This window comes from Paenibacillus sp. 2TAB19, assembly GCF_052115185.1.
In the GTDB taxonomy this organism is placed as follows: Bacteria; Bacillota; Bacilli; order Paenibacillales; family Paenibacillaceae; genus Pristimantibacillus.
Genome location: NZ_JBFRGE010000034.1, coordinates 1 through 55,362, shown reverse-complemented (window position 1 = coordinate 55,362; position 55,362 = coordinate 1). Strand labels below are relative to the sequence as shown.

Annotated in this window: 70 protein-coding genes and 1 tRNA gene (1 of these 71 only partly in view); 13 read left to right on the top strand and 58 right to left on the bottom strand. The window is 46.7% G+C overall.

Translation table 11 applies throughout. The features are described from left to right. The 6 genes from AB4Z33_RS16860 to AB4Z33_RS16835 form a co-directional block, all read right to left on the bottom strand. Positions 1-1,058, bottom strand: the 5' portion of a protein-coding gene (locus tag AB4Z33_RS16860; RefSeq protein ID WP_442051016.1) for a GerAB/ArcD/ProY family transporter. The gene continues 58 nt to the left of window position 1, outside the view; only the first 1,058 of its 1,116 coding nucleotides appear in the window; it begins with the start codon at positions 1,056-1,058; its stop codon lies off the left edge, out of view. 206 nt (positions 1,059-1,264) lie between these two features. Next, on the bottom strand, positions 1,265-2,374 hold the full coding sequence (gene ispG, locus AB4Z33_RS16855) for a flavodoxin-dependent (E)-4-hydroxy-3-methylbut-2-enyl-diphosphate synthase (protein WP_442051015.1): 1,110 nt from the start codon (positions 2,372-2,374) through the stop codon (positions 1,265-1,267). A 131-nt stretch (positions 2,375-2,505) separates the two neighbouring features. Then, entirely contained in the window at positions 2,506-3,762 is a 1,257-nt protein-coding gene (clpX, locus tag AB4Z33_RS16850; protein ID WP_337099564.1) for an ATP-dependent protease ATP-binding subunit ClpX, read from the bottom strand. 24 nt (positions 3,763-3,786) lie between these two features. Next, positions 3,787-4,374, bottom strand: a complete 588-nt coding sequence (clpP, locus tag AB4Z33_RS16845; RefSeq protein WP_337099565.1) for an ATP-dependent Clp endopeptidase proteolytic subunit ClpP — start codon at positions 4,372-4,374, stop codon at positions 3,787-3,789. A gap of 229 nt (positions 4,375-4,603) precedes the next feature. Continuing rightward, positions 4,604-5,893 carry a trigger factor gene (gene tig / locus AB4Z33_RS16840; RefSeq protein WP_442051014.1) on the bottom strand — a complete coding sequence of 430 codons (1,290 nt, stop codon included), beginning with the start codon at positions 5,891-5,893 and terminating at the stop codon, positions 4,604-4,606. Positions 5,894-5,981: 88 nt separating this feature from the next. After that, positions 5,982-6,875 carry a hypothetical protein gene (locus AB4Z33_RS16835; protein WP_442051013.1) on the bottom strand — a complete coding sequence of 298 codons (894 nt, stop codon included), beginning with the start codon at positions 6,873-6,875 and terminating at the stop codon, positions 5,982-5,984. 250 nt (positions 6,876-7,125) lie between these two features. On the opposite strand from AB4Z33_RS16835, the gene AB4Z33_RS16830 reads away from it, so the two are divergent. Together AB4Z33_RS16830 and AB4Z33_RS16825 are read left to right on the top strand one after the other, a co-directional pair. Continuing rightward, a tRNA-Arg gene (locus tag AB4Z33_RS16830) sits at positions 7,126-7,202 on the top strand. A 218-nt stretch (positions 7,203-7,420) separates the two neighbouring features. After that, complete coding sequence (locus AB4Z33_RS16825) at positions 7,421-7,621, top strand: hypothetical protein (protein WP_442051012.1); 201 nt, start codon at positions 7,421-7,423, stop codon at positions 7,619-7,621. Between the two features lie 66 nt (positions 7,622-7,687). Here AB4Z33_RS16825 and AB4Z33_RS16820 read toward each other — a convergent pair whose 3' ends face one another. After that, positions 7,688-7,954, bottom strand: coding sequence for a hypothetical protein (locus AB4Z33_RS16820; RefSeq protein WP_442051011.1), 267 nt, complete (start codon positions 7,952-7,954; stop codon positions 7,688-7,690). Between the two features lie 73 nt (positions 7,955-8,027). Continuing rightward, positions 8,028-8,249, bottom strand: coding sequence for a helix-turn-helix domain-containing protein (locus AB4Z33_RS16815; protein ID WP_442051010.1), 222 nt, complete (start codon positions 8,247-8,249; stop codon positions 8,028-8,030). Between the two features lie 616 nt (positions 8,250-8,865). Here AB4Z33_RS16815 and AB4Z33_RS16810 point away from each other — a divergent pair. Further along, positions 8,866-9,360: a hypothetical protein gene (locus AB4Z33_RS16810; protein WP_442051009.1), complete on the top strand. Its 495-nt coding sequence runs from the start codon at positions 8,866-8,868 to the stop codon at positions 9,358-9,360. Between the two features lie 219 nt (positions 9,361-9,579). Then, positions 9,580-10,326 carry a phospholipase D-like domain-containing protein gene (locus tag AB4Z33_RS16805; RefSeq protein ID WP_442051008.1) on the top strand — a complete coding sequence of 249 codons (747 nt, stop codon included), beginning with the start codon at positions 9,580-9,582 and terminating at the stop codon, positions 10,324-10,326. Between the two features lie 136 nt (positions 10,327-10,462). Here AB4Z33_RS16805 and AB4Z33_RS16800 read toward each other — a convergent pair whose 3' ends face one another. The 36 genes from AB4Z33_RS16800 to AB4Z33_RS16625 form a co-directional block, all read right to left on the bottom strand. After that, positions 10,463-11,824 (bottom strand): N-acetylmuramoyl-L-alanine amidase, encoded by a 1,362-nt coding sequence (locus AB4Z33_RS16800; RefSeq protein ID WP_442051007.1) that lies wholly within the window; start codon positions 11,822-11,824, stop codon positions 10,463-10,465. Then, positions 11,805-12,077: a phage holin family protein gene (locus tag AB4Z33_RS16795; protein ID WP_442051006.1), complete on the bottom strand. Its 273-nt coding sequence runs from the start codon at positions 12,075-12,077 to the stop codon at positions 11,805-11,807. Before AB4Z33_RS16795 ends, AB4Z33_RS16800 begins: the two co-directional genes overlap by 20 nt. 24 nt (positions 12,078-12,101) lie before the next feature. Further along, positions 12,102-12,401 (bottom strand): hypothetical protein, encoded by a 300-nt coding sequence (locus tag AB4Z33_RS16790; protein WP_442051005.1) that lies wholly within the window; start codon positions 12,399-12,401, stop codon positions 12,102-12,104. A gap of 36 nt (positions 12,402-12,437) precedes the next feature. Next, the gene (locus AB4Z33_RS16785; protein ID WP_442051004.1) at positions 12,438-12,581 is read right to left on the bottom strand and encodes an XkdX family protein; all 144 of its coding nucleotides are present in this window, start codon (positions 12,579-12,581) and stop codon (positions 12,438-12,440) included. After that, positions 12,581-12,955, bottom strand: a complete 375-nt coding sequence (locus tag AB4Z33_RS16780) for a hypothetical protein (protein ID WP_442051003.1) — start codon at positions 12,953-12,955, stop codon at positions 12,581-12,583. Before AB4Z33_RS16780 ends, AB4Z33_RS16785 begins: the two co-directional genes overlap by 1 nt. A 14-nt stretch (positions 12,956-12,969) precedes the next feature. After that, entirely contained in the window at positions 12,970-15,852 is a 2,883-nt protein-coding gene (locus AB4Z33_RS16775; protein ID WP_442051002.1) for a hypothetical protein, read from the bottom strand. Positions 15,853-16,004: 152 nt separating this feature from the next. Continuing rightward, positions 16,005-16,568: a phage tail protein I gene (locus AB4Z33_RS16770; RefSeq protein ID WP_442051001.1), complete on the bottom strand. Its 564-nt coding sequence runs from the start codon at positions 16,566-16,568 to the stop codon at positions 16,005-16,007. Next, entirely contained in the window at positions 16,561-17,688 is a 1,128-nt protein-coding gene (locus AB4Z33_RS16765) for a baseplate assembly protein (protein WP_442051000.1), read from the bottom strand. The genes AB4Z33_RS16770 and AB4Z33_RS16765 overlap by 8 nt, the downstream gene beginning before the upstream one ends. Continuing rightward, positions 17,685-18,005, bottom strand: coding sequence for a GPW/gp25 family protein (locus AB4Z33_RS16760; RefSeq protein WP_442050999.1), 321 nt, complete (start codon positions 18,003-18,005; stop codon positions 17,685-17,687). Before AB4Z33_RS16760 ends, AB4Z33_RS16765 begins: the two co-directional genes overlap by 4 nt. Beyond that, positions 18,002-18,400, bottom strand: a complete 399-nt coding sequence (locus tag AB4Z33_RS16755) for a phage tail protein (protein WP_442050998.1) — start codon at positions 18,398-18,400, stop codon at positions 18,002-18,004. The genes AB4Z33_RS16760 and AB4Z33_RS16755 overlap by 4 nt, the downstream gene beginning before the upstream one ends. After that, positions 18,397-18,789, bottom strand: coding sequence for a phage baseplate assembly protein V (locus AB4Z33_RS16750; RefSeq protein ID WP_442050997.1), 393 nt, complete (start codon positions 18,787-18,789; stop codon positions 18,397-18,399). Before AB4Z33_RS16750 ends, AB4Z33_RS16755 begins: the two co-directional genes overlap by 4 nt. Position 18,790: 1 nt before the next feature. Next, entirely contained in the window at positions 18,791-19,807 is a 1,017-nt protein-coding gene (locus AB4Z33_RS16745) for a phage late control D family protein (RefSeq protein ID WP_442050996.1), read from the bottom strand. A 4-nt stretch (positions 19,808-19,811) separates the two neighbouring features. Then, complete coding sequence (locus AB4Z33_RS16740) at positions 19,812-20,009, bottom strand: tail protein X (RefSeq protein ID WP_442050995.1); 198 nt, start codon at positions 20,007-20,009, stop codon at positions 19,812-19,814. Beyond that, complete coding sequence (locus AB4Z33_RS16735) at positions 20,006-22,615, bottom strand: phage tail tape measure protein (RefSeq protein ID WP_442050994.1); 2,610 nt, start codon at positions 22,613-22,615, stop codon at positions 20,006-20,008. The genes AB4Z33_RS16740 and AB4Z33_RS16735 overlap by 4 nt, the downstream gene beginning before the upstream one ends. A gap of 77 nt (positions 22,616-22,692) precedes the next feature. Then, positions 22,693-22,842 (bottom strand): hypothetical protein, encoded by a 150-nt coding sequence (locus AB4Z33_RS16730; protein WP_442050993.1) that lies wholly within the window; start codon positions 22,840-22,842, stop codon positions 22,693-22,695. Positions 22,843-22,844: 2 nt separating this feature from the next. Next, positions 22,845-23,135, bottom strand: a complete 291-nt coding sequence (locus AB4Z33_RS16725) for a phage tail assembly protein (protein WP_442050992.1) — start codon at positions 23,133-23,135, stop codon at positions 22,845-22,847. A gap of 12 nt (positions 23,136-23,147) precedes the next feature. Continuing rightward, positions 23,148-23,663 (bottom strand): phage major tail tube protein, encoded by a 516-nt coding sequence (locus tag AB4Z33_RS16720; RefSeq protein WP_442050991.1) that lies wholly within the window; start codon positions 23,661-23,663, stop codon positions 23,148-23,150. Between the two features lie 15 nt (positions 23,664-23,678). Beyond that, positions 23,679-25,139 (bottom strand): phage tail sheath family protein, encoded by a 1,461-nt coding sequence (locus tag AB4Z33_RS16715; protein ID WP_442050990.1) that lies wholly within the window; start codon positions 25,137-25,139, stop codon positions 23,679-23,681. Positions 25,140-25,151: 12 nt separating this feature from the next. After that, on the bottom strand, positions 25,152-25,448 hold the full coding sequence (locus AB4Z33_RS16710) for a hypothetical protein (RefSeq protein WP_442050989.1): 297 nt from the start codon (positions 25,446-25,448) through the stop codon (positions 25,152-25,154). Beyond that, on the bottom strand, positions 25,445-25,879 hold the full coding sequence (locus AB4Z33_RS16705) for a hypothetical protein (RefSeq protein ID WP_442050988.1): 435 nt from the start codon (positions 25,877-25,879) through the stop codon (positions 25,445-25,447). Before AB4Z33_RS16705 ends, AB4Z33_RS16710 begins: the two co-directional genes overlap by 4 nt. Next, positions 25,876-26,469 carry a phage tail protein gene (locus AB4Z33_RS16700; protein WP_442050987.1) on the bottom strand — a complete coding sequence of 198 codons (594 nt, stop codon included), beginning with the start codon at positions 26,467-26,469 and terminating at the stop codon, positions 25,876-25,878. The genes AB4Z33_RS16705 and AB4Z33_RS16700 overlap by 4 nt, the downstream gene beginning before the upstream one ends. After that, positions 26,466-26,780 (bottom strand): hypothetical protein, encoded by a 315-nt coding sequence (locus AB4Z33_RS16695; RefSeq protein ID WP_442050986.1) that lies wholly within the window; start codon positions 26,778-26,780, stop codon positions 26,466-26,468. The genes AB4Z33_RS16700 and AB4Z33_RS16695 overlap by 4 nt, the downstream gene beginning before the upstream one ends. Then, a complete protein-coding gene (locus tag AB4Z33_RS16690) occupies positions 26,780-27,040 on the bottom strand; it encodes a hypothetical protein (protein WP_442050985.1) in 261 nt (86 codons plus the stop codon). Before AB4Z33_RS16690 ends, AB4Z33_RS16695 begins: the two co-directional genes overlap by 1 nt. Beyond that, positions 27,040-29,070, bottom strand: coding sequence for a prohead protease/major capsid protein fusion protein (locus tag AB4Z33_RS16685; RefSeq protein ID WP_442050984.1), 2,031 nt, complete (start codon positions 29,068-29,070; stop codon positions 27,040-27,042). Before AB4Z33_RS16685 ends, AB4Z33_RS16690 begins: the two co-directional genes overlap by 1 nt. Continuing rightward, the gene (locus AB4Z33_RS16680; protein ID WP_442050983.1) at positions 29,012-30,532 is read right to left on the bottom strand and encodes a phage portal protein; all 1,521 of its coding nucleotides are present in this window, start codon (positions 30,530-30,532) and stop codon (positions 29,012-29,014) included. Before AB4Z33_RS16680 ends, AB4Z33_RS16685 begins: the two co-directional genes overlap by 59 nt. Continuing rightward, a complete protein-coding gene (locus tag AB4Z33_RS16675) occupies positions 30,529-30,759 on the bottom strand; it encodes a peptidylprolyl isomerase (RefSeq protein WP_442050982.1) in 231 nt (76 codons plus the stop codon). Before AB4Z33_RS16675 ends, AB4Z33_RS16680 begins: the two co-directional genes overlap by 4 nt. Then, on the bottom strand, positions 30,756-32,570 hold the full coding sequence (locus AB4Z33_RS16670; protein ID WP_442050981.1) for a phage terminase large subunit family protein: 1,815 nt from the start codon (positions 32,568-32,570) through the stop codon (positions 30,756-30,758). Before AB4Z33_RS16670 ends, AB4Z33_RS16675 begins: the two co-directional genes overlap by 4 nt. Next, the gene (locus AB4Z33_RS16665) at positions 32,551-33,078 is read right to left on the bottom strand and encodes a hypothetical protein (protein ID WP_442050980.1); all 528 of its coding nucleotides are present in this window, start codon (positions 33,076-33,078) and stop codon (positions 32,551-32,553) included. The genes AB4Z33_RS16670 and AB4Z33_RS16665 overlap by 20 nt, the downstream gene beginning before the upstream one ends. A gap of 301 nt (positions 33,079-33,379) precedes the next feature. After that, positions 33,380-33,937: a site-specific integrase gene (locus AB4Z33_RS16660; protein ID WP_442050979.1), complete on the bottom strand. Its 558-nt coding sequence runs from the start codon at positions 33,935-33,937 to the stop codon at positions 33,380-33,382. A 77-nt stretch (positions 33,938-34,014) separates the two neighbouring features. Then, positions 34,015-34,764 carry a hypothetical protein gene (locus tag AB4Z33_RS16655; RefSeq protein WP_442050978.1) on the bottom strand — a complete coding sequence of 250 codons (750 nt, stop codon included), beginning with the start codon at positions 34,762-34,764 and terminating at the stop codon, positions 34,015-34,017. Between the two features lie 200 nt (positions 34,765-34,964). Further along, entirely contained in the window at positions 34,965-36,584 is a 1,620-nt protein-coding gene (locus AB4Z33_RS16650) for a hypothetical protein (RefSeq protein WP_442050977.1), read from the bottom strand. A gap of 737 nt (positions 36,585-37,321) precedes the next feature. Beyond that, positions 37,322-37,693 carry a hypothetical protein gene (locus tag AB4Z33_RS16645; protein WP_442050976.1) on the bottom strand — a complete coding sequence of 124 codons (372 nt, stop codon included), beginning with the start codon at positions 37,691-37,693 and terminating at the stop codon, positions 37,322-37,324. Positions 37,694-37,785: 92 nt separating this feature from the next. Beyond that, on the bottom strand, positions 37,786-37,920 hold the full coding sequence (locus AB4Z33_RS16640) for a hypothetical protein (protein WP_442050975.1): 135 nt from the start codon (positions 37,918-37,920) through the stop codon (positions 37,786-37,788). A 25-nt stretch (positions 37,921-37,945) separates the two neighbouring features. Next, positions 37,946-38,182, bottom strand: a complete 237-nt coding sequence (locus AB4Z33_RS16635; protein WP_442050974.1) for a hypothetical protein — start codon at positions 38,180-38,182, stop codon at positions 37,946-37,948. A gap of 25 nt (positions 38,183-38,207) precedes the next feature. Then, entirely contained in the window at positions 38,208-38,387 is a 180-nt protein-coding gene (locus AB4Z33_RS16630) for a hypothetical protein (protein WP_442050973.1), read from the bottom strand. A gap of 27 nt (positions 38,388-38,414) precedes the next feature. Then, positions 38,415-39,188 carry a DNA cytosine methyltransferase gene (locus AB4Z33_RS16625; protein WP_442050972.1) on the bottom strand — a complete coding sequence of 258 codons (774 nt, stop codon included), beginning with the start codon at positions 39,186-39,188 and terminating at the stop codon, positions 38,415-38,417. A 96-nt stretch (positions 39,189-39,284) separates the two neighbouring features. On the opposite strand from AB4Z33_RS16625, the gene AB4Z33_RS16620 reads away from it, so the two are divergent. Then, entirely contained in the window at positions 39,285-39,770 is a 486-nt protein-coding gene (locus AB4Z33_RS16620) for a DUF6998 domain-containing protein (RefSeq protein ID WP_442050971.1), read from the top strand. Positions 39,771-40,641: 871 nt separating this feature from the next. Here the strand turns inward: AB4Z33_RS16620 and AB4Z33_RS16615 are convergent. The 4 genes from AB4Z33_RS16615 to AB4Z33_RS16600 are packed head-to-tail and all read right to left on the bottom strand — an operon-like array spanning position 40,642 to position 42,914. Beyond that, positions 40,642-40,917 (bottom strand): hypothetical protein, encoded by a 276-nt coding sequence (locus AB4Z33_RS16615; RefSeq protein ID WP_442050970.1) that lies wholly within the window; start codon positions 40,915-40,917, stop codon positions 40,642-40,644. Positions 40,918-40,957: 40 nt separating this feature from the next. Then, positions 40,958-41,227 (bottom strand): helix-turn-helix domain-containing protein, encoded by a 270-nt coding sequence (locus tag AB4Z33_RS16610; RefSeq protein ID WP_442050969.1) that lies wholly within the window; start codon positions 41,225-41,227, stop codon positions 40,958-40,960. A 12-nt stretch (positions 41,228-41,239) separates the two neighbouring features. Further along, positions 41,240-42,061 (bottom strand): ATP-binding protein, encoded by an 822-nt coding sequence (locus AB4Z33_RS16605; protein WP_442050968.1) that lies wholly within the window; start codon positions 42,059-42,061, stop codon positions 41,240-41,242. Further along, entirely contained in the window at positions 42,024-42,914 is an 891-nt protein-coding gene (locus AB4Z33_RS16600) for a hypothetical protein (RefSeq protein ID WP_442050967.1), read from the bottom strand. The genes AB4Z33_RS16605 and AB4Z33_RS16600 overlap by 38 nt, the downstream gene beginning before the upstream one ends. 61 nt (positions 42,915-42,975) lie before the next feature. On the opposite strand from AB4Z33_RS16600, the gene AB4Z33_RS16595 reads away from it, so the two are divergent. Together AB4Z33_RS16595 and AB4Z33_RS16590 are read left to right on the top strand one after the other, a co-directional pair. Next, entirely contained in the window at positions 42,976-43,101 is a 126-nt protein-coding gene (locus AB4Z33_RS16595; RefSeq protein ID WP_442050966.1) for a hypothetical protein, read from the top strand. Between the two features lie 13 nt (positions 43,102-43,114). Further along, positions 43,115-43,447: a hypothetical protein gene (locus AB4Z33_RS16590; RefSeq protein WP_442050965.1), complete on the top strand. Its 333-nt coding sequence runs from the start codon at positions 43,115-43,117 to the stop codon at positions 43,445-43,447. A 77-nt stretch (positions 43,448-43,524) separates the two neighbouring features. Here the strand turns inward: AB4Z33_RS16590 and AB4Z33_RS16585 are convergent, their stop codons facing one another. The 5 genes from AB4Z33_RS16585 to AB4Z33_RS16565 all read right to left on the bottom strand — a co-directional run bounded on the left by AB4Z33_RS16585 (position 43,525) and on the right by AB4Z33_RS16565 (position 45,198). After that, on the bottom strand, positions 43,525-43,779 hold the full coding sequence (locus AB4Z33_RS16585) for a hypothetical protein (RefSeq protein WP_442050964.1): 255 nt from the start codon (positions 43,777-43,779) through the stop codon (positions 43,525-43,527). A 14-nt stretch (positions 43,780-43,793) separates the two neighbouring features. Beyond that, positions 43,794-44,048, bottom strand: a complete 255-nt coding sequence (locus tag AB4Z33_RS16580; protein ID WP_442050963.1) for a helix-turn-helix domain-containing protein — start codon at positions 44,046-44,048, stop codon at positions 43,794-43,796. 133 nt (positions 44,049-44,181) lie between these two features. Next, the gene (locus AB4Z33_RS16575) at positions 44,182-44,532 is read right to left on the bottom strand and encodes a hypothetical protein (RefSeq protein WP_442050962.1); all 351 of its coding nucleotides are present in this window, start codon (positions 44,530-44,532) and stop codon (positions 44,182-44,184) included. Between the two features lie 11 nt (positions 44,533-44,543). Next, positions 44,544-44,876, bottom strand: coding sequence for a DUF771 domain-containing protein (locus tag AB4Z33_RS16570; protein WP_442050961.1), 333 nt, complete (start codon positions 44,874-44,876; stop codon positions 44,544-44,546). A 73-nt stretch (positions 44,877-44,949) separates the two neighbouring features. After that, complete coding sequence (locus tag AB4Z33_RS16565; protein ID WP_442050960.1) at positions 44,950-45,198, bottom strand: helix-turn-helix transcriptional regulator; 249 nt, start codon at positions 45,196-45,198, stop codon at positions 44,950-44,952. Between the two features lie 93 nt (positions 45,199-45,291). On the opposite strand from AB4Z33_RS16565, the gene AB4Z33_RS16560 reads away from it, so the two are divergent. The 4 genes from AB4Z33_RS16560 to AB4Z33_RS16545 all read left to right on the top strand — a co-directional run bounded on the left by AB4Z33_RS16560 (position 45,292) and on the right by AB4Z33_RS16545 (position 47,858). Further along, positions 45,292-45,699 (top strand): helix-turn-helix domain-containing protein, encoded by a 408-nt coding sequence (locus AB4Z33_RS16560; protein WP_442050959.1) that lies wholly within the window; start codon positions 45,292-45,294, stop codon positions 45,697-45,699. Positions 45,700-45,767: 68 nt separating this feature from the next. Beyond that, complete coding sequence (locus AB4Z33_RS16555; RefSeq protein WP_442050958.1) at positions 45,768-46,394, top strand: ImmA/IrrE family metallo-endopeptidase; 627 nt, start codon at positions 45,768-45,770, stop codon at positions 46,392-46,394. Then, entirely contained in the window at positions 46,381-46,728 is a 348-nt protein-coding gene (locus AB4Z33_RS16550; RefSeq protein ID WP_442050957.1) for a hypothetical protein, read from the top strand. The genes AB4Z33_RS16555 and AB4Z33_RS16550 overlap by 14 nt, the downstream gene beginning before the upstream one ends. Before the next feature lie 17 nt (positions 46,729-46,745). Further along, the gene (locus tag AB4Z33_RS16545) at positions 46,746-47,858 is read left to right on the top strand and encodes a tyrosine-type recombinase/integrase (RefSeq protein WP_442050956.1); all 1,113 of its coding nucleotides are present in this window, start codon (positions 46,746-46,748) and stop codon (positions 47,856-47,858) included. Between the two features lie 151 nt (positions 47,859-48,009). Here AB4Z33_RS16545 and AB4Z33_RS16540 read toward each other — a convergent pair whose 3' ends face one another. Together AB4Z33_RS16540 and AB4Z33_RS16535 are read right to left on the bottom strand one after the other, a co-directional pair. Then, positions 48,010-48,183 carry an aspartyl-phosphate phosphatase Spo0E family protein gene (locus AB4Z33_RS16540; RefSeq protein WP_337099568.1) on the bottom strand — a complete coding sequence of 58 codons (174 nt, stop codon included), beginning with the start codon at positions 48,181-48,183 and terminating at the stop codon, positions 48,010-48,012. Between the two features lie 522 nt (positions 48,184-48,705). Continuing rightward, complete coding sequence (locus AB4Z33_RS16535) at positions 48,706-49,314, bottom strand: AAA family ATPase (RefSeq protein ID WP_442050955.1); 609 nt, start codon at positions 49,312-49,314, stop codon at positions 48,706-48,708. Between the two features lie 134 nt (positions 49,315-49,448). Between AB4Z33_RS16535 and AB4Z33_RS16530 the strand changes: the two genes are divergently transcribed. Beyond that, positions 49,449-50,972: a methyl-accepting chemotaxis protein gene (locus AB4Z33_RS16530; protein ID WP_442050954.1), complete on the top strand. Its 1,524-nt coding sequence runs from the start codon at positions 49,449-49,451 to the stop codon at positions 50,970-50,972. An 88-nt stretch (positions 50,973-51,060) separates the two neighbouring features. On the opposite strand, the gene AB4Z33_RS16525 is transcribed toward AB4Z33_RS16530, so the two are convergent. Beyond that, positions 51,061-51,432, bottom strand: a complete 372-nt coding sequence (locus AB4Z33_RS16525; RefSeq protein WP_442050953.1) for a hypothetical protein — start codon at positions 51,430-51,432, stop codon at positions 51,061-51,063. Between the two features lie 112 nt (positions 51,433-51,544). Here AB4Z33_RS16525 and asnB point away from each other — a divergent pair, with 112 nt between their 5' ends. Continuing rightward, on the top strand, positions 51,545-53,389 hold the full coding sequence (asnB, locus tag AB4Z33_RS16520; protein ID WP_442050952.1) for an asparagine synthase (glutamine-hydrolyzing): 1,845 nt from the start codon (positions 51,545-51,547) through the stop codon (positions 53,387-53,389). 293 nt (positions 53,390-53,682) lie between these two features. On the opposite strand, the gene rdgB is transcribed toward asnB, so the two are convergent. Together rdgB and rph are read right to left on the bottom strand one after the other, a co-directional pair. Continuing rightward, positions 53,683-54,342 carry an RdgB/HAM1 family non-canonical purine NTP pyrophosphatase gene (rdgB, locus tag AB4Z33_RS16515; protein ID WP_442050951.1) on the bottom strand — a complete coding sequence of 220 codons (660 nt, stop codon included), beginning with the start codon at positions 54,340-54,342 and terminating at the stop codon, positions 53,683-53,685. A 6-nt stretch (positions 54,343-54,348) separates the two neighbouring features. Then, positions 54,349-55,089: a ribonuclease PH gene (gene rph / locus AB4Z33_RS16510; protein ID WP_442050950.1), complete on the bottom strand. Its 741-nt coding sequence runs from the start codon at positions 55,087-55,089 to the stop codon at positions 54,349-54,351. Positions 55,090-55,362: the final 273 nt, after the last annotated feature.

Sequence of the window (55,362 nt, the reverse complement as noted above, 5' to 3'; positions counted from 1 at the left end):
ACAATCAGTAGCAACAGTGGAAAAGCAATCTGGAAAATAGGAAAATGGTATTTCACGTTAAGGTTGAAGCCAAACGACACCTGTTCCATGTAGCTTTTGAATATGAAGCACGACCCCAAATAAATCGCTGCGCCTACGATCAGCACCGCATACGCCTTTGAAAGCTTAGTCATATAACGTACGGCAAGCACCGCGCCCATATAATAAGCAGTCAGCTTGAAATAAACACCCGTAAACAATAGCAACGCTACGAAAGGATCGATGCGCTCCAATATTTTGGCGATTTGTATGAACGTCGTCATTTGCATGAACGGTATTGTGATAACCGGAGCCAGCTTGCCAAGCCCAGCCCATATGAGCAGATTCGTTGTCATAATGAATAAACCTGAGAACAGATAACATTTGATCGTAATGCTTACCATGTGATGGCCTTCTTGTTCGGCATATTTCCAGAACATCAGAAACAAAATCAATTCTCCGAAGGGAAATGAAATAAGCCCAGGGAACGCAGCTTTGAGAATCGGCTTCAACCCTTTGTCCATCACCGGAAGCAAGTTGTCGAACTGAAACAGATCGGCATAGGCGATAATGAGAAACAAGATGACGTAGATCGCAATAACGAGCGGTAATATAAATTCAGCCATGCGAAAAAAAACGCCAACCCCGCTCATGACGGTATAAGCGGCCATCGCACAAATAATAAGCATGAGGACACTAATCGGGGTGTTCGGCAAAAGCAGCATCRACGTCAAATCTCCGAACTCTCTGACGTTTCTTATGGATTTGTAGCAGAAATAGAAGACATACCCCAACGACAGCAGGAAACCGATATATTTGCCAAAATGATCGTTAATGATTTCGATAAGGTTGCTATTCGGCGCATGACGGAAAATCATAAGGTTAACGCCCCAGAGCAGGGCAAGTCCGCCCAGCATACCGACGAAGACGGCCAGCCATGCATCATTGCCCGCATCGCTTGCAAGCAAGAACAACGATGAGCTGCCTATTAGAAACAAAACGATCATCGATCCTAACTGATTCAGACTAATTCGCTCCAACCCGCTCCCACCTTTTGCGTTTGTCGTAGCTGCAATCCTTAATTTGCCACCAATCATGGAAATTATTCGCATCCAAGAGCATATGCGTACTTACTGCGTGCTTTCGAAGTGACGCCAAATAAAAAGAGGCCAACCAAAGCATTCTGGCTGACCTCATAAATAAAGGGCCTACCCGACGAATAGAGTCGGCATAGGCCCTTTAACATTTAAGCGTGCGTATGATGTTTGCGCCCCGGAATCTCGCCGGTCGCTTCGAATACACGTACGATTTCGTCGATTTCCTTCTTGAGCTCGTTCAGCAGTTCTGCTTCCGGTACTTTACGAATCATTTCCCCGTAACGGAACAGCATCCCTTCGCCGCGAGCGCCGGCAATGCCTATGTCCGCTTCGCGAGCTTCGCCCGGGCCGTTAACCGCGCAGCCGAGCACCGAAACCTTGATCGGCACCTTGATCTTCGAGATATAGTCCTCGACCTCATTCGCGATCGAGAATAAGTCGATATCAAGACGGCCGCAGGTTGGACAAGAGACCAGCGTCGCTGCGTTCGTAATCAAACCGAAGGTCTTGAGCAGCTCGCGAGCGACCTTAACCTCTTCAACCGGATCTGCGCTTAGGCTGATCCGAACTGTATTGCCGATGCCAAGCGCCAGCAATGCGCCGATGCCTGCCGAGCTCTTGATCGTACCCGTGTGCAGGGTGCCCGCCTCGGTAATGCCAAGATGCAGCGGATATTTGATCTTCTCTGCTGCCATCGAGTAAGCCGCTATCGCCATCGGTACGTCGGACGCCTTAAGCGACACGATAATATCATGGAAATCGAGCTCTTCGAGAATGCCGATATGGAACAAAGCGCTCTCGACCATCGCTTCCGGCGTTGGATAACCATACTTCTCTAGCAGATGGTTCTCCAGCGAGCCGGCGTTGACGCCGATCCGGATCGGAATGCCCTTCTCCTTGCACGCTTTAACAACCGCCTCAACCTTCTCGCGGCGGCCGATATTGCCTGGGTTAATACGCACCTTGTCGACGCCGTTCTCGATCGCCGCAAGCGCCAAGCGGTAATCGAAGTGAATGTCAGCAACTAGCGGAATATGGATGCGTTTCTTAATCTCCTTAATCGCATCCGCCGCTTCCTTGTTATTGACGGTTACCCGGACAACCTGGCAGCCAGCCTCCTCGAGACGCAGTATTTCAGCTACAGTCGCTTCCACATCGGCGGTCTTCGTCGTACACATGCTTTGAATGATGACTTCATTGCTGCCGCCGATCGTCAGATCGCCGACCTTCACCGCTACCGTATCTTGACGTTTGTACATATTACCAATCTCTCCCATGAACGTCAAAGTCCACCCCGCAAGCTTATGGCGAAAAAAGCCGCAGCTAGCAAGGTGGAAACAATGACGGTAATCTCGCTCTATATCATACGTTTGTTATTTGAAAAGGTAGCTTACGCGCTCTCTTCCTTTTTCTTGCCCTTCTTCGCCGTCAACTCAGGCATCATCTTTTCCTGCACGGATTGCTCCGTAATCAGGCAGTTCTGCACATCGTCACGGGAAGGAACCTCATACATCACTTCCAGCATGATGCCCTCGATGATCGCACGCAGGCCGCGCGCGCCGGTATTACGCTTAATCGCTTCCTTCGCGATCGCATCAAGCGCAGCCGGTTCGAAGTCGAGCTTCACATTATCCATCTCAAGCAGCTTCTGGTACTGCTTCACGAGCGCGTTCTTCGGTTCGGACAGAATCCGAACGAGTGCCGGCTCATCAAGCGGCTCCAAAGTAGAGATAACCGGCAGACGTCCTACAAACTCAGGGATTAGCCCGAATTTGAGCAAGTCTTCAGGCAATACCATCGATAGGTATTCGCCCGGTTTCAAGTCCTTTGTCAATTCGCCAGTGGAGTTGAAGCCGATAACCTTCTTGCCGATACGGCGTTTGATCAATTGCTCCAGGCCGTCGAACGCGCCGCCGCAAATGAACAAAATGTTCGTCGTATCGATCTGAATGAACTCTTGATGCGGATGCTTGCGTCCGCCTTGCGGCGGAACGGATGCAACCGTACCTTCTAGAATCTTCAGCAATGCTTGCTGTACGCCTTCACCGGATACGTCGCGCGTAATGGACGGATTCTCCGATTTGCGGGCTACTTTATCAATTTCGTCGATATAAATAATACCGCGTTCCGCTTTCTCAACATCATAGTCGGCGGCTTGAATAAGCTTGAGCAAAATGTTCTCTACGTCCTCGCCTACATAACCAGCTTCCGTAAGCGAAGTCGCATCCGCAATCGCGAACGGAACATTCAGAATTTTCGCCATTGTTTGAGCCAATAGCGTCTTACCCGAGCCTGTAGGGCCTAGAAGCAAAATATTACTCTTCTGAAGCTCGACATCCTCGATCTTGCTGCCGGAGTTGATCCGCTTGTAGTGGTTGTAAACCGCAACGGACAACGATTTCTTAGCGAACTCTTGACCGATAACATACGAATCAAGAATAGCGCGAATGTCTTTCGGCTTCGGAATATCCTTCAGATCAAGCTCTTCTTCGTTACCGAGCTCTTCTTCTACGATTTCCGTGCATAGCTCGATGCACTCATCACATATATATACGCCGGGACCGGCTACCAGCTTGCGCACTTGATCCTGCGACTTGCCGCAGAAAGAACATTTCAACTGGCCTTTTTCGTCGTTGAATTTGAACATGGAATCACCCCTTCAATTAAATCGTTACACTACAGGCGAAGTAATGACTTTGTCGATCAGACCGTAAGCGAGTGCGTCTTCCGCGCTCATAAAGTTGTCGCGGTCGGTATCGCGGTCGATCTTGTCATAAGGTTGACCCGTACGTTCAACGTAAATATTGTTAAGCTTCTGCTTTGTCTTCAAGATCCAGTCCGCGTGAATCTTAATATCGGACGCTTGACCACGAACGCCGCCAAGCGGCTGGTGAATCATGACTTCCGCATTGGGAAGCGCGAAGCGCTTGCCCTTCGCTCCCGCAGTCAGGAGAAGCGAACCCATACTTGCTGCCATGCCCATGCAGATCGTGGACACTTCAGGCTTAATATATTGCATCGTATCGAAAATACCCATACCAGCGGTTACAGATCCGCCAGGAGAGTTAATGTACAGATGGATGTCTTTCTCCGGATCGTCGGCCGCCAGGAACAGCAGTTGTGCAATAACGGAGTTTGCAACGTCATCATCAATTGCGCTCCCAAGGAAAATGATGCGGTCCTTCAGCAAGCGGGAGTAAATATCGTAAGAACGCTCCCCGCGGTTTGTTTGTTCGACTACGACAGGTACCAGATTCATGCGACCAACCTCTTTTCGTTTATGGCTTTAAGTACTTCCTTATTGTAACACGTCATCGTAGTGATGTCATTTTTCCAATAATACAGTATACGATGTCGGCCGTTCGATATGTACGGAGATTAGCCTCCGAGTCAAGCACATTTTCATATGTAGGGTCAAAATAAGGCACGTATATTACGCGCCTTATTCTGAGGGTGTTGCTTATGTTGTTGTAGATTGATTATGCGTATTAAACCGTTTTGCTGTTATCAAGCAAGAATTTGATCGTTTTGCGAAGCAATACGTCCTCTTGCAGGTTCGCAATGTTGCCGTTGCGAGTGAAGATGTCGCGCAGCTCTTCTGCTGGGCGGTTGTACGATTTGGACAACGTCTCAAGCTCAGCCGTCAGATCTTCTTCGCTTACGGAGAAGCCTTCAGCTTTCGCGATTGCGTCAAGCACCAAGTTGTTGCGAACGCGTTTCTCGGCGTCGGAACGCATTTGCTCGCGAAGCACGGATTCGTTCTGGCCAGAGAACTGGTAGTACAGATCCATGTTCATGCCTTGCATTTGAAGACGGTTCTCGAAGTCTTTGATCATGTAGTCCGTCTCGGTTACGATCATCGCTTCAGGGATTTCAACTTCGGCAGCCGCAGTAGCTTTGTCAACGACAGCAACTTCGCGGGCTTGCTCAGCTTCTTTCTCTTTGCGCTCTTTCAGCTTGCTGGACAAGTCTGCTTTGTACTCGTCAAGCGTGTCGAACTCGCTAACGTCCTTCGCGAACTCATCATCCAAAGCCGGAAGCGACTTGCGCTTGATTTCGTGCAGTTTAACAGCGAATACCGCTGCTTTGCCTGCAAGGTTCTCAGCATGGTAGTCTTCAGGGAACGTTACGGTAACGTCCTTGAAATCGCCAAGCTGCATGCCGACTACTTGATCCTCGAAGCCAGGGATGAACGAGTTCGATCCGAGCTCAAGGGAATAACGTTCTGCTTTGCCGCCTTCGAATGGAACGCCGTCAACGGAACCGTCAAAGTCGATAACCGTGATGTCGCCGTTCTGAGTAGCGCCTTCTTCTACAACCGACAATTCAGCGTGGCGTTGTTGCAGACGCTCAAGCTCGGCCGCAATCTCTTCTTCTGTTACTTCAGCCGCTGCTGCTTCAACTTCAAGGCCTTTGTATTCGCCAAGCGTTACTTCTGGCTTAACGATTACTTTCGCTTTGAATTTGAACGATTGGCCTTTGGCGAATTGCTCAACATCGATCTCCGGACGGTCAACCGGCTGAAGATTGTTCTCGTTCACTGCTGCTGTGTAAGCGTCAGGAAGAAGGATGTCGATTGCATCCTGGTACAGGCTCTCCACGCCAAAGCGGGATTCGAAGATACCGCGAGGTACTTTGCCTTTACGGAATCCAGGTACATTCACTTTACTTACGACTTTCTTAAACGCTTGATCCAGCGCTGTTGCGACTTGCTCCGCTTCAACCTCAACATCGATAGACACGATGTTCTTGTCTATTTTTTCCCAAGTTGCTTTCATTTTATGCCTTCCCCTCCAAAATTGCACGTACTTCGCTTATTTTCACGTTCCATAAACCATTCCATTATAAACAAGATGGACGAGCTTTTCAAGGCTGAGGTTCATCTGGCTCTGACGGCTGCAATACCGCAACCTGCCTAAGCGCTCTGCAAGCTTGCTCATATTGAAATCTTAACGATTCGGTAATGCCGTATGTATCGCGTATATCATCGTCGTTCGCCGATCCGTATACGGTCAGCAATAGCGTAAGATGTAGCGCCGCAGCAAAGCAATCGACGGTTCCTTCATCTTCTCTAAGCATCCATTTGTAAGCCGCCGTCCCATACAAGAACTGCAGACTTTCCTTCCAAAGCTCTTTGGCAAAATGAGGCAGCGTCGGATCATCGACTTCGGCCACCTGTTCAGCCCGCTCCAAAATTTGGTTGATTTGACTCGGAAAGTCGTCCAAAGAGAGCGGCGTTTCGTCGAGCTCCAGCTGAACTTGCTCATCGAGCCTTTCAATTGTCAAAGAGCCTTGAGCACCGCGCTTTCGCAAGCATTGCAGCGCTTTGAATTGCACGACTGGATGAACCGGCTTCGTTACGAGCCAATTCACAATCGTCGCGTCCACCTGTTCGCTTTGTATGTATGCCGCTCTTTCAAGCGCAAGCATCTGCTGATCAATCATAGGATGATTCTGCATAATGTACATCACTTGATTAATGTATGTCTCATCCTGCTCAGGCGGGTTCAGCAGCTCCGCGCGAATCGTATCCTCGCTCGGCTCCTTCTCGGGCATCGCGAGCACATAGCCTGTACCGTCGTCTCCGCCTCCTCCTTCAGGAAAAGCCATATCGAGCCATGTGAGAAGACTGTTCCACTCCTCATAGTGGCGTTCGTCCTCCCCTTGGCATTGCAGCAGGAAACGCAATAGCTCCTTAGCCTCCCCGTACTGCTCCGATTCCAGCATTCGGGTAAGATGAATTTGATAATGATCCAGCATGCTAGGGAACAAATATACGTTATCCTTGTTGTCGCCTTGTGGGTCAATGGGAGTTGTAATGCTAACACCGCCTTCGTATACGCCATCTCATGCTTCTCGCAAGCTTGCGTAAGATTATACCACGGTCTGAGGAAAGAAAAAAACAAAAGCTGCTAGAAGACCGCTCGGCAGGTGCAACCAACTATTTTTTCGACAAAATCCAAAAAATGACTTGCAATACTAAAAACGTTCATGTTATATTATTACTCGTGTCCCAGTAGCTCAGCTGGATAGAGCAACGCCCTTCTAAGGCGTCGGTCGGGAGTTCGAATCTCTTCTGGGACGCCATAACGTTCAGATACGTCACGATTGATAAATATCAAAATGCTCCGAAATCCTTGATTTATATGGGATTCGGAGCATTTTTTATTCCTAGCACTATCAGCGAGAATGCGATTAGAAACGATAAGTCCTGATTTTTTTTTACACATGATTTACACATGCTCGATTTGTGCAGGAAGTACGATCACTAAAGTCGAATATCCTTGCTATTAGGAGGCGAGGTAATGATTGACGAATATGTTGGACTTGTCGTGATCGTTGAACTAGATACCACCGAATTGCTTGAAGGGCTATTTGAAAAAATCGAGGACACAGAAATTACAGACTGTTATAAAATTCGAAATGGATCAGAAGTTTGGATAGTTCCTCGTCACGTTATTGCTAATGTGACTCCTGTTTCCTCTTTTGGATTCACGATGAAATAAAAAACAGTCCTCTACCTTTTAGGTCGGAGGGCTGTTTTTATTTCATTAGGTCGTGCCGGTACTATTTTAATTTTTTCCCCAGGTCCATGGCTTTGGCTTATCATCCTCATTGCAATATAAGATTTTAAACAACCTGTCTGCTTTCGTCCACTGCAAATATCCTTTGCATACGAGTTCATTTACTGCAATTTTTATTTTAGATTTAGAGCGCTGAGTTCTAACGCTTATATATTGAAGTGCTTCATGATTAACCATGAATGGGTCGTACCTTTTTTCATTCCATAGAAATGTAAGGGTTTTTCTTGCGGTATCTGATAAACGCCACTCGTCCATGTGCATACCTCCGACGCGAATGTATGTTCTCATTTTAACAAACATTCCTTCGAAAACAAGAGAAACCTCCAACTTATTGGTCGGAGGCTTCTTCTTTTACATATTCGATGAGCTCTGAAACATCTTCAATTCCTAATGAAATCATGACCTTCTCTAGATTCGTGGGTGACCAAGTCTTCGATTGATTGTTTATCATATCATCAATCGTGTTCCAACGAATCCCCGTTGCTTGGCTCAATTGTCTTGCATTAGTTCCCTTTTTAAGTATTATCTCAGCAAGCTTCAATTTTAACATTTAATAATCACCTCGATAAGAATATACAACATCCTTTTGATTATTTCAACGATTTTCGTTGACATTCAACGATATTCGTTGTATAATAAGAATATAAGGAGGTGAACAAGAGCATGAAGAAAAAAAGAAAGAAACAGCAAGTAGATAATCGAGCAGTAATCATCACGCTAGTGACGGCAATCATTAGCCTGACAAACTCGATTATCGCCCTCATCGTCACACTTAGCCACTAAGCAGAAACCGAAGGTCTTGACTCTGAAAGAGTCAAGACTAACGGGACGGTGAAGTATAAGGGACTGCTGTTTCTTCTTCTAATAATTATATCACAAAGGAGATGTAAAGATGAAATCGACTAAATCGTCTAAAATCTTAGTTATCTCTCTTGCACTTAGCATTGCTGCCTGTGTACTGAGTGTCGTTAGTTTGGTGATTATGTTATTCAAGTTATAGTACGAAACGTGCTTATATCCATGCAACAAAGCACAATTAATAAGCCTGTCGACATAACCAGTCAGCAGGCTTATTAACGAAAGTCCCAAGCGATTGGGATTTTAACATAGTCCCCGCGCTTTGATAATGATATAGGTCTTGTAATATTTCTCGGGAGGGAATGTATATGGTAGCAAGTCGTAAGAAGTCATTTTATAAAAAATGGTGGTTTTGGTTTGTAGTCATCGTTATCGTAATAATAGGCTCTTTTGGCAATAACTCCAATGAAGCTGCCGATCTTGTTAAAGGTAACTTAAATGAGACATCTGCAGCAGAAGCTCAAATACCTATTAAAGCAGCGGTGGTAAATAGTTCGGGTACAGAGGCAGCGTTACCAGAGTTCGAAATAATTAAAGATGAACTAAATGATGCCGGCATTTCACATTTAACATTAGTCACTGCTAGCAAGGATAAGAAAGAACTAGAAAAACTTGTCCAGCACGCTTCTGAATTAGCATTTGATAAGGGTGAAGAGGTTCAGTCTGTATTTGTATACATCTTAGAAAAAGACAACACTTCATCAGCCTACCTCGCAACAGGCAAAAAGGCTTTTACCAATAAAGGAGAAGCACAAACAAATGTGAAAATAGGTGAGGTTGAATTCAAATCAAATCTCGAATAAAAATGAAACCCACCGACCGCATTCAAGCACTCCCCTTATAGTAGACATTAGAAAAACCCATATGGAAAACCGATGATACTTTAAGGATATACTTTTATGAAGCATGAGCGTGTTGAATAAAAATCAATTATTAGAACAGGACTTCATTAAGCTAACGGGCAGATTTGTTCTATATCCTGTGTTAAAATATAGCAAGTCGAAAAAAATAAGGGGGGCAATATGGACGAACAAACATTTTTAAGAACAATGATTGAGACAGTAAAGTATGATGATGACTATAAAAATAAGGATGAACTACTTGGTATTTTAAGAGCCTCCATGATCACGTATCGTAAAACAAGTGATTACACGAGGATTTCTAATCAACGTAAGGAATATTTAGACCTACGGGTACCAGTACCGATGTTGAAAATAGCAAAATCATTAATAGGCCAATTTGAAAAATTAGCGGCAATAGTATATATAGAAACGCCAGAATATTCGTTTTGGGGATTACACATAAAGCCTAAACCTGTTGAGCTTGATAATATTGAAGCAATTGAACATGATGCTTTCTTTGACGATATAAAGGATACAATTGTCCAAGGAATTCGAAATGCAAAATACACTATTTGGATTGCTGTAGCCTGGTTTACTGATACTGAAATATATGCAGAATTATTATTAAGAAAAAAAGCTGGTGTTCAAGTTCGAATTATTACTTCCGATGAAGAGTCAAATGGATTCTTGATAAATAAATTGGAGAGTAATTTTGAAACCGTGAAGGTACCATTGTCAGGTACAAATAGGCTTCATGATAAATTCTGTATAATTGATTTTGAGTTTGTAATGCATGGTTCATATAATTGGAGTAAAAATGCTAGAAATAATGATGAGACATTAGCTACTGCACTTGACCGAGACTTTGTAAGGAAGTTTGCAGATGAATTTATGAGGTTATATGTGGAACATAAAAACTTAAACTAACAGGGAACGATAGTTCAATGATTGAAGCGGCGGACCAGAATTGGGTCTGCCGCTTTTTCAATAAACAGTTCATAGGGCTCTTTTCATTGTCTAAAATATTGGGCCTTGATCACATTAGTCAGTGGGTTTCGTTATTTTAATCCAGCAATCCAAGCCGATCCAGTATGACGGCAAGCCGTTCAATTGTTACAGGTTGACCGAGACCAAGTATGCTCGGTGCGACTCCGGCGATAACGTTCGCTTTCGCCGCCTTCTCAATGGACTTCACTGCCCAGTGGTTATCCGGAACATCTTTAAAAGTTCCAGTCCCAAGAGATTTATCCTCATTAGGGAGAGGATCGTTTTTCTTCTGTTCTTTCTCAATCGCAACCAAAAATGCTTCCCAACTTCCGGATCTACTTCGGAATAATTGAGGGCAGTTTTTACCGCTCCATTTGTTATGCTGGACAACTGCTGTTACTTGGAGGTCAGTTGCATCAAGTAAATACGCAACAAGCATAGCTGCATTTGCTTCGACTAAATTGCGATTAACTCCAGCATTTTCGCATAACTCGATTCCGATTGTTTTGCGATTCCCTGGACCATTAGTGCCGTCCCCTGCGTGCCAACCGCTCTCGGTAATCGGTAGATGCTGTATAATCTGCTTGTCATCAACCGTGAAATGCCACGATACAGGCGAAGCGGCAGCAGCATCTCCTTTAAGATATAGAGCATGGTTGGCCGCATCTGCTGTAGAAGCAGTGTTTCCGGTCCCGTGAATTGTGATATATTCGGCTTTCAATGCATAACCCGGCCTATTCTTTCGTCCCACTGGAATAATATCTTGTTTGATCGTCAGTTTGTCCATTGTTTTGATCTCTCCCTGTTTTACAATTAGGGCAGCCCCTAGCTTCCGACCCCAGCCTGTCTCCTGCGGCCACACATAACAGCTTCCTCCGCCGTCAGCGTTAAGTGCGTCTATGCTTCCCAACTTTGCCATTAGCGCCGCCAACTCACCCAGCGTCAGCTTGTCGTAAGTTCGGACGATGACCAGTTTTCCGGATGCTGTCACGCCAACCGCTGTCCGAAGATTCGCACCGCGCCATATGTCCGTGCCGAGCTGATCCCGCGCGATTCCCTCGGCGACAACATTCTTCCCGCCATTGAGCAGTGGTGGCGATCCTTGCAATGCCCAAACCGCACCCGCTGGCGCCTTGCCAATATGAACGGTCTTGTCCGGCAGCATGTAAAGCTCATCCCGCGCTACAGTCTTCGGTATATCGCCGTTTACTATCTTGCCACCGACGATGACGCGCCCGATAGGCACGCCTGTCGTGGTGTTAGCGTAATTGAAGTTAAGAGCGATGTCCGCGACTTCGCGTTGCCCCATCTCTTTCACCGTCAATCCGTTTTGGTGCGCGGCATACGCATCGTCAACGAGTGGATCTATAACGGCATACGCAACATCAAAGCCGGTTACCTTTGCGCGCTGCAGCTGCTTACTCATCGCTCTCAGCACGCTCTTTTGCCTGCTTAATGACCTGATGCCCATAAACAGCAAATGCGCCGACCAGCACACCTTGAATGACCGCCACGGCACTAAAGCCAACAAACCATATCGTCAACAGCACCGCGATCGCCGTGACAATATAGACGATCGTCCAGTTAGGTACTCCGGGTGTATCCTTCAGTACATATCCAATCACCCAGCAGGCAGCGACGATAATCAATAATTTGGGATCAATAAGTTCAAAAATAGCTGACCATTCCATTCAAATCATCCTCTCTTAATCGGCTTAAGAGCCGTGTGGTTTATCCATCCGATCTAGGCGGTGATGAGCCTGCTTCGCTGACTCCTCGACTCTCGTAACTCGCTCCGAGAGTGCATCAAAGCGACGGCCTTGATCTTTCATTTCAAGCCGCATCTCATCTACACCGCGTTTAATATAGTCGACATCTGTCTTCATTGTTGCACTGTTTCCTGCGTCATTTCTCGTGTTTAGCTTGATCGCTCGGTTTTGACCAATCCAACCAAGGACGATCCCGCTAAGTATTCCAGCTGCCGAAAATAGCATCATGATTGATGATTGGTCCATGTTGTTCCCGTCCTCCCCAAATAAAAGAGCCTCCGACTATTCGGAGGCCCCATATGTTTCGCCTGTGATTTCTTCGTACTGCAAAGTTGTAATTTTGTTTCCGATGACGAATGTTGCCACGTTGTTGACCGTGTAACGACCTGCATCATAATGACGTTTTATGATTCCGAACCAGTCCATTAAATAACACCTCTTTCGACTAAAGTTAGGATGAGATTTGCTTGTTCCGTTTGCGACTGCTCAAGCGCTATTTGTGTATCGATGAGTTCTAATGCCATAAGGGCATTTTCAGCTTCTAGTTGAGCAATTCGCACTTCCGGCGGTGGTTGTGGCGGTACATAACTCGCATTCAATGTAAAACCATCTACCTCCGTATAGCAAAACTTTTGCGGTTCCCAATCCGAAGGTGTCGTAACATCAAAGTAGGTGAAGGCTGTTTCAGGGTATATGCAAGCTCTAATCGTGCCCTTTTCAGCAAGAATGCCTTGTTCAATAATTTCGACAGTTAAAGCACTAGCGAAAACCACGTCATTTTCTCTGTGTACGATTATCATACAATCACACTCCATTAGTCATAATTCTTAGAAAGCAAGAATCCATTTGTCAGTAATTCTGTATTACTTCTCGGAGACCCTATGAAAGCTTTCTCCGACATAACTGCATTGGTGATTATGCCAGCTGAATCGAAGTAGTATTTGTCAGACACCCTTAATCCGCTATGAACTTTGGAGACGCCGCTTAGTAGTACTACTCCACTTCCCTGATATATACCGTAAATCACTCCGGTGCCGTCATAGTTCGAGATTGTGCCATTGGAGTTAAGCTTAACTACCCTACCTACAGTAGCAGTTCCGCTTACGGCATGAGTTCTCGTAACTTGTCCGAGGGTAGGAGTGGATACTCCGTTCATACTATTTAGGCCGAACATAAATACTTCAGTAGAGCTTATGACTATACCAATTGGCTTTTCCTTTACAGTAGATACTGGATAGCCATACTCATCGCAGTAAATCAGAGTACCAGCGCTAAGTCCTGTAGGCCAAGAAGATACAATACCGTTATTAAACTGTACCGAAACTACCCCACCACTATAGGCCGTTACAATTCCCTGAGGATCTTGAACATCAGTAACACCACCAGAGAACACGTTATTCACCACTTTAAACAAAGTAGCCCATTGAGTCGTACTGCCAGAACCTCCGAAAGTATGCAGCCACATAAACTTTCCTGGAGCCATACGTTGAAGCGCATAAGAATTGGCTACTCCTGTTCCAGGTGCCCCCGCTGGAGTTGGTATGGATAGCGAGTTACTACTTACTATAGTGACTGTCGTGGCGCCAGGCGGAATATTAACGATAAGTCCCTTAATAGTAGGAGTTGTGGAATAATGATTTATTGTAACCAAGATTGTATCCGGATCATTGGAATCTAATTGTGCAATGTCTATAGTAGTGACAGGATTAGAATCGAGAACAGCGCTGGTCGAAAATGTAAATGAAGCGCCATCACAGATAGTATAGTTTGAGGTGCTACCCGGTCCTGCGTAGAAAATTCTATCGCCAGACAGCTTATGGGCAATAGCAGGACGATTACTATTAGAGGTGCCCAATGATCTTGAACTTCCTCCTGCGACTGTAACTACATTAGAAGAATTTGTTGCCCACTTAATAAAGTGGTGAGAGTCTGTTGTTGAACTTGGCTTTACTATGGAAATAACAGACCCGTCGCTTAGTGCAAATACATCAATACTTTGAGGAGGAGCGGACATACTTGTAACATGTAAAGTAATCGGTCCTGGTGTTACTGTATTATTTGCGTTTAATGTGAACGCAATAGCGCCAGTTCTGTACGTAGGTACGGAATTAAGATAATAAACGAATACACAAAGGAATCTTCCAGGAGCAATTGAAACGATATCCGATCCGTAAATATCATAAGTTGCGCTGGACATTTCCCCTAGCACCGGAGTAGACAAGTAAGTGAGTGTCCCGTTAACGTAGCTATAGAGTAAAAATCTAATTTGATGAGCATTAGTGCCGTTAACCCCTACATTAATCATTACAGCAAAAAGATTCGCCCCAAGCCTGACCAATTTCCCGTAATATGATGGCTCTGGCAGTACCATGGGTGTGCCCAATTGAATTGTGCCAGCTATGATGGAGAATGGGATAATCTGTTGAGTAGTTGTATTTAGACCAAGTGCAGCTAATATCACTCCCTTATCCTCTTCCATATAAAGGATATCGCCGTTGTCCTGATTTGTCGTAGTGGTCTGAATGGACTGCATCAATCCAGATATATAGGTAGCCGCCGTTTTCTTAGCGGATCCGTCCGTATTGAACTCGACAAGATCAAGTACTGAGGGTACATATCCGGAAGCTGGATTATACGTGTTATTGATACTCGCTTCCCCGCCGTATGTCCCTTCCATACCGAATACGTTTACGCCAGACCTGATATTGGCAGCAATAAAATCAGCATCGCTATATTGAACTGCGTTACCACCGTTATAGTAGCCTTGCGGAGCTTGAATAAATACTTTTCCAGGCTGAGAGCCAACAGCAGTCCCAGCGACGTCAGCACCGCCAGCTGTTCGATCCACCATGGTGCCAGTTACTGCTGCGCCGTTTACAAAAGCCTTACGACCAGTAAATATTTGAGCTGCCGTAGCTGGAGCAGTAGCTTCCGCTGTATTAACAACGTTGGGGTTGCCTACTACTCCGAAGATATTAACGCCTGCTTTAATATTTGCAGAGATTAGATCAGCGTCGCCTTGAACGATTCCTGCCCCGTTGTGATATCCCTGTTGGACGGTTTGATTAGCCGTGCCAGGTAGAATATTTACAGCACCACGATTTTGCATCGTGCCAACCTTGCCGGGGCCGCTATCATTACTAAACGTCTTACCACTAAGTACATCGGCAGGTTGCGCGTTTCCACTGCCTAGTACAATGCCACCGATGTTATTGGCCATCTCTTCGAACGTATCATCTGCCGCCGTCGGTATGCCTTTGCCAGTGATCGCGGCGGCAAGTATTTCTTTCCCGTCACTGACAGATGTAAAAAGCTCCGAGATTGCCCCCGCTGTGTTCTTCGCCGTTGTCGGTAAGCTTGCCATATCACCAAGAGCAGCCTCAAATTCCTGAGTCGTTACAAATACTAGAGAACCGTCGATTACCGCGCTGACGTTAGCAGCATTACCAGTCAAAACTGTAACAACGATATGAGACTCAACGACATCAGCGCCGCCGCCCGGCGGAATATAGTCTGCCGCCGATCCTGCGTTTCCGTAACAATAAAGAATCTCCCCGAGGTCGGGATCATTGGCAAACACGCCGAGCTCGCGGAAGTAAAAACCCGTTGTTATCTCGCTATTCGAATAGCTTGTTCCTACAAGTGCCTTCCCGCCTGTTTGCGGTGTCAGTCTTGTAATGGACAGGTTCTTCTTCAAGCTGATCATTGCCGTTAGGTTCGGAATTGTCGTCCCGCCGAGGTTGCCGTCGCCCATTGCAACCTTTGTGTACTCGAGCGGAGCACCTGCCTGCACTTTACCTTGTAGCGCCAACCCTCGATTTGTAAGAACCAACCCGTTAAAAGCGCCCATTATATCACCTGCTTCACGTAAATGTATTTTCCGATATGGACTGCTGTACCAATATAAAGCTGCATATCGTCTCCGGTCGTTAATTCAACAGCCTCTAGCCAGCTTCGCGCATTCTTGACCGAGTTGATCGCCGCTAGAAATTCAGCCGCTTTTCCTGCGGTCGCCTCCGGATCACTTGTTACAACCTTGAAATAACCGGGATCTCCGCCGTATTGGAACCATTCCTGCACTTCCCCAATACCGAAAATTGTCGCGATTAGCTCCTCGACAGCACTCGGTGTGCCCTTTCGTTTATGCCTTGCGTAGCTCTGCTTCACGAGTTGCCGCCGCTGCTCGATTGGCAATGAATAATCGTAAAAATCGACTTTATACTGCCAAGCAAGTTCGTCAGCCTCGTCCGAGGTCAAGCTATCAAGACGATTGATGTAGGTCAGATTGTCGATCTGCTGAGTCAATGCCGCGAGCTCGCCGTCAATAGCCTGCGCCGCCGCCGCAATGGTAGGATCATTCCTAATGTTCGGCGGCAAAAGCTGCTGCAGACTGACGTTATGAATTTCAATCATCTGTGAGCCCTCCATACGTGGCAGTAATGACGTCCGCAATTGCGACCTCGTTGTAATCGACATCTGCAAATGCCGGGCTTGTGATGTTTACTCTGTGCGCCCCAGCTTGCATAATTCGCATGGTCAGCTCAGAGGGATTAATGTTTCGTCCAAGTTTACTCTTTTGCCAAAGCACATAACCGTCAATCGCGGCGGCTACTTGCGCTTGTATTATGGCCGTCTCGCCGATCCGCTCCTGCGTAATCCAATAGGTGAGGGTGATGTCGAATTGGACCGCGCTGGGCGCTTCGACCGTAACCAGATCACTCAGCGGGCGACGCGTGCGGTCATTAACAGCAGTGTCAACGAGCTCTAGCAGACCCTGCGTCGGTATCTCGCCGCCTTCCAACAGCGGCACGACTACAACCTCGCACGGCGCTGGAGAGTGAACGGCCACATCCACAATGGACGAGCTGGCCGATTGAGCCCAATACTTGTATGCTCCACTCGGGCCGGCAACTGAAAACGACTCAGGAGCGCTTCGAATCCGCTCCCTGTAAGCGTCATCGTCCTCTATGTCTGCACCGCCGGAGCTGCCAGATAGATTCGTCACGCTCGCCACATAAGCGATAGGGTCAACGATCTGATTGATCTGACCGGATACGTAGCCATTGCCGAGCGTACCTGCCTCCGTACAAAGTGCAAGGACGTCTGCCGTCATCGATCCAGGCACTATTTGCACAAGCGATGATGTAGCAAAATAACGTTTTGGGTCGCTGGTCGTGCCGGCCCGCGTGCCTGCTGGTATAGTCACGGCGGACGTCTGCGGAGCCGATAGCGTAAAACGAAGTGTAACCACCGCCGCCGCTGCTGGAAGCCGCCCGGCGTCCGCGAATGCGCCCATATGGTCCAGCAACGCACCGCTCGCATACCGTAAATAACCTTGTTTGGCCGTGAGGTTAATTAATGTCCGCTGCTGGACGATGAGACTTGCAAGAGATAACAAAAAGAGGCGTACAGGGTCGCCCGGAGAAACGGTGCGGCCGCTGATCGCCTCAAAAGCAATAACGAAATTATTCGTCGTTTCGTTCACATCATTGCTCACGAAATCAATTTCAGGTAAGTCACTAAGGGCCGTCATAGGTTGCTGCCCTCCTCTCTAATGCTAATCTGTACAATCGGCTTCAGTTGACCGGTGCCGTGATCCTCTTCGAACAATAGCTGAAGCACTTCAGCTCGCGGCTCGTATGTCTGAATCGCGGTAATGACTGCACCCGTCAGCCGTGCTTTTGCAACAGCTATCGGTTCGTCAACAAGTGTGAGCTCTATGCCAAAATTTCGATCAAGCGGCACACTGCCTTTGGCGGTACCGAGGATTGTCCGGATATTTTGAATGATTTCTTCCTGTAGTGAAGGATCCAAAACAATAGGCACTGATGTGGTTGTGATTTCGATCATGGGACATACTCCTCCAAATTGATCGTAACGGTTGCCGCAATCACATTCCCCGCGCTGTCGATCGTCTCTAAGGATTGATCAAGACCGGTTATAATCCAAAATCCTGTGCCAAAGCCCTTCCCCCCGACGATCAATGCATGAGCGCCCGCCTCACGCTCCATATTTCGAAGAACGTCCATTTCTTTTCGTGGATTAAGACCATACGCGACATCGAAACGCATCGTAAACGAGATCGTATCAAGCCCTTGCCCAACATACTGCGTCAATGGACGGCGCCCGATTACATCATGTTTTGCCCAGCGGCTCGCTGAGGTCCGCTTCAAGTCATCAAATGTTCGAAGTGTCTCCCCGGATACGACGAATACGACCGGGCCAAAAGAACCTAGTCCGCTCACGGAATCAACCCCCCGTGATTAATTGTGCCACTAACCACAAGATCGCCTTCGATGTGCACCTTGCTTGCTGCTTTTATCTTGAGCTCGCCGGCAGCCTTGTCATAATAGACATGGCTACCATCAGCGAACCAAGTTCCATAGCGTGAAGGAATAACATTCATCGGAGGATCATGATCGTTATAATACGATCCTAAGCAAATGCCAGCTCCCCCTCCGAACAATAGACAAAGCGCGCTTGCGCCTACCTCCGGTAAGGCGTATACGCCAGGCGTAACCAGCAGCGGCAATTCCGGACTGACAAGATCGTCTGAATCCGGGAATGTGACCCTGACCGCTGCCAAAGCAGCGTTAACCGTTGACACCTTCCCTACTTTGATTTGACCGTACATTTTACCACCCCAATACCCTCCTGATTTCAAGCCCGGTCGTAAAGCCGCTGCCGCCGACGAAGTGCGTTGCCCGCTCAATAATGTATTTCCCGTCATACCGACCCCAGCCGGACAGGTCTATTGTCAAGCCTGCCGCCATTCGAATGTTGCCCACTAGCGAAAGACTGGCTCGGCCAAAGTTCTTGTTTTCATCCCGCAACCGGTTCCGTGCGACCCTAAGCGCTTCCGCTTCTGATCCCACATTCTCGTTTACCTTGAGGACAGGGCCGCTCGCTGGCGCTCCCGGCGGCGTGTACAGCACCTTATACTCCTTGCCTTTAGCTGAATCGCTATAGGTTAGCTGACAAGCACGGTATGCGGCTAGGCTTGCGCTCCATTCAAATCCATAACTAACGACCGATCTGCCTTCTCGGGTCAGCGTAGCGACTGCCGCACGATTCTCATACGCAGCCTCGTCGAAGAGGACGAGATTTCCGGAAGCCGCCTTAACCGCAATGCCCTCTTTAATGCAAAGGTCCACGATAAAGGCTAGATCGGATTGATTAGACTGCTCGAGACGCTCATAAAGCGGATTGTCCTCGACCTCGTATATCAGTTTTAACTTGGAACGCTTCGCAATTTCGTCGGCAACGGTCTTTAGCCGCACCTTCTCCCAGCCCTTTGTGCGTGATTCTCGCCTTACAGCAGTGCCCGAGGGTAACGACAACGCTTTGATTTGCACAACGTCAGGCGGCCCGCTGAGGCTCACAGAATCGACCTCGAATGTACCGAGCGGCAGGCTCTCGATTTCATTGCGTCCATTCCAATCGATCGTTCGGATGCTGGCTGCAATGGTATCGCCGTCCACTGGATTCCACGGACCCTGCCACTTCCGTTCCCGATCCTGCAAAGAGATTTGTAAATCGTCAATTTGCCCCGATGGATTATCGGTATAGGATAGGTCGAGCAGTGATGTCGCAATCGAGCTGGATATATCGTGGCCGTTGTAGGTAATAACTACTTCTGCTCTACGTGTCATCCGATCACCTCTTCCACGGCGGCAAGTCGGCTGATGTCGCTGCTGGGGTCTCAGGTGCTGCTAATACAACACCTGAGGAGAATACGACCGTATTAGCGTGCTGCGGATTGGTCGCAATCAATTGCCCCATCATCAGCGCGGATCCATAAAGCTTGTAAGAGATTGCGTCCCAGGTGTCGCCTTGAATTGTTGTGTATGTCATGTCATCGACACCCGCCTTTGTTGTCGCTTGTATTCATCAAATTGCCTTGCAAAGTCCTTGTGGTTTTGGCGGTCCATCTGTTCAACTGCCGCTTGATCAACTGTTCCTTGAAAATGGTAGACAGGACTGTAGTTGAAGTCGCCTCCACCGCCACCTTCGGTCGTCATACCCATTGAGGAGTTTGCAGCTTGAAGGAGACTGCGACTCCGCTGGCTGTTATTCTCAGGAATGACCCATTCGTTGTGCTTACCTTCGCCAATCCATGCTAGCTCTGGCCGTGTGATGTATCCCCCTTCAGCGTATCCATTGATTTTCGGAATCTCAGGTATACTGAGCCCAAAGGTTTGACCGCCGAATACCGGCACCCATTCAGGAATATCGATTGAGATCCCATTAATAGCACGAATTGCGACATTGATCGCATCAATGGCCATGTTAATCGGGAATGAGAGGATTGAGCCTAGCGTGTTGAATATTCCTTCGAATATGCCGGCAACTCCTTGCCACGCCTTTTCCCAATTGCCCGTGAATACGCCAGTTATAAAATCGATAACGCCTCCGAGAATGTCAAATACTCCGCTGAGAACGCCACCGATCATCTTAAAAGCATTAACGACGATCGATTGTATGATCGGAAACACGAAGTTAAATGCAGCAAAGAGTGCATCAAGGACCGGTTTAACGAAATTAAATATATCCGTTACCGCACTACCGATTTTACTTGCAATCATTTGAATCTTCGGCAATAAAGCTGCAATGACTGCCGATATCTCAGGCATGACCTCTTTAGCGATGAAATTAAAGATTTTCGCAAGCACTGGCCACAACTTGGAAAGTAAATAGGAGACGACAGGCATGATTGCAGAAATGACGGTTTTAAACACCCGTTGCATGGTCGTTGCAATGCTGATGACGACCGGAATAATCTGCTTGATAACACTGCCAATGGAGCCGATCACCTTCATGACGTGCGGGCCGATTGTATCCCAAACCTTCAATGCAAAATCTCGGAACATAGCGAAATTGTCCTTGAGAGCATCAATGTATTTAAATAGCCCTGATTCAGAATCACCAGCACTATCGCCAATACTCCCGAATACCCCACTAACAATTCCCGAAATTTTTTCGAATGCTGGACCAATGGCGTCACCGATTTTACCAAACCACTCTTGTATTAGCGGCATCTTATCTTGCAACCAGCCGCTAAGCTTCTCCAGTAATGGCAAAGCAGCGTTAGCAATTGGTAGGAGAATACCGGTCTGAAGCTGGCGGCCAATTCCCGAGAATGCTTTGCCGATCGTATCGTATTTAACTTTTGATATTTGACCCATCGTGTCCTTGGTCATATCAAACTGGCTTCGTGCCGTGCCCATTGCCTCGATGACGCCTGCTTCCAAATCTTCGAATTGCGTCCCGAAGAGACCGACGCCGATCGCGTTCTTCTTGACTGGGTCCTCGATGGAAGAGATCGCTGCAGCAACAGTGCGAAATGCCTCTTGTGCTGCTGGACCTCCAGCGGCGAACGTCTGGCTCATCTTCTCGGCGTTCATACCGAGGGAGGTGTAAGCGTCGACGGAAGTCTTGGACATATCTTTCGATCGGATGTTAAATTCCTTGACCGCATCCCCAACCTTGTCCAAATTAAAAGCGCCAGCTTCTAAGCCGGCGCCAAAGGTGTTGAACATTTCGTCTGCTGAGAATCCTAGCGTTGCGAAATGAGGAGCATATTCGTTTGCGCTGTCAAGCAGCTCGTTAGATTTGTTCAATCCATTCTGAGCCCCTTGAGCAAGTAAAGCGTATGCCTGATCGCTCGTAACTCCGAAGTTCTTCATCATCGTATCGGCTGCTTTGACGCTTTCCGTAACATCTTCGCCGAACGTGTCACGGAATGCTACAGCATTACTAGTCGTTGCCTGGAGCGCCGCACCGGATTGCTGAGTGACCTGCTCCACCAAACTAATTGCTTCAGCCACATCGTAAATGTTTTCACCCTGACCCTTGTTATAAAGATTCTGTGCGACCTGACTGAAGTCTTTCATTTCGGATTCCGTCGCTCCGGTTGCAGCTGCTACTTGAGCCATGGCCGTTTGATACTCATCAGCAAAGCTGTAGACAGCTGCCCCAGCCATACCGATCCCTGCGCCAACAGCAAGAGCAGCGCCACCGGCAAGCATGGCAGCTCCGCCAACTATGCCTAGTCCACCCGGGCCACCACCAGCACCACCGCCGCCGCCGCCGCCGCCTCCACCGCCGCCGTTCGGGCCTCCAGCATTTTGCAATGCGCGCATGCGCCGCTCAAGTTCTTCAACCTCGCGTAAATATCGCGTCATGTCATTTCCGAACATGTTGCCCGGCATACGGATCGTAGCAATCTGACGGAGGTTTTGGAGCAATCCTCGCGAATTCTGAACAGCTTCACGAAGCTGCGTGTTCATGTCACCGAACATGCCGTTCGGGATCGGGTTATTCCGGATCTCACGGAAGTCTCGCTCAAGGTGCTGTAGACCTTCTCGTAACGGCCGGACAAGATCACTAGAAAGACGAATTGCGTTAATCGATCGGGCCTTCGTCTCGATTTCAGCAAGATCATGCAACACCTTAGTCATATTGCTTGTATAACTACCCTCTAGCTTTGCTGCCAACTCGAAGGCTATTTTATAAACCTTACCGCTAGCCAACTACTTCACCTCGCTTTCGGCTTCTTAGCAGCTTCTGCCCACTCATAAAGCTCTTCGAGAGGCAGCTTCATAAAGTAGGGGATTGGAGTGCTTAAAGCCGAAGAAAGGGAGGCGATCAGCTTTCGCAGCAATCGCCCCCCTTCATTGTCTGCCAATCCTAACCGAGCAAAAAATTTTGTGCCAACATCGTGACCTTGGAGAAATCTTTTGCTTTCAGCTTGTAGATAACTTCAACCGGTTGCTTTGCTGCCTTTGCAACGATAAGTGCGAGATACGGCTTTGCAAGCTCCTTTATAGGAGCGAAGTCATTATTTTTTGCCGCTTGTACGTTGTACTGACGATCTGCTGCAAGGATGTCTTCTGCATCCATGTTGTCAAAATCCAGTTCAAGCTCCGTAATTGTTTCATCACCGTCGTTAATCGGTTTTTGTAATGTATAAATTTCCATAGTGATCCTCCCTTATTTTCCGAGCGCTGCGCGCTCAGCTGCAAGATAATCGACGCCGTCAATAATGCAAATGGAATTAAATTTATCAATCTCAATCCAAACCTTGCCGTCAACAATAACCTTCAGATACGTCACCTCAAATTCGTTCGAGGTGTCTGTAGTAGCTCCGACCTCAAACTTACCGAGCGAAAGTGACTTTGGAGTAGCACGAACCGAAACTTTGGTCGGTGTAGTGCTGTAATTTCCAGTAGCCGAATCAAGCGTCTGCTGCGCTGCGCGAAAATCGATAGCGTGAGATTTTGGAGCTGACAGCTTGATAGCTGCCGGATCGATCGTACGCCAGTTTAGTGTGCAACTCATGCTGCCATAATGACCGATCGTAGGCGAATCAATTTCACCCGCAATACCCGCGCCTTTAATTGTTTCCGTTAACGCCTCAAGACTAGGCAACTCGACGTCAGCAACGCCAAGGTACGTCGAACCGTCTAAGTAAACGGAATAACCAGTGATCTTCTCAGGAATCTTCATCTTAGTTTGGCCTCCTTACCCTACAAGAGAGCCGAGATAGCTCGGATCGTACTCGAGAGTGAAATTGATTTCTTGAGCTGGCGACGGTGGCGTCAGAAATACGTGGAATTGAAGCTTACCTGTAAGGATATCCCCTTGAGAATTCTCAGAAGCGTTAAACTCCACACGTCCACCTAGAAGTGCTCCGCTCGCCGTTAAGCCGTTGAGCCAAATATTAAGCGAATCAGTGATCGTTTCAATAAGTCGCTTGCTCATTGGGTCGTCTACTTTGCTCCAGTAGGTAAGTACGATTGAGTTCGAAACCCAATCGAACATACGCCGTACCGATATGAATGAATCCTTTGGCTCAGCACTGTCCGGAAACGCCCCTGTATGATTCCCCCACGACTTCCATCCACCGACGAAGTTTATCGCTGTCGTAACCCCTTGCGCATTAAGTGCGAGCGCCTGGTCCTGCCCAAGGAATACTTCCGAACCGTCAGACAACACCGTGCCGTCTATTTTGAGATCCTTATTAGACGGCGAAGCATATGGAATGCCGCCATATAGTGCATCTGTAGCGCCGATCGCGCCGGCCAGCCTCGTCGAAAGGTGATATTGTTTACCCTTATACGTAGCCTTCGGCCATAGCGCGGACTGCTGCGGCGCCGTATAGTTGTTATCAGCTTTCCAGTCTCCCGCCTCGGTAAACACGTCCACGCCACCGGAACCGGTTGGCAGGTCCGTCAGCGCGAATGCTTTGAAATGGCCGTTGATGTTGGTTGCTTTAGCGACCATGACCGCAGCGACTGTCGGATCTGTCGAATATCCCGGTGCAAGCAGAAGGTTCGGAACGATCCCGAAGCGCGGAAACACTTGGTTGATGAGCTCCAAGCCTGTTAGCTTGCCACTGCTTCCGTCAACGCCGCCGATGATGTCAGTACCGTCCACGGCAACGGGATTTAGCTTGTCGTAACCGACTTGCAGCGTTGCAGCGTTCAACGGAATCGCACCAGATGCCTTGCGCGTGATGATGATCATTCCAGCGTCGTTAAAAGCTGCTGAATAGTCGGTGTTTTTCACATAAGTCGTCGTTCCATCCGACGATTTAACGACCACCGTGCTAAGCAGTACGCCTTGTACATTTAACGTTAGAACGCCTGCATCCATAGGCACGCTAGCAGGAACGACCGTTGTCTTATGCTCTGCTGGATCCAACACGTTGATAAACACGACCGGAGCGAGACCGAAATGGCGGAAATGGCTATCCATTACTTCACAAAGGGTATATGATGCGAAATCATCGGAATAACCAAGCGCCGCTGCTGCCTCCGCGAATGTGCGGGCGAGTATTGGCACGTTAACAGGCAGGGTAGCTGCCGTTGAAAGGTTGATTGGTGCCGTGCCGATGACGACCGGAATGGCCGAAGGGATTTGCGTTGGAGCAAGCACGGAGCGAGACTGCTCGCTTACCGTGACGCCGTGAGCATATGTCATTATATTGGCCTCCTACTTCGTAGCGAGCGAACTGTACGCGATTTGTTCCGCGCTGCCCGCTTGCTTAATTTTGTTGTTTGTCGACGCTAGGGCGCCAACAGGGACGATCATTTCCCCGATCGCCGGTTCTTGCTCAATCCGTTTCTGCAGGTTGGCAGGCAAACCGCCGCGGAATACCGTGTACTGTGCCAGCAGCCCGCCTGACAACGTTGGACCTACGTAAATCAACTGCTCCGCTACCTTTTGCTTCGGAGTACTCTTCTTTTCCCTTGGAGCAGCCTGCTGTTGTCCTTCTTCTTTATCACTCAAATGCCTTCTACCTCCTCTGTGACGCTTGGTAGCGTCCAGTTCATTATTACTTGGCCGAGATATTCCGGATGCGGTTGTTCCTCAAATAGCTCCCAATCGAGCGGCAGCTCATGCCTAAACTGTCCAGCGATAACCCGCTGACGAGAGAACGCGATGCGTATTCGATCCATGACGTTCAGTGCGTTGAGAAATTCAGCCTCGTCGGCTGCCTTCACACCTACAATGAGCTTTACTATGACCGCATGTGCATCTTCGGTCTGCCTTCCCTTAGTCATTCGAACCAAAACAAACGGATAATCCGGTTCATCTTGGTTTTCGACTGTCCTCTTAGGCAAATAACCCTCATAAACAGCAGGCTTCACGGTAGCTGCATCGCTGAATAGCTTCTTGATAAAGTCTTTGATTTCTTTCGATAGCAACGTTGGTGTCATGAATCAAAACCTCCAAGTAGACGTTTAACCTCGTGATCCATCCGCTTGCGCATCCGGTCTTTAGCTTCTGACTGTACGTGCTTGATAACCTGCGGCTCATTCAACATGACCGGCACCGCTGTACCGCGTAGTTCTTTGACGGGAAGCTCAGGATAATCGCCTTTCGCGTTTTTCTCGCGCTTTGGCCCTTGCCCGGTTGGATGTACCCGCGTCATAACCCTGACTTTTCCGTCATTGGCACGAATGTATGCAGACTTAATCGCCTTTGCATCTCCACGGCGGACCGCGACTTTCACTCCTTTAGGCTTTCGGTAGTTCCAGGTCTTAGGAGTAACTTTGAAGGTAGGCAACGGAAGGTTTGGTCCGCTGCCCTTAATAATTACTTCGCCATCATCGGGCGAGGAATACACGATTCGAAGTGTGCTCTTCACGTCTGCGGCTTTGATGTTATAGGTTTCTCTAACTTTACGGTTGGCTTCAGTTATAACGCCTTCACCGACACGATTAAGAGCTAAGCCAGCTGTAGGCTGCATCTTGTTCTTGAGAGCCTTAGCTCCCTTGAGCGCTTCGCGTATCCCTTCTACCCTCAATCGACATTCGCCTCCAGCAATACAACATACAACCCCATTTCGTCAGATACACGTCTAACGAGGTAAGACTTTCCGTCAATCATCATGAAAATGCCTTCACGCGGTCTAAAAGTGAAGTCGGCCGCAATGAAAAAAGCTTTTTTCTGAACAACAGAAACACCCTCTGCATAGCTCAGAGGGTGTTCGTCTTCCGTATAATCATCAATAAGCACGCGAACTTCTCTTCCGTCGACGGTATGCATATCAGCGAATTCATTTAAATTAACAAACGTGCCCACATCATCCCGAACAAAGTCCTTGAAGCTCTTCATTACCTGCCGCTTCCGCGCCTCTGGCTAGGCGGTTTGGGTTCATTTTCGCTTCCGCTGGCATCCGCCTCTGGATCCTCGTCGTCTTCGGGAGAATCCCCTTTCGGTTCTTCGTCCGGTATCTCTTCCGAATCATCAACAGAATCCGTTAAATGCCCCGCCTCTTCAAGCGATAAGATGACTTCAGTCGGCAGCCCTCGGACACTTTCACCAGGCATATAGAGTCTTCCAGCGTGGTTCAATGGCTCTTTTAGAACTCGCATTATGCGCCACCTCCTGGGGCAACGCCAGCATTTTTAAACATGCCTCTGCTATCAAGCAGCGTTACGCCATAATCGAAATAAATGCGGAAGTTCATGCCGAGGCGATCAAACGGAATATCCGTCTCAAGTGTCGGCTCTTCTTGTCCACGGAGGTACGTGACCTCGATTGTGTCGGCAATGTTCGAGTCAGCAGCAAGGTACCAAGCCGTTTCGGAGTATTGGTCCAGCTCGGCGTCAACGATGATTTCATAGGAATTTCGGAACACGTTCACAACGCCACTATGAGACCCGTTCGGATCTGCTTCAGAGCGCATGTACTGCGAAGCATCTGTCTCAAGATCAGCCGGAACAAGCAAGTATCGAGGGGAGATATTCAACGTATTTTCCCCACGAATGCCTTTTTGCGTGCGCATCTTCTTGCGACCTTCGGACATCGTTTCCGTATTGATCCGCCCCGGCGTGCCCAGATTGTTATGATCAGCGTGGAACAGGTTTTTGTTGTCAAAAATAAGCGGATTTGTTGCAAGCGTTTTATAAACAAGCGCATTTACGCCGCGTTTAGCTGCAATCACGTACGCAGCAGGCACTTTCGAGAGCATATCGAGATCATCGTTAATGAACGCTTCCCGTGTGAAGCCCCATGACTTCGCATAAGTAAGAACTGCTTTCGACACTTTTTCATCTTTCATCGGTGTGTCAAACGGAATCACACCGTTTTGGGCAAGAAGCTCTAAATTGCCTGCTTCCGAAATACGGTAATGCTCGGCACCCTTAAAATCAGAATTTGACCCCTTGCCTGTCCAGTATTGGAACGTTGTCGGCGCTTCCTGGTAGGCTTGCGAAAGCGTTTTGTTCGCTGCGTCAGAAATAATCCCTTGGAAGGTGCTATCTGGGCTTAATGCGCGCTTCAGCAATTCTTCGTCTCGAAGCAAATGAGCGCCTGACTCACCAGCACGAACCAAACATTCGACAGCCAAGTCGCGCAAGCGGAGTCCTCTGAACTCACCCGCTCCTGGAGCTGGCTTGTCCACTTTACGAGCTGCACGCATGAGCAAACCATCCGTTGCAGCTGCACGGAACTTGTCACGTTCGTCCTGACCATGTTGCACGCCAGACCGCTGCGGTTGTCGCTCCTCCAATTGTTTCTGAAGAATGGCGCTCTTTACGATATCGACTGAGCTACCATTCTCGATGTACGAAGTTGCATCGATCCCGAAGTCACGGCACAACGAGTTAATCTCAGTTACTCGTGTACGTTCAGCAGTCAATGCTTGTTGTGCAGGGTCAACAGCTGGAGGTGCAGCACTTCTTGTTCCTGCACCTTCTGGGCTTGCCCCCGCTCCACCTGTCGCTCCGGTATCTGGTGCATGCATTAATCCTTGTGCGGTCAGCGCAATCATCTTCAAACCTTTCATTTCGTCATCCTCGCTTTCGTTATGATTATGGCTTCGACCAACGCCGACGGATGGATCGGCCGGCGTGGGTTCGATGCTAATTTCAAATGGTTGCCACTTTAGCGCAACATATGCAGGCCCGGCATGGCGACCGTTTGCAGACATTTTGCCAGCCTTCACTTCTTCCCAAGACGAGACCGAGTAGCCCACCGAAACACCTTTAATTACGCCTTTCTTTACCTTTTGGAAAACTTTCTCGCTGTCTTCGTCATCATCAAACTGGACGAGTGCGCGTGCTTTCTTCTCAGTTTCATCCAACCAAACTTTTTGAATGACGCCGATCGGCATACGGCCATAGTTCGCATCGCGACCATGGGCGAATAACAAAACCCCGACATCAACTAACCTTTGAAGGTCAATCGCGCCGGGGTCATGGCTTAAAACTTCGTTACCGAAGTACCGTTCATACGGTGCTTCCGATGAAAAAGAGAGCTCCGCTGTTCGTTGTTCAACATTTACCGTGTCACGACTAAAGGTAAGTGTCCGTGTTAACTGTTCGGGCGGAGGCTCAGCCGACCTATGCAGCGTTTTCGGCAAGTTCGTTCTCATCATCGTCGATTTCTGATTCTTCGTCACTCAATTCATTCTCCTTCCCTGACTGATCGCCTACTAGCTCTTTAATCAACTTCACTTCAGCAGCGCGCTGCGCGATGACATCCCGCCAGTCCTCACCGCGTTCCGCACAAATGCGAGCTAGTGTGTCTTGGTTAGATTCAAGCGCCGCTTTGTTCGCATTCGCTTCTTTCAGCGGGTCAATCCATGTATTGCCCGGCGGTACCCAGACATGCGATATATATTGGTTCTTGTTTTTCGCGTATCCCGGCAATTCGAGCATACCTGACAAGTACATCGCATCCAGGAACTCAAGATAGACAGGGCTTAGGATGCGGTCAATCATCATTTTCTGAAGCTTTTTATACAGCTTACGGTCCTCAATCAATCCCTGACGAGCAGACGAATAGTTAACCTGCGATAAATCGCGGGAAACTGCCTCGTAACTGAGCCCAAGCCCCGCAGCAATCATGCGAACGAGTGTTGTAATAAACTCTTTCGAGTTCGACGCCTGCCCCGCTGGAATGACCGTTTGCACTTCATCGCCTGGATTCAGTTCGCCGATCATGCCTGGCGACAATGTAACGCCATTGTAATCGATCTGCGAAGAATCACTACTGCGTACACCTCGACCAATACCGCCTTGAGGCGTGTCTTTTTTGATAAAAACCGCCATACATGCCAGCACTCGCTCCTTAATCGAGACCGCCTCAATAAACTGATTCGCGTCGCGGATACGAGGGAGCGCCGTCACGAGCTGCGAAACTTCGCGGACCTGCTGCGGATTCGACTTCTTAAATAGAAAGATGACGTCTTTGGCTGGAATACGGACCGATTCAGCAGGATTCGCGAAATATCCATCAGTTTTTTTGAAATGATAGGCGATTGGGCGGTTAAACTCGTCCAGTTCGACGCCCTCCACAATTCGGCGCCCATCCCCCAAGGTAACAAGCGAATTCAACTCATCTACCGATCGCAATTGCAACTTAAAGGGAAAGTCACTGTCTTTCACGTACACTTTGACAGCAAAGATACCGCCATCAACGATGTAACGGCGAATAATCATATCTGCCATCTCTTCGAGCGATTGCGTACCTGTGATGTCGATGTTTTCCGCTTTAACGTATTCCTTCCACAAGCTTTCGATCTGCTGATTCAACTTGCCATCAGCGTTTCCGAGTACTTTTTCAGGAATTTTTGCTTGCAGCATGATTCCTGTCCCCGTTACATTCCGTTCAAAAGCTTGTAGGATCCCTGCTGCGATATCGCTATTGTGCTCCAAATCTTGCGCCCGCGCTCGAATAATTGCCCGCTCTGCTTGTTTCCGCTGTTCATTCGGTGCTGATGTTGGATTCCACCCTTGATTCAAACGACCTCGGCCGCCGGCATCAAATACATTCATTGCGTTTCGCCATGCCAACCGTTTATATGCCCAGCGAGGGCTAACGCTTGCTATGGAGCGATCGATCCAATTCAATTTCTTCACCTCCCTTCAAATTGAACAAGACGGAATATGCCTCCGCCCGATTCAAGCGCTTGTATCTCGCTCTCGAGCCGCCGTTGTTCTTGGTAAAGCAGCCCAAGGTCCGCCCGTTTGATGCTCCGGCTCCCAACCCGATACTCTTGAGCTCCGCCGAGAATAGCGCTTATTGCAGTCCGGACATCCGTCAGCTGTTCTCTTAAAAGTGTTAAGCGATCCTCAATTGCACTCATAACCACGAATCCCCGCCTTTCCATTTCTTCTGTTGGTGTTCCGGCTGTTTCTTTAGCTGTTCTTTCTGCTCTGGTCTCTGCTCGTAGCGCATATAACGAATACCGAGGCAATCCGCAGCAAAAGCCGCATATACTTCACAGTCGAGATAGTGGTTGTCAGCATGCGACGTCTTAGGCCGCCACACTTCAAATTCACGACTACCTCGCTTTTCAATCACTTTTTCCTCAGCTGTTACTTGCTCCGCATACTCTTGATCGCAACCTTCATAAATGAACCAGCCTCCTGGTTCATTGGGGTCACGAACAATGCGATTGGCAATAAAATCCTTGTAATACCCGCCATAGACCAAATATAAAGAAATACCGTACATGCCGCGTTCTTCTCGGTCGATTTTGGTTAACCGATATTTCGTAGGGAGCTCGTTCGATGAACCTTTAACTGCTACGGACCATTCACTGTTCCGCTGGCAGAAATCATAGGTATCATCGGCATTGTATCCGGAATCGATTGCGCACAGATTAACGAAATACTCTGTCCCGTCTCTACCGCAATACGATATATTCATCACTTCTTCGATCTGGGTCCACGTTTCAACAACGCCATGACGAATGTTTTGGCTCGTCATGCCCTCTCCCCATGCGCGAATCGTATAATAGAAACGGTCCTTCTGAACGTCAACACCAGCAGTCAGCAATAATGTGCGATCAGGTACAACGCCCTCATCATAACCACTTGTCCGCTCAAGCACCTTGCTGCTGTTCATCTTGATCTGTGTGTTTTCCCAAGGTTCTGCGAGCCAGCTATTGATAAAGTTCATTAGCTCCTCCGGCGAACGTTTTGAAGAAAGGAACTCATATGCCACATCGCCAAACCGCAACCATGGACTATAAATGGCGTTCAAGTGGAAGCCGGTTTTATTCCCTGGCTTTGTCGATCCATCTTTTGTTCGCCATTCCCCGTCTCTAAGCATCTGCGGTTTATGCATGTCCCGAATAGGCTGGTTGCAGCTAGCACACTCGTAGTAAGCCGTCGCTCGAACCTCTTCCCTAGGTAGCGAAGAATCAAATTTAATTTGCTTCATCGTGAAGATATCGAAGTGAGCGCAATGCGGACATGGCACGTAATAATGAAGTTGAACATCGACCTTTTCCCAAGCCTGCCAGATCGGTCCGTTTTTGAGCGTCGGCGTCGAAGTCTGAATAATCTTCTTGTTGTGCGGGAATGTCTTTGTCCGCTCCCTAGCGAGCGCCCGGGGATCTGCTTCTTTCCCGGCGTTCTTTGGGTACTTGTCAACCTCGTCCATAAAAAGATAACGAATTGCCCGGCTCGAAAGCGATGCGGGGCTATTTGCTCCGGCGATAATGGCATACATGCCATCAAATTGCAGCTCGAGCATCTTACTATCGTCATTTTTATATCGCTCGTTCAAAGCTGGACTCAGCTGCAACATCGGTTGAATTCTGTTCTTGGATACGTGTTCGGCCAGCTCCAGCATCGGGTATACGACGAGTGAAGGGCTTGGGTCCTGAGCGACAACATAACCGAACATGTTGTTGAGACCTTCCGTCCCTCCGACTTGAGTCGGTTTCACGAAGACAATCTCTTCAATTCGCGGATCAGTGAATGCATCCATGACACCACGTAGATAAGGTGTTCGATCTGTCGACCAACGCCCGGGCTCAGCTGATGTTTTACTATCCAGAATACGGTGACGATCGGCCCATTCAGAGACGGTCATTTTCTCTGGCGGCTTCAAAATTTGTAAAGAAGCCGATAGCCATTCTGTCCATTCAATGTTTTTTTGCATCATAGACGCCCCGAACGGAAAGCTGAAGCAACGCATCATTCGTCGAATCTGCTATCGTTTGTTCGATTACCCTCACTTGATCCGGCTCAACATACGGTGCAACATCCATTGCAATTCTACGACTATATCCCGTCAATGACCGTTTGAGGGTAACAAAAAAACGCTGCAGCTCGCTCACAACGTCTTCTCGATTGATATATTCACCTTTAGAGATAGCATTCTTCAACGTTGCCGCATCCGCTTGCTGCTCCTTTAATTTGGCCTCGTAAAAAAGCTTCTGCTGTGACAAAGTCATATCCTCTTCAGCTTCCGGCGTCTTCTTGACTCCACGGTTCTCCATGACCCAATTGACCGTGACTTTCAGGTCATACCATCCATTAGCCTTTTTGGGCATCCCAGCCTTCGTCCATTGTGCAAGTGTATTGCGGTGAATGTTCAGTACATCACATAGCGCGGAAGTACTGATACACAAGGCTTCATCGATCATTTTCGTACCCGTTTTACCGGCCAATTCAACCCCCTCCTTTTGCACAATGCCCTATGTGCAATTTTTTATAAACTCGGTGAGATTTCGGGCTCACGCGAACCCGCACCCCGCCCACCCCCGGGGAAGGACCCAAGGCCTCAAAACCCGAGACACCGCGCCACTATTGGGCTCGTAGGTTTTAATGCATACTTCGAGCGCCAAAAGCCTGCTTGAGTTTCACATATCTTATAAAGTGTTAAGCTCGCATTCCCCTTTAGAGCCGCATCAATACTGACAATCTCATGACTCGTACGAATGAGTTTAACAAGTCCTCAATGAGTGAAGCTCACAACCCAAACGAGCTCATAGCCTTACTGTATGACTCCTGGTTTTTACCTATATATCGGAGTGTTATGGCTTCAGTAGAGTGATTGAAAATATACATCAGAAGCGCAATATCCTTCGTCTTCTCATACAAATGTAGTCCGTAGGTTTTCCTCAAACTATGAGTACCAATTCGCTCTAACTTGAAATGTTCTGCAACGTCTTGAAGAATCTGATACGCTCTTTCTCTTGTGATAGGTTTTGCTAGATTATTACCATCGCGTTGGCGTGATGAGAATAAGTAGTCATTTGGTTTCATTTCCTTTGTATACTTTGCGATTGCCCGTTTTAACTTTGGGTTGATCGGGATAAGCTTCTCCTTACCAGTCTTACGTTCACGTAGGGGTATTTCATCTTTCCCCCTGACGTCCCTTACTTTGAAGCTAAGCATATCAGTAATCCGAAGACCAATATTTATTCCCATTACAAACAAGAAGTGGTCACGTTCACTCCTTTCCTCAAGATATGCTTTGATCTCCTCTATAAGTTCTGGCTTTCTGATTGGCTGTACAGTATTCAATTCCTCACCTCCTCCATAATTCCATATATTTTACTTTCATATAAAAAAAAGCACCCGTTAGGATGCTCTAAGAATCACTATTCAGTAGTACTTTCACCATCTGATCCTACCATATCAATTACTTCTTGTGGCACGGAATCTCTAAATGATTGTGGAAGTAAATCATACGCCATACCACCTAGTGCTCGAACTGCCTTTGGATTTCTTTTTCCCCAATTAAACGATTTTAAAGCAAAGGTTTTTATCCAATTACTTTTGGATAAAACTTCTACTTGTGATTTTAAGAAAGTAATCTCTTTATTAAATTTATCAAGTTCAGTTCTTAATTTAGCTTGATCTGAAATTTGTTCTTCTAATTTTCTAATAAACTCATCCTCAAGACGTTCTACTTTTTTGATTAACTGTTCTGCTTCTTCCTTTGTAAAACTACTGTCTTGAATAGATGACAAAGCTTTATTAACCTCATCCATTCTTTCATTTACTTCTTGTTTATGACGTTCTATAGCTTTTATTTCTGGTAGAGCCTTCAACTCATCCTCAAGAAGTCTCGTCCATTTTTTTATTTCAGATAATATTTCCATATTCCCCGTTAAACTAATTCCACTTTCAGTTGCAGTAATTTCACCGGGGCGGCGTGAGAGGTTTATAGTTCCGTCTTTATATTTAACTATTTGAATGTTGAAGGCATCAACAGTTCTAAATACAACAGTCACAACGAGCGTATTTTTAGCATCTGTATGTGATTTTATATCAAAATCCTCTGAATCAAAAAAAGGTGTTACTAAACAATCTTCAATTTGCTTTCGAAATGTGTTATTAATAGACAAGTTTCTTCCCCCCAACAATTGTTACAATTAATATACTATTTGAAGGGATGTTTTTCCAACACTATCTCTCATATTCAATCTTATATAGGGATCATTCTTTCATTTTGAGTCCCCCGCAGTCTTTCTTATCGTATTCATTTTTTTAAAGACTCGGAGGGAGGGGGTAAAAAACCCTCCAAAACATGGAGGTTAAACATCTTTCATTGATTTTTTTCATCCCGAGGACCAATAGCAATATCACTAATTTCATTTAATATTATATCTAATTTATGTTTAATTGGGCCGAAGATTCTAGGTCTTAAATTACTTGAAAATAAAAAATTCTTAAAAGACATATTTTTCATCAATCGTGTCTTGTTATCAAGATATTTAAAAACAGGAGCTGCATTCCTTCTACTCATCAATTCAGCTAACAATTCAAATTCCTCAATATCAAGATGATAATGACCCCTGACTGGAATCTCAAAATGCTCAATTAAGCTGTTATTAATTTCTTCTTCAAAAGGTGGAAGGGAGGGAAAGGCTCCATATGTTACAGACATCAAGTGAATTTCATCTACACCCTTGAGTACAGGATGATCGATGTTCTTTAGCTCCATCAAGCAATTATGCAGCTGTTTTAAAGGTGTGATGACCATTCTGTTGATATCTTTATCAATTGACTCCTTAGTTGGATTTATTAACGAATCCATGCTTAATCTTCGAACTTTGGCTTCAATTACTAAAAGTTTATTCCCGAGACGAATCATTGCATCAGGTGATCTTCTCTTACCAAAGTGAAACTCTTTTATATATTCATATGGCAAAGTAGATAAGTTTACTGCTTGAGTAGCAATTGTTTCAATATAACGTTCAAAACACCGCCCAAAAAAGCTAATTACTTGTGTGTTTTCACTCGGAAAAGAATGACGTATCTTAAAGTAAAGCTCACTAAAGACGGTTTCAAATAAAAACACTAAACTTATAGGCATAAAACTTCCGTCAGTCAATGTTAGAATCGGTCTCTGCCGAAACAATGTATAATTCCATGGTTCGTTTAATGTAGATAATGACCATTCCCGTGCTTCGTCGACAGAAATTGAAAGCTCTTCTAAAATTTTTTGAGATAATTCAGGGATATTAGTATTTCCGAAATAATTTGATGGTCGAATCCAATTTGCTACGAGCTCGGAATCTTTTTTTATAAATCCTGCGAATATCAAAAAAACAGAAGCTAAGTAATCTTTAATTGAGTACCCGTACTTATTAATGAAGGCTTCATGAACATCAATATATTCCTTCTTATTAAACCCATCTTCTTCTTGAGCAATATCATTAAACAAAATAACGGCTCTTGCGAGCGCTACATTTACAGGTTGCTCCGAGTTAAAAAAAACATTAGTAAACAAATCATACTTTATTTCATTAATGTCCATTCTCTCATCATTCAAATAGTCTGATGTAATCAGATTTAAATAAATAATTAAACTAGCAGCATGCCATACTTGAATTTCATCAACAGTCTTTGTTTGGTCGCCGTGTGCTAGAATCCACTTCCAAACAGACAGTATTCCTTGTTTGCTGTAAATTACTTGCTGTGATAGTTTCTCCTCAATTAAATCTAAATGTGAAATGCCAGCTGCCCTCAAAAACTCTATGAAATTGGTTTTTATAAATTTGTTGTCAATCCCGTTTTGATTAGAACTGAATTGTGAAAGAATATTTATCAAAGGATCAAAAGGAAGATCGCCTATCAATTTTTGTAATTTTGTTACATCATATTTCTTACCAAACAAATCACTATAGGTCGCAAAAACTCCAATAAACTTAGTAAATGTCACTTTACGCCCACCTATTCAAATTCTAGTAGGTATAATGTAGCATATCCTGCTAATCTAGAACATGCTTAATCGAAATTGATTTCCAAGTCCCCCACCATCTCTTGCAGTTTTTATATATTTACACAAGAAATTTAAACATAGTAATTTCTTGCGTAAGAATACCATGCGAGTTTTTCGCCATTTGCTATCGTCACCACGTTGTGCTGCTGCACCGCGATACTGGTCATACTGCTGTTTCTCACTTGTATGGGACTCGTAATACACCACCTCTGATCACAAAACTCCCAATCGTTTGTGCTTTCTCTTCCTTCGGACATTTCGCTCTACTGCAAAATTGTACCGTCTCCTGCCAGCGCCCCCATAAGCAGCCCCGGCATTTGGCCGGCTGGATGATGGGTGGCGGTGAACATCGTTTATCCATCGTCACCCCTCCAATGTAAAAAAGCTGCCCGCTATGGACAGCTCGTTATCCTTTATTCAGCGGGTCGGATTTATCCGGCGCACTGAACAAGGGACAAGTCAACCTTGTTAGGGGCATCTAACCCCGCCTCACACCACACGCTTGACGCTAAACGTCTAAGGAATAAGATCCCACCGCGTGGCCGAGTCCTGCAAATGATAAGGGATACAGCAGGAGTTTCCCGATCGTTTCCGATCTATTGACTCTACTGTATCCCTTATTTTCTAGCTTTTTCCCAGCAAGGTAGATGCATATTGCATGCAATTTACACGCGTTTTTAACCTTCAAACATTTTGATACTATTTGCGACCGACTCAATTCCTTTATTTATCCGCCGGTCCACTGTAGAAGCGACCATAAAACGATAGAATCGTACAACCTCTTTCCGACGAGCACCATCTATAAACCGCATTTGAATCGCCTTCCGAATCTCTTGATCGACAATCAGCCGGACAGCCCGCTCGACGGCTTGTGTAATTCTTAAGCACGTATTATACGCTGAGCTTTGCTTTTCCGATAGTGTTGCTATTTTTTCAAGCTCAACTGCTATATCTTTATACCGCCTGTATCGTTTCAAAAGAGATTTGGCCTGAGCAATTTCCTCCGACGTCGCTGCTTCATCAAAAAATTCCATTTGCATTGCCAACATTCCCCTCATCCTCTCTATTTTGTGTATAATAGAAGATGAGAACTTACATTCGCCCTCGGTGCCGTTCCCCAACAGAAACCGAAGGCGATTTTTCATTTTGCTTTTTGCCTTAATTTCTCGGCGTCTTTTACTAATTCTTCTGGTGATTTTTCTAATACACGAATTAATCGCCCTTGATCGTCGCGCGCAACCCACAATTCTTCTTTTGTCCATTTAACCGGTTGCATTGTTAGCCTCCTTGTTCCTCGACATTCAGCCGCGCAGCTTGGCGACTTCTTCCTTGAATCTTTTCTTCACGAATACTTCATGGTTTGCATTCTTAACGTTTGGATGTCTATAGTTGTACCGCAAGTATTCCGGACCGACATGATCTATTGATGCTAGCGGGCTGCTCCAGTATGAGTCAGTGCTGCTCCCAGTTCCGTCCGTGAACCGTGACATGATGTTGCCGTCACGATCCTTCCACATTTCAAACTTTAGTCGTGCCATTCTGCACCTCCAAGTTCCTCAATATTCAGCTTTGTACTTCTTCTAAAGCCATCAATACCATTTCAATCTGCTCCAACGAAGGTTCTGCATCACTTAGATTCCCTTCATGAGATTGTCTATTTAGAACATCTGAAATTTCCCGTAAGAACTCGGTTGATATAACCCACCCGTTTTCATTCTTAGGCTGCCTTGGAAACTGCTCCACCCCAAACCCTCCCATTTATTTCCGTATTCACTCAATGTTCATATCATCGATCTGCTTAATTCCTGCTACAATCGGATATATTTGATAAGGGTTCACTGCATTCCCCAATGCTTGAAGCTGCTTTATTACTCTACCTCGGTCCATCCTTGTGGAAAGCCCATCATCGCCTCCGAAAAGCGCGGGTTGGCCAATGCTTTGCTCAATCCTTTCAATAGGATTGCGACGTGCATCCAGTGTAGTTGACGCCCAGTGCGCATACGATTCTTCGCTTGCATTAAGCTCAGCATGTAGAAACCTTTTCCATCCCTTGCATTTGGTGTGGGCAACGATAAAAATCCGTTCTCTCTCATGGTCCGCGTTGACGGCAAGAGCTGGAATATTAAACGTTTGCGTGGAGTAACCGATACTGTCCAAGTCATCAAGCACTTCGTCGAGCCCCAATGTGATGTGCCCAGCAACATTCTCGCCAATAAACCAACGGGGTCTGATCTCTTGTAATAAACGCTTAACCTCTGGCCAGAGGTGACGGTCATCTCTCTTGCCCTTTCGCTGCCCGGCATTACTGAAAGGCTGGCAAGGGTATCCTCCGTGAATAAGCTCAATTGTCCCGATTCCATCAGCTTCTAACCTCTCCTTCGTTAAAGTGCAAACATCATCGTATATTGGAACGTCCGGCCAGTGCTTCCGCAGCACCTTTTGTGGGAATGGCTCGCGCTCGCAGAAGGCAACCGTTTCAATGCCAGCCCACTCACATGCCAGATCAATCCCGCCGATCCCGCTGAATAAACTAAGTGCCCTCATATTTCACCTCACTAATAAACCAATAAAATACTCGACAGAAATTATCCAATAGTTCAAAATATTATTAATGCAAATGCAAAGGGGATGCCTTAAACCTTGGATATTTCAGGACTATCTGATAGCAATTTAATTTCTACATACGGAAATGTGATCAAAGAACTCAAAGATCGTAAAATAATAAGATCTAAAAACGTTGTAGGTGATCTCGGCGAATACTTGGCAGTTGATCACTACAACAAAACTCCCGGACTTCCGAGACTGCAATTCGCTCCACCTGGGACTAAGAACATTGATGCCATTAGTATCAATGGCGAGCGTTACAGTATAAAAGCTTCTACCAGCAATACTACTAGTGTTTTTTATGGCTTAAACGACCCTGGTTCTGATGAGCCAGACCAACAGAAGTTTGAATATGTCATTCTAGTTTTATTTGATGAAGATATGAATTTACAGAGAATAAATGAAATCACTTGGCTACAATTCTTAGAGCATAAGCGTTGGCATAGTCGAATGGCAGCATGGAACTTATCAGTTAATAAGAATTTACTTGAGAATACTAGGACCATTTATTTGAGGATCTGATGATCCTCAATATTCAGTTCTGTCCATCATCATCGAAACATTTATATTCCCCTTCACGTAATAACCCGTAAAGGGATGGTGATCGTAATGAAACGAAAAACACGCAAAAAAATAGAAACTACTTCAAACATTTTGCAAATAATCGAATTTTTCATGGAACTAATGTTATTTTTCCCTCGGTTAATCATCCGGGCGTTAAGATGGATATTTGATTAACCACTGGCTGAGATAGACCGAATCCCTCCCATGTATTTCCGCATCGCTAGTATTGTGATACACTAGTTTTTATTGTGTGTTTAGGCTTGTGGCGGTAGCAGGATGGTTCAACTCCATCCCGATAGTGATAGTTCTTCTACTTTCCTTCGCTGTTCTTAGCTGTGTTCAGTTTATAGTTGACAAAAAGACTAACAGTAAGAATGAAATTAAGGGGGAGTTGCCAATGAAAAATAACAATGAAATAAAGGTGTTATTAGGTTTAGCTGTATTAAAAACAGCGTTGGCAGTAGGAGCTAGTATCTTGGCATCGGTTGCGCTGCCAGCCTAAACACATAATCTCCTTCAGACCACCAAGTACCTCAATATTCAATATGTTGTATGGCGGTTCTCTCCCCTAATTCGCTCATACATTTCCACGTCCTGTTCGTCCAGATAATCGGGATTTGAATCCTTCATCCCCTCATACCAACTTGCTATAATATCTAATTCTTGCTGTGAAAGGTTCACCGTTCATTGCTCCTTTATCATTATGGTATATGGCTCAAACCCGCTCGTCTCTTAAGCTCTGCAGCAGCCTCGAATCGCCATTCTAAAGGCGCTGCTATATCATCACAAGAGATATCTGCGAGTTGATCGTAACTAGCTAAATGCCAACTCATATTAGCAGCTCCATCTGCCCACCAATCACATCATCGACGAACTGGTACTCGTTAGGCATTCGTTCAAGATGACCGCGCTCTTGAATGCTGCCAACCGAGCTGTTCCAAGTATAAGAGGCATTGCAGTAGGCCGATACGACGAATGCTTTAAGCGAACCGCTGTGCATTCCGGCGAACCGGTTATCATCGGTGACGCCAATGACTTCAATGTCTACTCCACAGTTCTGAATAACCTTCTGGATAAGTGCAAATTTCTTCTCGTAATCCAGCATTTATGCCTCCTCCAATCTTCAAAGACTATGTAACCTCCGTTTACCGACCTTCGGCAAACTTCCGAAACTCAAAATATTCCGCGCCCCATATCCCGCCGCGTCGCGGCTTTATACGTTGCTGTCTTGATAAATCAATGATAAGTACCGCTACTTCGTCGGGTTCGCGTCGCATTTCATGGGCTATTCTAAACAACCCACTATCAGCCTCCCAAAGCCTTTCAACCTCGGTAACGTCCTGCTCTCTCCAAACAAAGTCCATATCCTCGCAGGCAATATATAGCTGCTGTTGACGCCTCGTAGATTGCTCCACATTATCCCGCCTCTATGCCGTATCTTCCATTCGCTTCATGGCATCTTCTTGTCGTTTGGATGTAGCAATATTCTCATGAATATTACAACTGCCGAGTATTCGATCGATAAGTCTGCCTGCTGTATCCAACGGCTCGTTATTACGGCCCTTTGCAAACCAGTTTCTTAGCTGATTAAGGTTCAAGTTGCTTGTGTAATTCGTCTTCTTACCCTCTCGCCCGTTGATGATCGGGAAGAGAATGTCGTTATATTCGGTCTCAGTCAAAACGCCTGAACCGATTTCATCCAGCGTAAGAAGGTCGCAATCAACTGCGGCATTGATAATGTCCGTCAGCGTAATTTTGCTGCTGTTTTTGAACGTGTCTTTTGCAATGTTGAACAATTGCGAAACATCGAGGAACAGACTCACATAGCCTTTCTTCTCAACCTCATGATGTATAGCCGCTGCTAGATGGCTCTTCCCGTTGCCTACACCACCATAGATCATTAGCCCGCAAGTGACTGATTCAAACTCCTCTGCGAAGCGCTTAGCTTCGTAGTAGACGGCTTCCGTGCCTCGTCGAAGCTGGAACGAATCGAATGACACTCGTTTAAGCCGCTCGCTCATGATGCTGTGTTTATAGTTCTTCTCAAGCCTGGCGCGCCGCTCTTTCCGCTCCGCCTCTTGAACTTCCTGCTCCATACGATCAGCATCGCATTTGCATGCCGATGGCATAACCCACTTACGAAGAAGTGGAAAGTCGATTCGAACCATCTCTCTTCTGCATTCCAAGCAGCAATATGTCCCTTCGAACTGACTATCTGCGTACAAAACGGTTGAGGTCCTGTTCGGCATTCCCAGAAGCACCTCCCCCAGCCCCTTCAAAGCGTTCATTTGAATCCCCTCCGTGAATGTATACGAGTTTCGAATTACTATCGCTTTCCATTTCGATGACAAGTCGGTTGAACTGTTTTCTCAGCTTAGCTGGACATAGGATGTTTTTCCGCCAAAACTGATTTTTACTTGTCCAGTCGATTACCTTGCGGATCAATTCTTTATCTTTCTTATCCCTTTCAAGCAATAGCCGGCAATCATCAGCCCATTGTTGCAAATTCGGCTGTTCGATTTTGTCGGTCCAGCTCTTGATACTATTCAAAAAATATTGGGCCATCTTGAAGGGAGATGAATCCTCGGCATACGCAGGGCGTTGACGAGATCTTTTCCTCTCTTCATTGTTTTCATTGTTATCATTGTTTACATTGTTGTTTGTGGTCACTTGTTGGTCATCTGTTGGTCGTTTGTTGGTCACTTGTTGGTCATCTGTTGGTCGTTTGCTGGTCACTTGTTGGTCATTATCGGGCTTGTTATCTTGGTAAATGTCCCAATTTTCCACGGTAATAACGGAATATTTCGTTGTTGAATTGATGGTCAAAAATTCACTTTTTTCGAGTAATTCCAACCAACGCCATACCGTTTTTTCGCTCTTTGCATCGTCACCTTTTAAACCGTTATTGTACATCCCATGAAGGGCAAATCGACCAGTAATAAATTGACCCGGCAAGAGCCGTACAGACTGTCTTCCTATTAATTGATTGCGCTCAGAATGACTAGCTTCGGTTAAGCAAATGAGCCACAGCCGCAATAGTGCCATATCGTTAAAAATGGGATTCTTGCGGATCTTACGGTGCAGGCATATCCAACCATCCATTGATTACTAACACCTCCTCTGGAGTGATTTTCAAGCGTCTGATGAAGTTTTCAAAGAACCCATGATGCAGTTACCCCGCATCGTCGGCGACCTGATCCGCAGAGCGCATGATCAGATAGCCGACGATAAAGGCAAAGCCTCTATCGCTATTTATTTCTTCCTCATTCTGGTAAACTATCAATCATGAGGAGGTGAAAAGTGTGAAACCATTCTTATTTGTGTTGAATGTTGTTCCTTCGCAATTCAATAAACAATGTGAAGACATTGCCGGCGCAAAGGCTCATATCTGGATCATCTCGGATGACAAGGACAAAGCCAAAGCAAGAGCAGAAAGCTATGTTATAGGCGCTCTTTGGAATGTAATAAACTTTGAACACGAGCTCGAGATTTTTCCTGAGCATCTTCAAAAGTTACATGAAGCTGAGGCTCATCTTTATAAGATGGCTCTTCAACAGGGAATTGCTGCAGATTTTCTTGCTTATCCAAAAGTACCTGGCAATCCGACCGACAGTGTAAAGATAAGGCGTTTGTAACCGAAGCAATCTCATTTGCTTTTTCTTGTTTCATGATTTTAATCATCCTTCCTCCACTGCTGGCATAATAAAACTTGTTAGGCCATTTTCCTCTCGTGTGATATAATGCGAATAACGAGATTCTTTAGACGGGTTCTCAACGATGTCCGCCCTGCCAGGCGGGCATTTTTCATTTCATAAGCTTCAAAACTAATCATCATTTGTAGATAGTTTTCCGCATCTTTACGATGGGTCTCCTCGATCCGCTCCGGCTCCCGCCGAATAAGTGCTAGGTTATGCCGTGCAGCTCGTCCGGCTGCTAAAGCATCCACCCTTAATTGATCCCTACACATCTAAAATCCCTCCTCTATGCAACGCCTGCAACTTGCAAAACAGTTTGCATTATTGTTACGGGGTCAAAGCCCTGTATAAATGCCGAAGCAACATCGTTAGCGTTTGTGCATTCAATCCATTTCCGGAACTCGTACATATTGAGTACTTTGTGTTCCTTCTCGAACTTGCTAATGCAACTTCTGGAGCGGTTCAGAAGCTCCGCCAACCTCTCCTGACTAAGTCCGGCACGTTCCCGGCACGATTTAAGCACCGAGCCAAATCCACCCATTTCCAACCCTCCTTCCGTTCCATCTTGGAACAGACACATTGAAGAAGCTGGCGTAATATAGAGTCATACCATTCCTGATGCAACCAACATTCCCCTTACCTCGCCCAGCATCAACCCAGATGTCGGGCTTTTTTTAAGCGAATCGTAGTTGTAAAGCCTTAAGCGCAAGATTTTTGTTTTTTAAATCCAGCCGATCCATATCAGAGAGGTGAAGCTTGTCCGCCGCAAACTCCTCGTTAAAAAGGTGTAACGCTAGATAAAGCATAAATTTCTCGGATGGCGACCATGGACCCGATGCCGTTAGAAGTGCAAAAGAATTAACAGACATTTCCTCGAGGTCGATATGATTAGCGTGCTGGCGCAGCTTCGGATTCTCTGTAAACAGGTAAAGCAGTGGCGACCAGTACCGATCTTTTAATAAGTGGGAAGGAATGGCTTGAGTTGCTTGATTTGCTTGATTTGCTTGAGTTGCTTGTTTTGCCATGAGAATCACTCCTATGCTATTTGGTTGAATATCTGATTGAAGCGCTTGTCTAGAAACGCTGCCATCTGTGGGGCGTGAAAGCACCATTGTTGCCCCCGACTCTCGGGGTAGTAAACGAATCCACCATGTTGCACATCGAGCAGAGAACGGAAACGTGAAGGGTATAGGATGTTCTCTTTGATCCATTCAACAGATCTGCTTGTCCGCTTTACTAGATCACTCATAGTCCAGTAAACACCTGCGAGTTGATCCTTCTTCAAGCCTTCCAACTCGATCTTGCTTATCAGAACCGAATCAGATGGAATGGGAATTGTTAGTTGAACGCTAATTTGTTGTTGTTCCATACGTTGTTACTCCTTTCATTTCGGTTATTCGTATAAAAAAACTCTTTATTGTTCCTTTAAGTAACATTTCGATTCAAAAAAAACGTTTCCAGCTGAAATTAAGAGCTGAGGCAATTGATTTTGCAACTTCCACTGTTGGAGTTTTAACACCATTTTCAATATTAGTGTAATAACTTCTTGATATTTCAGCTTTCTCAGCAACCCCAGTGTGAGTGAGATCAGCCTTCTTTCGAAAATCTTTAAGCCAAACTCGCATACTTTCACCCCCAAATGTTCCTTTAAGTAACTTGTTAATTGAATTATATGTTACTTTAAGAAACATGTCAATATGTTAATACCACTTTAAGGAACATCCCTTTAAAGTTTCTAAGAGAAACATTATAATTGTCTTATTAATTAAAAGTTGGTGTTCTATATGACAACGATATTTGGTAAACGATTGAAAGCAGAGCGCGAACGAAAGAAAAACACTGATCCAAAATGGACACAGGAATATGTCGGAAATTTAGTCGGTGTCGCTCGTCCCACGTATACCTCATACGAAAACGGAACAAAGGAACCACCAAGAGAAACAATTAATAAGATTGCAGACACATTCAATGTTTCAATTGATTACCTAGAAGGTCGTACAGATATTAGAAATTATGAGTTACTAAATGGTAATCACTCAGATGAACACGAGATTTATATCGCATATCTTGGCGGACCTCCTGAGGAAATTGACGAAGAGGAAGCAGAACATTTAAGGAACCAGCTCGAAATGTTTCGTCTTCAAAAAGAAAAACAGAAGCGTGATCGTGAAAAAAAACAAGAAAAAAAGTAATGGCCTCTCAGTGGGCTATTATTTTTAACCTATAATGCGAACATACATTCTTATTTTAGGAGGATACCTTGCAGAATTTAAACTTATCCTTGTATAAACTTAGCGACTTAGAAAATCGAATTTCAGCGATTTACAGAGATAACGGCATCATGAACGTGTCCGACCTCAAATTAAACGATATTGCATCAATTTTTAACACGCGTGTTGTTTACGCCAAGGGGAAAACAAAAGTTTTATTTGATGAAGGATTTGCGATGTTATTTATCCGGGATGATGATCCCGAACCAGTGCAGCGTTTGGATTTTTTCCACGAGCTCGCGCATGTAGCTATGCACGTTGGGAACCAGAACAGGCTACCGGCAGCTTTCGTTGATTTGCAGGAGGCCCAGGCATCCTTATTTCAGCTATACGCTTCTATGCCCTTCTATATGGTTGAAGAATTATTACACGATCAAGATCCAACTATGGTCATTAAGTCACTATCTGAATCTTTCAAATTGCCTCATAGCGCCGTTCAGCGTCGAATTGATCAAATAGACCGCCGCATTCAATCTGAGCGACGAAGGCGCAATATGAGCGCGAGGACGACGGAACAGCCGGCCGTCTACGGTTATTCCGATGCGACATTAAAGATACTCGACCAGCTATACCGACAAATCAACAGAAAGCGAGGCAGCATCCATGCTGAAGGTTAAAGTCGTTTATGAGGAATCAGGCGAAGACGACTATTTAATGCCTGTTTGGATGATTATTGACTGTCATTCTTTTGATTGGAATAAGACACTTTACATCAATATCCGAGCACCGTTCGAGCGGACAATGATAGATGATCTTGACGATCGTATTGCTGCAATTGTTCCGGACTCATCATATATACGCCATCACGATACGTTAGGTATTTCGTTACCTCATGTTAGTCAGGCCGATCCGGCCCTGTTTAACTTCTCTGAAATTCATCGACTCATGCTGAGGATAAGCGACATTGAAGATGTTATGCAGTACGACCTGCGGAAGACATTCATTTTTTAACTCGGAGGTGTAAATCAATGGCAAGCTATACAAAACGCGGGAAGACGTGGCAATACACAATTAGTCGCATGATAAAAGGTAAGTCTGATCCTATACGTAAAGGTGGATTTCTTACAAAAAAAGAAGCTCAGGTTGCAGCTGCTGAGATTGAGGGGAAGTTACGAAAAGGCGAAAATCCACAACTAAAAGCAAAAGAGGTTCTTTTTGACGAGTATTTCGAGAATTGGCTTAAGCTGTACAAGCCCGACATAGGCAGCAACACGCTTGCTCGCTATGAGAACACCCTAAAAACGATTCAAGAGCATTTCCCCAGTTCTCCTATTCAAGAGATAACCAAACGCCAATACCAGGCCATTCTGAACGCCTACGGAGCTACAAGAACCAAGGAGACGGCAAGAAAGTTCAATACACATGTTCGCGCTTGTGTCCGAGAGGCTATAGATGAGGGGTTAATTATTGTTGACTTCACTCGTGGGGTAAAGCTTTCGGGGGCGCTGCCTTCAAAAACTTCTGAGGAAAAGCATCTCAGCTTTTTTGAAAGTAAACGACTAGCAAAGGAATTGGTTACTCACCTCTCTACCATCTCTCATTACCTAATCCTATTGGCACTTACTTCAGGCGCACGATTCGGTGAGCTAGTCGGATTAACGAAAAAAGACTTCAACTTCAAAACTAACGAGTTGATGATAACAAAGACCTGGGGCTACACGAATAAGATGCACACAGGTTTCGGTCCAACCAAGAACCCTCAGTCTGTACGGACCATTAAGATAGATGAGGATACGATGAGGATCTTCAAAGAATGGTTTAAACGTCTTCCTGATAACTTCCATGGACTAGTGTTCTACAGCGCTTCTTCAAAGTACAAAGTCATTAGCAACAATGCAGTGAACAAGTCTCTTGAAATAATGCTCACTAACCTCAATATCGAACCGGTTAGCATACATGGCATGAGGCATACTCATGCCAGCGTCTTGCTCTACAAAGGGGTATCTATTTATTATATCTCTGAGAGGCTAGGGCATGGTGACATTGAGACAACAATGGCAAACTACGCTCATATCATCAAGGAACTGCGCACTAAGGACGAGAAAACAACGATCGAAGTATTCAGTAATATACTTAACTAATTCCATTTTACACATTTTTTACACACAAAATAATAAAAACCCTTTATTGATAAGAGTTTTTATTAATATATATGCGTCCTTCTGGGACGCCATTATATGTACGCAATCGAAGCCTAACCGCTGTAAGCGGTGGGGCTTTTTTTATATGCTGCTAAATCTGCCATGTCCCTGCGCTATTGCTGTAGTAGTTAAGCGCCTCATCCAGCTCTTGGCTTGCCTTAACCACTTGCGATGATGTCAACGATCCTGACTGCATATAGAGTTCGACCATCCGTTTGCGAAGGCTTTCGATTCGGGCTTTGGCATCCGTTCTTTGCATGTACATATGAACACTACCTCCTACCTCATTATGAATTGGTTATGAATAGGTTATACGTTTGCCGTCTCAAGCTTCGATACCAATTGCTGCATGCGAAGACTTGTCGGGCACTCTCTGCACGGCGCCGGCACCTGGTCTCCCTTTAAAGAATTGAATCGATGTTCGCATCGGTCACAGGATTCAAGCTCTTTGCCGATTAGTATTCGAATATGTCGTTTCTCTTGTCGGTCCGCAGCTGTCGTTTGCCTGGATGTGATTACCTCTACAATCATCGATCTTTTCTTAGGAATGACCCTGACCTCCTTTATCGGTTAAGCCGACTGAAATGGCGAACTTCTATATTCACCATACTAAATGAGAGTTGTTAGAAAAATTCCATGGAAGTTATTTGAAAAGTGATAAATTAGACGGCTTATCGGATAAAGTTTTTGAAAAGTGTTAGATCGGGACATTTGCAGCATATTCTCAGTCACAAATAAAGACCATTATCCTAGTTAAGGACATGGTCTCTCTGAATTTGCTGCTATGCTATACCGAAAGTGATGCCTGACTTTCTGTCACGAACTGGAAGAGCAGCTCCGACTTCTCCTCGGTCAGCTCGCCGCTATTGTCGAAGACGAGGATGGATGAGGCCGGAATATTCCAATTAATCTGCGGCACGAAGTCGACTCTTTTCTCGAAGTCGCCCCAGTTGTCGAGCTTCCACTGGTCGCGTACGGTCTGTCTGCCGATAATCCGATTTTTTTGCATCGCGATGTCAGACAAAGTAACGACGACGACTTTCACGTCAACGGATTGTTTGGTGCGGCCGGCCGCTTGAAGGACGTCCTCGATCCATTGTTCATTTCTGAGCTCAGCTGTAAAAGGAGAAATCATGAACACATTTTGGCCTGCGGCAAGGTTCTCGATGCATACATCCTTAGCCGTGTCGTACTCAAGGTCACGCAAATTGCGTTTATAGTAATCGGAATCCCGATCATTCTTATCCAAACCGTTCATTTCGAGGATTGCCTCCACGAATCTTCCGCCAATCGTGTCGCGATCCAGGAATGCTGCCGGAATTCGAGATGATAGCTTCCTTGCTACCGTTGTTTTGCCTGTGCCTGCTACGCCTACAAAGAAGATTAATTTTTGCAAAAAAATGTGCCTCCACTACTTTTTTGATGCATTATATCATCTTTTCATAGGTTTTCATAGAATAGTCCTTGCTCGTTTCGCGCATAAGGATGGTATGATTAACCTATTACTAACAACCGAGGTGATTCAACACCATGAACCAAAAAAATAAACTGATATTGCAAATGAGCCTTTCCGCAGCCTCTCTCGCCGCTATCATCCATCTGCTTACACGCTCCTTCCAAGTCGCGATAGCCGGTCATCATATGAACGGCCATGAACCTTCAATGCCGGAAACGAACGATTGGGTTATGAATCTTCTAGCCTTTCTCCCCTTTGCGGCGTGGATCATCGCTATCCTGCTTTATCGCCGCGATCGGAATCATGTTCAAATTCCACTCCTTAATGCACTATCGTTAACGTTGTCCAGCTTCTCTGTCATTGCAGGGGCAGGCGGAGCGGTAGAGTTCCATTTTTCTATATTCATGGTCATTGCCATAGTCGCTTATTATGAGCGAATAAGCCTTATTGTTGTGATGACTGTATTATTCGCCGTACAGCACGTCGCCGGGCTTTATTTATTTCCAACCTACGTATTCGGAACGAAAGATTATACAATCGGCATGGTTGCGATTCATGCTGTTTTCCTGTTGCTTACCTCCTTGGCCACGATTCTTCAAATTGCGAATAAGTTGATGGTTATGAAGGGCGTTGACGAACAGAACCAAGAAAGCAAACAGCTCTTCGAGACGATTGTTGGGCAGTTAACGGAGACCTCCGAACAGCTGAGGGAAGTGACAGCAGGACTTGTCGACAAAAGCGGCCATACGGCGGAATCGATCAACGGCATCGCCGCGGCTGTCAATCAGCTGACAAGCGGGCTGGCGTCCCAGACAGCAGACTCCCGTCGCAGTATGAACGATATGAATCAAATGTCGGACGAGATGAACGGCATGAACGGCGCGTTCCAAAGCGTGGCGCATAACGCTAAACTATCCCGCCATACCGCGGATGAGGGCAGCCGGCATATCGAGCATACGATTGAGCAAATGGACGATGTAACCCGCGCTCTTGATTCCATGAGCAGCAGCGTGATTGCGCTTAGCGGGAAATCGGATCAAATTGGAGCGTTCGTCGACATCATATCCGCGATGGCCGAGCAGACGAAGCTGCTCGCGCTGAATGCTTCTATTGAAGCAGCTAGAGCGGGGGAGCAAGGCAAAGGATTTGCAGTCGTTGCAGGGGAAATTCGTAAACTGTCTAATCTGTCTGGTGAGTCTGCCTATTCGATCAAAGAAGTTCTTGAGGGCGTTCAGCATTCCGTTCGCGAATGTGCGGAATGGACAGAAGCCTGCGTTGCACGAACGCGGACTATGATAGACAGCATTGGCCAGACCAACTCCTCATTCAAGCATATTGTGAATCAGATTCATATCGTCGAAGAGCAAGTCCTTCAAGCGGCTGCTTCCTCGGCTCAAGTTGCCGCCGGCACACGTCTTGTCTCCCTTACGATGGACGAGATGGCGCAATTCTCGGTCGACTCCCTGGAGGAAACGAAGGTCATCGGCCGCTTGACGGAGAAGCAGGTCGAGTTGACGGATCATCTTGCGGACACTTGCGCCAGATTGCTGCTCTTATCCGAACGAATCGATCAGCTTATAAGCAAGATTGGGCAATAGCATCAGACTTCATTAGGCGAAACAAAGGGCTTACCTCATCCTATCTGTCACTGACCGTGACAGATAGCGAGGTAAGCCCTTCTTCTCATTACCATAAATGCATCGATTCAATATGATTCTTCGTTGTATCCGTTCCGCAATCATACAATTGCTTATACACCTGCTTCAGCCAATAATCATAATCCGAATTGTTCTGCTCGTCGCTATCCGCTTGATAAGGATTGGCAGCCATAGTCCTTACTCCTCCGTTGTCCGCTGCGGCAAGCTCCTTGAACAGCTCGTGAAGCTTTCCAATCTCCTCATCGTTCGCTTGTATGACAAGTTCGTAGGCCGCCGCTTCCGGATCGGCTAATATTTGGCCCGCTTGAACGGACACATAATATGTCGTTCGCTCTTCTTCATTGCTTTCCTCATTCCACATCCTACCCAGCCTCGCTTCCTTCATGCTTACTTTGCACAAGCTGTATCAGCCTCCTCTAGCTTCCCCCTATGGACAGACATTTTATGCCTATTTTCAGCATATAACTGTTATTATCGCTACTGGAGTCCAGCAATAGAGAGGAATGAGACGGATGTGTGGAATTACCGGCTGGATCGATTGGACCCGTGACCTGACCAAGGAAAGCATTAGCCTGGAGAAGATGACCGACACGCTAGCGCCCCGCGGACCTGACGCATCGGGCACATGGATCTCGGCGCATTGCGCTTTGGGACATCGGCGTCTGTCCGTCATCGATCCCGAGAACGGCGCTCAGCCCATGATTCGCCATACCGGCGATGACAAATACGTCGTCGTCTATAACGGCGAGTTATATAACGCGCTGGAGCTGCGCAAGGAATTGGAGAGCAGAGGCCGAACATTTACGACGAATTGCGATACAGAGGTGCTGCTCGTCGCTTATATGGAATGGGGCAAGTCATGCTTGGAAAGGTTTAACGGTATTTTCGCTTTTGCCATATGGGATACAGCCGAGCAGGAGCTGTTTCTGGCAAGAGATAGACTTGGCGTGAAGCCGCTGTTTTATAGTACGCAGGACGGCTTGTTTATTTTCGGATCGGAGCAGAAAGCTATTCTAGCCCATCCGGCAGTGAAGCCAGAGGTCGGCGCGGAGGGATTGGCCGAAATCTTCATTTTAGGCCCCGCGCGGACACCAGGTCATGGCGTATATAAACAAATTAGCGAGCTGAAGCCAGGCCATTGTATGTCTGTTACCCACGCCGGCGTTAAGACCATTACGTATTGGAAGCTGGAAAGCAGCCCTCATCTGCAAAATATCGCCGAAACAGCAGAGCATGTAAGCGAGCTGCTGAAGGATACAGTTGAACGACAGCTCGTTTCGGACGTGCCCGTCTGTACGTTATTGTCGGGCGGGCTCGATTCCAGCGCCCTGACGACACTCGCTGTCCGCTATTACGATGCGAACGGGCAAGGGAATGTGCATACGTATTCGGTCGACTATACCGATAACGACAAGCACTTCCAGGCGCATGCGTTCCAGCCGAATAGCGATGCGCCGTGGATTGAGCGGATGACGTCCCATCTCGGCACCATTCACCACCCGATTCAATTCGATACGCCGGAGCTTGTAGACGCGCTGCAAGCCGCCACCTTCGCACGCGACCTGCCCGGTATGGCCGACGTCGACGCTTCGTTGCTCCTCTTCTGCCATGAGATTAAGAAAGGCGCTACCGTCGCGATTTCCGGCGAAGCCGCAGACGAAATATTCGGCGGCTATCCGTGGTTCCACCGCGAGGATGCGCTTAGCGCGAACACGTTCCCTTGGTCGCTCGCTTCGAATATGCGAGCGGATCTGCTCGCGCCCGATGTAGCGGCGTGGATAAAGCCGCTGGATTACATCGGCGATCGTTACGCGCAAGCCATTGCGGAGGTTCCGCATTTGGATGGCGAAGATGAGCAGAAGCAGAAGATGCGGAGGATGTCCTACTTGAACATTACCCGCTTCATGCCGACGCTGCTCGACCGCAAGGACCGGATGAGCATGGCAGCAGGACTGGAAGTGCGCGTCCCTTTCTGCGATCATCGGCTTGTTGAATATGTGTGGAACATTCCGTGGGAAATCAAGACTTCGGGCGACCGGGAGAAAGGAATTCTGCGCAAAGCGCTGAAGGGCGTACTGCCGGATGACGTCATTACGCGCAAGAAGAGCCCATATCCAAAGACGCATAACCCGAACTATCTGGCCGCGGTCAAAGGCCTGCTGCTTGATGTGTTGAATGATCCTTCCTCTCCGCTGCTCCCGCTTATCAACGTGAAGAAGGTGAGAGAACTTGCGGAATCCGATGCTGCGAGATCCAATATTCCTTGGTTCGGCCAGCTCATGTCCGGACCTCAATTATTCGCCTATCTGTATCAAGTTAATCTGTGGCTGAAGCATTATAAAGTCGTGATCGGCTAAGCCACGCCCTCTCAGTTCCTATCGAATATGGACACAAGCGACGCTAATAGGCTGTATTACGATCATTACGCGCGGTTGCGGACCGAAGAGACTCTATTGGATCCTTCCCCATACTTATTAGCGCTGTTTGACACAGCCAGCGTCCGCTGAGTCCGTATTGGTGAGAGGTAAGAGAATAAACCAGCATTAAAGGTCAGTACAGACCGCACTACAATTTAAAAAACCCCGCTCGCGCGTCACTTCGTTTACGAAGCATTGCGCAAGCGGGGTTAGTTCATTCATATGTTCGTTCGCTATTCCTCTAGCAAGGCAATGAGCTTCCTCAATGCATCGCCGCGATGGCTGATTTGCTGCTTCTCCTCCGTCGACAGCTCGGCCATCCCGCGGCCAAGGCTTGTCAGCCAGAACAGCGGATCATAACCGAAGCCGCCGTTGCCATGCGCCTTGTCCGTAATCCAGCCGTCAACCGTCCCTTCCGTCTCCAGAAACTGCCCCGTTGCCGGATCATACAGCGCGAGCGCGCAGACGAACTGAGCACCGCTCAGCAGCTTGGAGCCATCGGCAAGCGTTTCGTTGACCTGGATGACGCCTTCGCTCTCGAGCCGTGACAGCTCGCGAAGCAGCTTCTCATTGTTGTCCGCATCCGTCGCTCCTTCGCCGGCATATCGCGCCGAATAAACACCCGGTTCGCCGCCAAGCGCATGGACGCGCAGCCCCGAATCGTCGGCTAGCACTGGCACGCCGAGCGTATCTCCTGCCGTCTTCGCCTTAATTCGCGCATTGGCCGCGAACGTGTCGCCGTCCTCGACGATATCAGGAAAATCGGCATAATCGAGCAAGCTTGTCGTTTCCTTATCCAGCTTGCTCAGCGCGTGAGCGAACTCCTTCACTTTGCCTGCGTTCTTCGTAGCAACGACGACAATGTTGCTTGCCGCCAAAAAAGAATTAGCCATATGTACTCAGCCTCCGATACGCGCTGCGATCGGTCCCAGCACTTCCTTCTGCTTCACGATCAGCTCGCTAATACCCTCTTCGCCCAGCGCCAGCAGCTGGTTAAGCTCTTCGCGCGTGAACGGAGCTTCTTCGCCAGTGCCTTGCACCTCTACGAACTTGCCGCTGCCGGTCATAACGACGTTCATGTCGACCTTCGCTTTGGAATCCTCTTCGTAGTTCAGATCAAGCAGCGCTCGCTCCTGGATAACGCCAACGCTGACGGATGCAAGAAAATCAGTAATCGGATATTTATCGAACTTGGCGTTATTCTCAGCCAGCTTATTAACTGCAATCGCAAGCGCAACGAACGCGCCGGTAATCGAGGTTGTTCTTGTACCGCCATCCGCTTGAATAACGTCGCAGTCGAGTGTTATCGTGCGCTCGCCGAGCGCCTTCAAATCAACAACCGAACGCAGCGCACGCCCAATCAGACGCTGTATCTCCATCGTTCTGCCGGTCAACTTGCCCTTTGCCGCTTCGCGAATGTTGCGGGAATGCGTTGCGCGCGGAAGCATCGCGTATTCGGCCGTAATCCAGCCTTTTCCTTGCCCTTTCATGAATGGAGGAACGCGTTCCTCTACGCTCGCCGTACAAATCACTTTCGTGTCGCCGACCTCGATGAGCACCGAGCCTTCTGCATGTTTGTTAATGCCTGTCGTTATCGTTACCGGCCGAAGCTGGTTAGTCTGACGTCCGTCCAATCTCATTCGTGTCTTCCTCCTGAACCGCTCTCATATTTCAACTCATGGAATGCCTCTTCGTGCAATCCTTCCTATTTTACCAAAGTGAATGGTGAAAAGCACCTCTTACATTTTTATAAGAGTTTGATTGGATTTTGTGCAGTCAAATGGATCAAAAAAGGTTGCTGAGGGTAGCGTCAAGAAGTTTGTGTAAGAAGGTAGGAATATCCATCGAGACGATGGGTAACTGTTATGTCTGAATGTTCTGACGTTTTTGCAGGTAGGGGGTCAGCCCCACCA

Bases quoted from the DNA above. Each gene is read 5' to 3' on its own strand.
- ispG (WP_442051015.1), bottom strand. From the start codon at position 2,374: ATGTACAAACGTCAAGATACGGTAGCGGTGAAGGTCGGCGATCTGACG.
- clpX (WP_337099564.1), bottom strand. From the start codon at position 3,762: ATGTTCAAATTCAACGACGAAAAAGGCCAGTTGAAATGTTCTTTCTGC.
- clpP (WP_337099565.1), bottom strand. From the start codon at position 4,374: ATGAATCTGGTACCTGTCGTAGTCGAACAAACAAACCGCGGGGAGCGT.
- tig (WP_442051014.1), bottom strand. From the start codon at position 5,893: ATGAAAGCAACTTGGGAAAAAATAGACAAGAACATCGTGTCTATCGAT.
- AB4Z33_RS16835 (WP_442051013.1), bottom strand. From the start codon at position 6,875: ATGCTGGATCATTATCAAATTCATCTTACCCGAATGCTGGAATCGGAG.
- AB4Z33_RS16825 (WP_442051012.1), top strand. From the start codon at position 7,421: ATGATTGACGAATATGTTGGACTTGTCGTGATCGTTGAACTAGATACC.
- AB4Z33_RS16820 (WP_442051011.1), bottom strand. From the start codon at position 7,954: ATGGACGAGTGGCGTTTATCAGATACCGCAAGAAAAACCCTTACATTT.
- AB4Z33_RS16815 (WP_442051010.1), bottom strand. From the start codon at position 8,249: ATGTTAAAATTGAAGCTTGCTGAGATAATACTTAAAAAGGGAACTAAT.
- AB4Z33_RS16810 (WP_442051009.1), top strand. From the start codon at position 8,866: ATGGTAGCAAGTCGTAAGAAGTCATTTTATAAAAAATGGTGGTTTTGG.
- AB4Z33_RS16805 (WP_442051008.1), top strand. From the start codon at position 9,580: ATGGACGAACAAACATTTTTAAGAACAATGATTGAGACAGTAAAGTAT.
- AB4Z33_RS16795 (WP_442051006.1), bottom strand. From the start codon at position 12,077: ATGGAATGGTCAGCTATTTTTGAACTTATTGATCCCAAATTATTGATT.
- AB4Z33_RS16790 (WP_442051005.1), bottom strand. From the start codon at position 12,401: ATGGACCAATCATCAATCATGATGCTATTTTCGGCAGCTGGAATACTT.
- AB4Z33_RS16785 (WP_442051004.1), bottom strand. From the start codon at position 12,581: ATGGACTGGTTCGGAATCATAAAACGTCATTATGATGCAGGTCGTTAC.
- AB4Z33_RS16780 (WP_442051003.1), bottom strand. From the start codon at position 12,955: ATGATAATCGTACACAGAGAAAATGACGTGGTTTTCGCTAGTGCTTTA.
- AB4Z33_RS16770 (WP_442051001.1), bottom strand. From the start codon at position 16,568: ATGATTGAAATTCATAACGTCAGTCTGCAGCAGCTTTTGCCGCCGAAC.
- AB4Z33_RS16765 (WP_442051000.1), bottom strand. From the start codon at position 17,688: ATGACGGCCCTTAGTGACTTACCTGAAATTGATTTCGTGAGCAATGAT.
- AB4Z33_RS16760 (WP_442050999.1), bottom strand. From the start codon at position 18,005: ATGATCGAAATCACAACCACATCAGTGCCTATTGTTTTGGATCCTTCA.
- AB4Z33_RS16750 (WP_442050997.1), bottom strand. From the start codon at position 18,789: ATGTACGGTCAAATCAAAGTAGGGAAGGTGTCAACGGTTAACGCTGCT.
- AB4Z33_RS16745 (WP_442050996.1), bottom strand. From the start codon at position 19,807: ATGACACGTAGAGCAGAAGTAGTTATTACCTACAACGGCCACGATATA.
- AB4Z33_RS16740 (WP_442050995.1), bottom strand. From the start codon at position 20,009: ATGACATACACAACAATTCAAGGCGACACCTGGGACGCAATCTCTTAC.
- AB4Z33_RS16735 (WP_442050994.1), bottom strand. From the start codon at position 22,615: ATGACTAAGGTGTTGCATGATCTTGCTGAAATCGAGACGAAGGCCCGA.
- AB4Z33_RS16725 (WP_442050992.1), bottom strand. From the start codon at position 23,135: ATGGAAATTTATACATTACAAAAACCGATTAACGACGGTGATGAAACA.
- AB4Z33_RS16720 (WP_442050991.1), bottom strand. From the start codon at position 23,663: ATGAAGATTCCTGAGAAGATCACTGGTTATTCCGTTTACTTAGACGGT.
- AB4Z33_RS16715 (WP_442050990.1), bottom strand. From the start codon at position 25,139: ATGACATATGCTCACGGCGTCACGGTAAGCGAGCAGTCTCGCTCCGTG.
- AB4Z33_RS16705 (WP_442050988.1), bottom strand. From the start codon at position 25,879: ATGACACCAACGTTGCTATCGAAAGAAATCAAAGACTTTATCAAGAAG.
- AB4Z33_RS16695 (WP_442050986.1), bottom strand. From the start codon at position 26,780: ATGAAGAGCTTCAAGGACTTTGTTCGGGATGATGTGGGCACGTTTGTT.
- AB4Z33_RS16690 (WP_442050985.1), bottom strand. From the start codon at position 27,040: ATGCGAGTTCTAAAAGAGCCATTGAACCACGCTGGAAGACTCTATATG.
- AB4Z33_RS16675 (WP_442050982.1), bottom strand. From the start codon at position 30,759: ATGAGTGCAATTGAGGATCGCTTAACACTTTTAAGAGAACAGCTGACG.
- AB4Z33_RS16670 (WP_442050981.1), bottom strand. From the start codon at position 32,570: ATGATGCAAAAAAACATTGAATGGACAGAATGGCTATCGGCTTCTTTA.
- AB4Z33_RS16645 (WP_442050976.1), bottom strand. From the start codon at position 37,693: ATGTTGGCAATGCAAATGGAATTTTTTGATGAAGCAGCGACGTCGGAG.
- AB4Z33_RS16640 (WP_442050975.1), bottom strand. From the start codon at position 37,920: ATGCAACCGGTTAAATGGACAAAAGAAGAATTGTGGGTTGCGCGCGAC.
- AB4Z33_RS16635 (WP_442050974.1), bottom strand. From the start codon at position 38,182: ATGGCACGACTAAAGTTTGAAATGTGGAAGGATCGTGACGGCAACATC.
- AB4Z33_RS16625 (WP_442050972.1), bottom strand. From the start codon at position 39,188: ATGAGGGCACTTAGTTTATTCAGCGGGATCGGCGGGATTGATCTGGCA.
- AB4Z33_RS16615 (WP_442050970.1), bottom strand. From the start codon at position 40,917: ATGCTGGATTACGAGAAGAAATTTGCACTTATCCAGAAGGTTATTCAG.
- AB4Z33_RS16605 (WP_442050968.1), bottom strand. From the start codon at position 42,061: ATGCCGAACAGGACCTCAACCGTTTTGTACGCAGATAGTCAGTTCGAA.
- AB4Z33_RS16600 (WP_442050967.1), bottom strand. From the start codon at position 42,914: ATGGATGGTTGGATATGCCTGCACCGTAAGATCCGCAAGAATCCCATT.
- AB4Z33_RS16595 (WP_442050966.1), top strand. From the start codon at position 42,976: ATGATGCAGTTACCCCGCATCGTCGGCGACCTGATCCGCAGAGCGCAT.
- AB4Z33_RS16585 (WP_442050964.1), bottom strand. From the start codon at position 43,779: ATGTGTAGGGATCAATTAAGGGTGGATGCTTTAGCAGCCGGACGAGCT.
- AB4Z33_RS16580 (WP_442050963.1), bottom strand. From the start codon at position 44,048: ATGGGTGGATTTGGCTCGGTGCTTAAATCGTGCCGGGAACGTGCCGGA.
- AB4Z33_RS16575 (WP_442050962.1), bottom strand. From the start codon at position 44,532: ATGGCAAAACAAGCAACTCAAGCAAATCAAGCAAATCAAGCAACTCAA.
- AB4Z33_RS16570 (WP_442050961.1), bottom strand. From the start codon at position 44,876: ATGGAACAACAACAAATTAGCGTTCAACTAACAATTCCCATTCCATCT.
- AB4Z33_RS16565 (WP_442050960.1), bottom strand. From the start codon at position 45,198: ATGTTTCTTAAAGTAACATATAATTCAATTAACAAGTTACTTAAAGGA.
- AB4Z33_RS16560 (WP_442050959.1), top strand. From the start codon at position 45,292: ATGACAACGATATTTGGTAAACGATTGAAAGCAGAGCGCGAACGAAAG.
- AB4Z33_RS16550 (WP_442050957.1), top strand. From the start codon at position 46,381: ATGCTGAAGGTTAAAGTCGTTTATGAGGAATCAGGCGAAGACGACTAT.
- AB4Z33_RS16545 (WP_442050956.1), top strand. From the start codon at position 46,746: ATGGCAAGCTATACAAAACGCGGGAAGACGTGGCAATACACAATTAGT.
- AB4Z33_RS16540 (WP_337099568.1), bottom strand. From the start codon at position 48,183: ATGTACATGCAAAGAACGGATGCCAAAGCCCGAATCGAAAGCCTTCGC.
- AB4Z33_RS16530 (WP_442050954.1), top strand. From the start codon at position 49,449: ATGAACCAAAAAAATAAACTGATATTGCAAATGAGCCTTTCCGCAGCC.
- asnB (WP_442050952.1), top strand. From the start codon at position 51,545: ATGTGTGGAATTACCGGCTGGATCGATTGGACCCGTGACCTGACCAAG.
- rdgB (WP_442050951.1), bottom strand. From the start codon at position 54,342: ATGGCTAATTCTTTTTTGGCGGCAAGCAACATTGTCGTCGTTGCTACG.
- rph (WP_442050950.1), bottom strand. From the start codon at position 55,089: ATGAGATTGGACGGACGTCAGACTAACCAGCTTCGGCCGGTAACGATA.